This is a genomic window from Dyadobacter sp. SRI_021, from assembly GCF_057586235.1.
Genome location: NZ_JBYCZM010000004.1, coordinates 634,386 through 692,056 on the forward strand (window position 1 = coordinate 634,386; position 57,671 = coordinate 692,056).

At 50.7% G+C, this 57,671-nt stretch carries 42 protein-coding genes (2 of these 42 cut by a window edge); 16 read left to right on the plus strand and 26 right to left on the minus strand.

Features of this window, described 5'->3' with window-relative positions; translation table 11 throughout:
- A protein-coding gene (gene iolE, locus AC2YIT_RS15605) for a myo-inosose-2 dehydratase (protein WP_430845473.1) crosses the window boundary here: on the plus strand, positions 1–540 show its 3' portion. It extends 363 nt beyond the left edge of the window; only the last 540 of its 903 coding nucleotides appear in the window; its start codon lies beyond the left edge, outside the window; the stop codon is at positions 538–540.
- Between the two features lie 146 nt (positions 541–686).
- Here the strand turns inward: iolE and AC2YIT_RS15610 are convergent, their stop codons facing one another.
- The gene (locus tag AC2YIT_RS15610) at positions 687–884 is read right to left on the minus strand and encodes a DUF433 domain-containing protein (RefSeq protein WP_487279820.1); all 198 of its coding nucleotides are present in this window, start codon (positions 882–884) and stop codon (positions 687–689) included.
- Between the two features lie 227 nt (positions 885–1,111).
- Between AC2YIT_RS15610 and AC2YIT_RS15615 the strand changes: the two genes are divergently transcribed.
- Positions 1,112–2,563 carry a S41 family peptidase gene (locus AC2YIT_RS15615; protein ID WP_487279758.1) on the plus strand — a complete coding sequence of 484 codons (1,452 nt, stop codon included), beginning with the start codon at positions 1,112–1,114 and terminating at the stop codon, positions 2,561–2,563.
- 162 nt (positions 2,564–2,725) lie between these two features.
- The gene (locus tag AC2YIT_RS15620) at positions 2,726–4,720 is read left to right on the plus strand and encodes a T9SS type B sorting domain-containing protein (protein WP_487279759.1); all 1,995 of its coding nucleotides are present in this window, start codon (positions 2,726–2,728) and stop codon (positions 4,718–4,720) included.
- Between the two features lie 81 nt (positions 4,721–4,801).
- On the opposite strand, the gene AC2YIT_RS15625 is transcribed toward AC2YIT_RS15620, so the two are convergent.
- Entirely contained in the window at positions 4,802–5,791 is a 990-nt protein-coding gene (locus AC2YIT_RS15625; protein ID WP_430845470.1) for an acyl-ACP desaturase, read from the minus strand.
- A 141-nt stretch (positions 5,792–5,932) separates the two neighbouring features.
- Here AC2YIT_RS15625 and AC2YIT_RS15630 point away from each other — a divergent pair, with 141 nt between their 5' ends.
- Together AC2YIT_RS15630 and AC2YIT_RS15635 are read left to right on the plus strand one after the other, a co-directional pair.
- Positions 5,933–6,688, plus strand: coding sequence for a lysophospholipid acyltransferase family protein (locus tag AC2YIT_RS15630; RefSeq protein WP_430845469.1), 756 nt, complete (start codon positions 5,933–5,935; stop codon positions 6,686–6,688).
- Between the two features lie 118 nt (positions 6,689–6,806).
- Positions 6,807–7,199, plus strand: coding sequence for a hypothetical protein (locus AC2YIT_RS15635; protein WP_430845468.1), 393 nt, complete (start codon positions 6,807–6,809; stop codon positions 7,197–7,199).
- 69 nt (positions 7,200–7,268) lie between these two features.
- Here the strand turns inward: AC2YIT_RS15635 and AC2YIT_RS15640 are convergent, their stop codons facing one another.
- Both AC2YIT_RS15640 and AC2YIT_RS15645 read right to left on the minus strand, forming a co-directional pair.
- The gene (locus AC2YIT_RS15640; protein ID WP_487279760.1) at positions 7,269–7,715 is read right to left on the minus strand and encodes a GNAT family N-acetyltransferase; all 447 of its coding nucleotides are present in this window, start codon (positions 7,713–7,715) and stop codon (positions 7,269–7,271) included.
- A 65-nt stretch (positions 7,716–7,780) separates the two neighbouring features.
- Positions 7,781–8,149, minus strand: a complete 369-nt coding sequence (locus AC2YIT_RS15645; RefSeq protein WP_487279761.1) for a hypothetical protein — start codon at positions 8,147–8,149, stop codon at positions 7,781–7,783.
- Between the two features lie 165 nt (positions 8,150–8,314).
- On the opposite strand from AC2YIT_RS15645, the gene AC2YIT_RS15650 reads away from it, so the two are divergent.
- On the plus strand, positions 8,315–9,688 hold the full coding sequence (locus AC2YIT_RS15650; RefSeq protein WP_487279762.1) for a thioredoxin family protein: 1,374 nt from the start codon (positions 8,315–8,317) through the stop codon (positions 9,686–9,688).
- Between the two features lie 29 nt (positions 9,689–9,717).
- Here the strand turns inward: AC2YIT_RS15650 and AC2YIT_RS15655 are convergent, their stop codons facing one another.
- On the minus strand, positions 9,718–11,076 hold the full coding sequence (locus AC2YIT_RS15655) for an acyl-CoA dehydrogenase family protein (protein WP_430845464.1): 1,359 nt from the start codon (positions 11,074–11,076) through the stop codon (positions 9,718–9,720).
- A gap of 122 nt (positions 11,077–11,198) precedes the next feature.
- Between AC2YIT_RS15655 and AC2YIT_RS15660 the strand changes: the two genes are divergently transcribed.
- Positions 11,199–11,405: a hypothetical protein gene (locus AC2YIT_RS15660; RefSeq protein WP_430845463.1), complete on the plus strand. Its 207-nt coding sequence runs from the start codon at positions 11,199–11,201 to the stop codon at positions 11,403–11,405.
- 7 nt (positions 11,406–11,412) lie between these two features.
- Here the strand turns inward: AC2YIT_RS15660 and AC2YIT_RS15665 are convergent, their stop codons facing one another.
- The 3 genes from AC2YIT_RS15665 to AC2YIT_RS15675 are packed head-to-tail and all read right to left on the minus strand — an operon-like array spanning position 11,413 to position 14,036.
- Entirely contained in the window at positions 11,413–13,158 is a 1,746-nt protein-coding gene (locus AC2YIT_RS15665; RefSeq protein WP_487279763.1) for a glycoside hydrolase family 9 protein, read from the minus strand.
- A gap of 56 nt (positions 13,159–13,214) precedes the next feature.
- On the minus strand, positions 13,215–13,601 hold the full coding sequence (locus tag AC2YIT_RS15670) for a winged helix-turn-helix transcriptional regulator (protein ID WP_430845461.1): 387 nt from the start codon (positions 13,599–13,601) through the stop codon (positions 13,215–13,217).
- 21 nt (positions 13,602–13,622) lie between these two features.
- The gene (locus AC2YIT_RS15675; RefSeq protein WP_430845460.1) at positions 13,623–14,036 is read right to left on the minus strand and encodes a Dabb family protein; all 414 of its coding nucleotides are present in this window, start codon (positions 14,034–14,036) and stop codon (positions 13,623–13,625) included.
- 206 nt (positions 14,037–14,242) lie between these two features.
- On the opposite strand from AC2YIT_RS15675, the gene AC2YIT_RS15680 reads away from it, so the two are divergent.
- Positions 14,243–14,686 carry a cupin domain-containing protein gene (locus tag AC2YIT_RS15680; RefSeq protein WP_430845459.1) on the plus strand — a complete coding sequence of 148 codons (444 nt, stop codon included), beginning with the start codon at positions 14,243–14,245 and terminating at the stop codon, positions 14,684–14,686.
- Here the strand turns inward: AC2YIT_RS15680 and AC2YIT_RS15685 are convergent.
- From AC2YIT_RS15685 to AC2YIT_RS15770, 18 genes are all read right to left on the minus strand, one after another.
- Positions 14,683–14,838: a hypothetical protein gene (locus AC2YIT_RS15685; RefSeq protein WP_430845458.1), complete on the minus strand. Its 156-nt coding sequence runs from the start codon at positions 14,836–14,838 to the stop codon at positions 14,683–14,685. The two genes, AC2YIT_RS15680 and AC2YIT_RS15685, sit on opposite strands and share 4 nt — an antisense overlap.
- A gap of 23 nt (positions 14,839–14,861) precedes the next feature.
- A complete protein-coding gene (locus AC2YIT_RS15690) occupies positions 14,862–15,353 on the minus strand; it encodes a DUF6934 family protein (RefSeq protein WP_430845457.1) in 492 nt (163 codons plus the stop codon).
- A 75-nt stretch (positions 15,354–15,428) separates the two neighbouring features.
- Positions 15,429–16,445 (minus strand): DUF6807 domain-containing protein, encoded by a 1,017-nt coding sequence (locus AC2YIT_RS15695; protein WP_487279764.1) that lies wholly within the window; start codon positions 16,443–16,445, stop codon positions 15,429–15,431.
- 40 nt (positions 16,446–16,485) lie between these two features.
- Positions 16,486–17,826: a Gfo/Idh/MocA family oxidoreductase gene (locus tag AC2YIT_RS15700; protein ID WP_487279765.1), complete on the minus strand. Its 1,341-nt coding sequence runs from the start codon at positions 17,824–17,826 to the stop codon at positions 16,486–16,488.
- Between the two features lie 126 nt (positions 17,827–17,952).
- Positions 17,953–19,320 carry a 3-keto-disaccharide hydrolase gene (locus AC2YIT_RS15705; RefSeq protein ID WP_430845455.1) on the minus strand — a complete coding sequence of 456 codons (1,368 nt, stop codon included), beginning with the start codon at positions 19,318–19,320 and terminating at the stop codon, positions 17,953–17,955.
- A 115-nt stretch (positions 19,321–19,435) separates the two neighbouring features.
- Positions 19,436–20,332, minus strand: a complete 897-nt coding sequence (locus AC2YIT_RS15710; RefSeq protein ID WP_487279766.1) for a sugar phosphate isomerase/epimerase family protein — start codon at positions 20,330–20,332, stop codon at positions 19,436–19,438.
- An 87-nt stretch (positions 20,333–20,419) separates the two neighbouring features.
- Positions 20,420–22,249, minus strand: coding sequence for a RagB/SusD family nutrient uptake outer membrane protein (locus tag AC2YIT_RS15715; protein WP_487279767.1), 1,830 nt, complete (start codon positions 22,247–22,249; stop codon positions 20,420–20,422).
- 27 nt (positions 22,250–22,276) lie between these two features.
- A complete protein-coding gene (locus tag AC2YIT_RS15720; protein WP_487279768.1) occupies positions 22,277–25,474 on the minus strand; it encodes a SusC/RagA family TonB-linked outer membrane protein in 3,198 nt (1,065 codons plus the stop codon).
- Between the two features lie 210 nt (positions 25,475–25,684).
- A complete protein-coding gene (locus AC2YIT_RS15725; RefSeq protein ID WP_430845451.1) occupies positions 25,685–27,352 on the minus strand; it encodes a RagB/SusD family nutrient uptake outer membrane protein in 1,668 nt (555 codons plus the stop codon).
- A 36-nt stretch (positions 27,353–27,388) separates the two neighbouring features.
- Positions 27,389–30,442, minus strand: coding sequence for a SusC/RagA family TonB-linked outer membrane protein (locus AC2YIT_RS15730; protein WP_430846398.1), 3,054 nt, complete (start codon positions 30,440–30,442; stop codon positions 27,389–27,391).
- A gap of 573 nt (positions 30,443–31,015) precedes the next feature.
- Positions 31,016–31,981: a DUF1735 domain-containing protein gene (locus AC2YIT_RS15735; protein WP_487279769.1), complete on the minus strand. Its 966-nt coding sequence runs from the start codon at positions 31,979–31,981 to the stop codon at positions 31,016–31,018.
- Between the two features lie 11 nt (positions 31,982–31,992).
- Positions 31,993–33,789 (minus strand): RagB/SusD family nutrient uptake outer membrane protein, encoded by a 1,797-nt coding sequence (locus tag AC2YIT_RS15740; RefSeq protein ID WP_487279770.1) that lies wholly within the window; start codon positions 33,787–33,789, stop codon positions 31,993–31,995.
- Between the two features lie 10 nt (positions 33,790–33,799).
- Positions 33,800–36,961 (minus strand): SusC/RagA family TonB-linked outer membrane protein, encoded by a 3,162-nt coding sequence (locus AC2YIT_RS15745; protein WP_487279771.1) that lies wholly within the window; start codon positions 36,959–36,961, stop codon positions 33,800–33,802.
- Between the two features lie 18 nt (positions 36,962–36,979).
- On the minus strand, positions 36,980–38,827 hold the full coding sequence (locus AC2YIT_RS15750) for a RagB/SusD family nutrient uptake outer membrane protein (RefSeq protein ID WP_487279772.1): 1,848 nt from the start codon (positions 38,825–38,827) through the stop codon (positions 36,980–36,982).
- Positions 38,828–38,843: 16 nt separating this feature from the next.
- On the minus strand, positions 38,844–42,386 hold the full coding sequence (locus AC2YIT_RS15755; RefSeq protein WP_487279773.1) for a SusC/RagA family TonB-linked outer membrane protein: 3,543 nt from the start codon (positions 42,384–42,386) through the stop codon (positions 38,844–38,846).
- A gap of 159 nt (positions 42,387–42,545) precedes the next feature.
- Complete coding sequence (locus tag AC2YIT_RS15760; RefSeq protein ID WP_487279774.1) at positions 42,546–43,604, minus strand: FecR family protein; 1,059 nt, start codon at positions 43,602–43,604, stop codon at positions 42,546–42,548.
- Positions 43,605–43,688: 84 nt separating this feature from the next.
- Positions 43,689–44,411, minus strand: coding sequence for an RNA polymerase sigma factor (locus tag AC2YIT_RS15765; protein ID WP_487279775.1), 723 nt, complete (start codon positions 44,409–44,411; stop codon positions 43,689–43,691).
- A gap of 156 nt (positions 44,412–44,567) precedes the next feature.
- Complete coding sequence (locus AC2YIT_RS15770; protein ID WP_430845443.1) at positions 44,568–44,954, minus strand: hypothetical protein; 387 nt, start codon at positions 44,952–44,954, stop codon at positions 44,568–44,570.
- Positions 44,955–45,226: 272 nt separating this feature from the next.
- On the opposite strand from AC2YIT_RS15770, the gene AC2YIT_RS15775 reads away from it, so the two are divergent.
- From AC2YIT_RS15775 to AC2YIT_RS15810, 8 genes are all read left to right on the plus strand, one after another.
- Positions 45,227–48,148 carry a glycoside hydrolase family 9 protein gene (locus tag AC2YIT_RS15775; protein WP_487279776.1) on the plus strand — a complete coding sequence of 974 codons (2,922 nt, stop codon included), beginning with the start codon at positions 45,227–45,229 and terminating at the stop codon, positions 48,146–48,148.
- An 84-nt stretch (positions 48,149–48,232) separates the two neighbouring features.
- On the plus strand, positions 48,233–48,826 hold the full coding sequence (locus tag AC2YIT_RS15780) for an RNA polymerase sigma factor (RefSeq protein ID WP_430845441.1): 594 nt from the start codon (positions 48,233–48,235) through the stop codon (positions 48,824–48,826).
- A 60-nt stretch (positions 48,827–48,886) separates the two neighbouring features.
- Positions 48,887–49,873, plus strand: a complete 987-nt coding sequence (locus AC2YIT_RS15785) for a FecR family protein (RefSeq protein WP_487279777.1) — start codon at positions 48,887–48,889, stop codon at positions 49,871–49,873.
- An 84-nt stretch (positions 49,874–49,957) separates the two neighbouring features.
- On the plus strand, positions 49,958–53,344 hold the full coding sequence (locus tag AC2YIT_RS15790) for a SusC/RagA family TonB-linked outer membrane protein (protein ID WP_487279778.1): 3,387 nt from the start codon (positions 49,958–49,960) through the stop codon (positions 53,342–53,344).
- Between the two features lie 19 nt (positions 53,345–53,363).
- Entirely contained in the window at positions 53,364–54,848 is a 1,485-nt protein-coding gene (locus tag AC2YIT_RS15795; RefSeq protein WP_487279779.1) for a RagB/SusD family nutrient uptake outer membrane protein, read from the plus strand.
- A 2-nt stretch (positions 54,849–54,850) separates the two neighbouring features.
- Positions 54,851–56,860 carry a hypothetical protein gene (locus AC2YIT_RS15800; protein WP_487279780.1) on the plus strand — a complete coding sequence of 670 codons (2,010 nt, stop codon included), beginning with the start codon at positions 54,851–54,853 and terminating at the stop codon, positions 56,858–56,860.
- Positions 56,861–56,889: 29 nt separating this feature from the next.
- Positions 56,890–57,072 (plus strand): hypothetical protein, encoded by a 183-nt coding sequence (locus AC2YIT_RS15805; protein WP_430845436.1) that lies wholly within the window; start codon positions 56,890–56,892, stop codon positions 57,070–57,072.
- A 36-nt stretch (positions 57,073–57,108) separates the two neighbouring features.
- Positions 57,109–57,671: the 5' end (the start) of a TonB-dependent receptor gene (locus AC2YIT_RS15810; protein ID WP_487279781.1), read on the plus strand. Its footprint extends 1,807 nt past the window's final position; the window shows 563 of its 2,370 coding nt (coding positions 1–563); the start codon lies at positions 57,109–57,111; the stop codon falls past the right edge of the window.

The following is a 57,671-nucleotide window of genomic DNA, read 5'->3' on the forward strand; positions in this document are numbered from 1 at the left end:
TTTGAAGGTAAAGGAATGCTCAATACCCGCGAGGATTGGGACAATTTCACTTACGGCCTCGACGAACTCGGAAAAATCGCCCGCGACCGTGGCATGAAACTGGCATTTCATCACCATATGGGCACCTGCATTCAAACCATGGAAGAAACCGACCGGCTGCTCAACGAAACCAATTCCGACTACGTGTTCCTGAACTATGATTGCGGGCATTTCCATTTCGCCGGTGAAGACCCGGTAGCCGCACTAAACAAATACATCGGCCGCACGGCGCATATTCACCTGAAAGACGTGCGCCCGAACGTGCTGCAACGCGTACACGACGAGCGTCTGAGTTTCCTGACAGCCGTTAAAAATGGTGTTTTCACCGTGCCGGGTGACCCCGAAGGTTGCATTGATTTCCCATCCCTTTTCGAAATCATCAAAAAAAGCGACTACGCCGGCTGGATCGTCCTCGAAGCTGAACAAGATCCCGCCAAAGCGAATCCGCTCGAATACGCCATCATCGCAAGGAATTTTTTCAGGGGATTGACCGGAATCTAGATTTCAGCAGTTCAAGCGTTGACATCATTCAAGATCTGCGCCATTTAACAAGCAACACTTACGAGAGCAGGCCCAGCGGGCCCCACCTGTTTATAGAATATCAATACGCACCCATTTAACCGGCTGCGGAGGAGCCTCCTGATAACTTAGGAGGCTCCTCCGCAGCCGGTTGCCGTTTTATGAATGGTATTTCTATAAACAGGGAGCTCCTCGCGGGGCAGAATTAATGCTACCGCTTGATCCCTCCTAACAGACGGGAAGTCATCCAGAAAATCATCGAGCGATACCGCTGCTTCAAGGTGATCAAAAAGCGAATCAATAGGTACCCTGGTTGCCCGTTCAATATCTCCGGGTCGATGGTAACTATATCATGAATCCCCATATTCTTCTTTCGCTCCATCTCTGAAAAGGCAACGGCTTTATAGCAACAAATTAGTGAAATTTTGAACTAAGCACTGCGCTTGCCGCCACATTTTCCCTCCCCGCTACGTAACAGCAGTATATTACCGATTAACCTGCATTGCATTACGGCCTATGAAATCAGTTTACACATTACTTTAAACTGAACACTATGTTGAATTTCAAACAATTACACCTTTTCTATGTCTTGATATTTGCGGTGTCGATAGTGGGTTGTCAGGACAAGGACATTGCCCCCGCCGTCGCGAAAATCGATTCCACTACCGCGGCGGACTATCCCGGGATAAACAGCTGGCTTTACGATGTGATGGACGACGCATATTTCTGGTACAAAAACCTGCCGGCTGAAAGCACACTCGATAACACCATTGATCCTCACGACTATTTTGAAAAACTCGTCTATCAGCGCACTACAGTCGACCGGTTCTCGATGGTTACCGACGATATCGATGCGCTGCAGAACGAATTCAACGGTATCAGCAAAATTTTTGGAATCAGCTATTCATTGTCGTACATCGATAACGGCAAGTCGAACATAGCTGCATTCCTGAACTACGTGGTAAAAGACAGCCCTGCCGAGGCCGCAGGTTTGAAACGCGGTGATATTCTTATGAAGGTGAATGGCACGCAGCTTACATCCGGCAACTACACATCGCTGCTCAGCAGTAATGAAACCGCCACTTTTACATTAGGAGAGGTTTCCGGTGCCAACATCGTCGCAAGCAACCGGACCATTACCATGACCAAAGCGGAAGTAAGCGAAAATCCCGTTCTCTTTTCGACGGTTATTTCAAAACCAACTTACGGCAAAACAATCGGTTATTTGGTCTACACACAGTTCGTGCCGGGTACCAAAACCGATGAATCGAAATATGACAATGAACTGCGCCAGGTATTTGCGGACTTTAAAAGTAAAGGTGTGAATGAGCTGGTACTCGATCTGCGCTTCAATCCCGGTGGTTATATCAGTTCGGCCGAAACCCTCGCCTCGCTGATTGGAACCGGTGTTTCAAATTCAAAAATCTTTTATAAAGAGCTATGGAATGACAAATACACCGCTTACTGGAAAAAAACGCAGGGAGCCGACGCATTGAACTACTCTTTCCTGAACGAAGCGAACAATATTGGTAACACATTGAGCCGGGTGTTTGTACTCACTTCCAACGGCACCGCATCTGCCAGCGAACTAGTTATCAATGGATTAAAGCCTTATATGAGCGTGATCAAGATCGGGGAGCATACCGCCGGCAAAAACCTGTTCGGTTCAGTAATCGGCGATGACCAGGAACGCTGGAAATGGGGCGCGTACATTATGCTCGGGCAAACCGCCAATGCCAACGGCGAGTCGGATTACGGCACCGTGAATGGCATGGTGCCGGATTATGAAATTGAAGATTCTACCGTGCCTTACCTGCCCTTTGGAGATGAAAATGAAACGCTGCTTCGCAAAGCACTCGACATTATGGGGATTCCGGCGCCGGAAGGACAACGCCTGGCTTCTATGAAGAGCGTCGTCAGTTTCCGCAAAATGCTTCATGACGACCTCAAGACGAAAGATAACCTCATGATCCGTCGCGGGAACGTAAGAGCAATCCCTTATTAAACTCTCACATACATATTGTTCACTGGACCGGGCCTGCACTTGCGGGCCCGGTCCGTTTTACGCCCGTTCCATCAAAAAAGCAACAGACTGGCACCGTTTTAGTTGTATTTACCGTAATTTTGAATCCCAATTTTTACTCACGTTCGGTATGCAGGCAACGATATGAAGTTGAGCGCTTTATATATCCTCTTTTTTTTCTGCTCTTTCGTGCCTTTCGCCCAGGCGCAGACCGGCAAACACACCTATCGTTTTAGAAACGAATTCACCGTGGCCCAACCGGAATGCGGCCCCGACCTTGTACAGGTAAAATCGGCAGGCTCGTGCAGTGCCGGAAGCTCGGGCGGCAGCTCTGTAGTAGAAGTTCTCCCTTGCGGCGAGCGGCGGGCTGTCTATCACAATAACATGAACTGGGGTTTGATGTACCCCAATACCGACGGCCTCGTTTCCGAATCCTACACCATCCAGCTTTACCTGAAAGTGACGGACTGGGGTCGGGCAAGAGCCAGGATCATCGATTTTTCGAATGGCACCCGCGATGAAGGTGTTTACTTTAAAACTACTCCCGGAAGTGCCAGCCATTGTCTGGAATTATCTCCGAACGGCGTTATCGGGGAATGCCCTTATTTTGATTCCGCAACCTATTACTTACTGACTTTTACCCGTGACGGCATTACGGGAAGAATGGATATTTATGTCGGCAACAACCTTTTCGTCAGCTTCATCGATGCCAATAAAAACTACGTAGGTAAAGCCGGAGTGCCGATTTACTTTTTTCGGGATGATAGCGCAGCCCCTTGCGAATCGGGAGAGGCAAACATTGCCTACCTGTCCTTTCGTCGTGAGTATTTCCCGCAAACCGCGGTCAATAAATCGGTTTCGGAAATCTGCTTTGAGGCCAATATCAACTCATATGCGGATTTCTCCATTTCCCCGGGTGCTGTTTGCGATCCTTCAAAAAACACCGAGGTAAAATACACAGGCCCCATTCCTGCACCTGGTACGGGTTATGATTTCAAATGGGATTGGGGTGGAGCACAGGTTGTCTCAGGCTCCGGAATGGGCCCTTACCTACTGAAGTGGCCTGCCGGCGGCGGTACCAAGACTATTACCCTGTCGGTCACGAACCAGGCTTGTGGTAATACGCTCGAAAATGGTAAACGGATTGTGGTCGGTGGCCCGACGCTGACTGCCGAAACGGCGTCAGGCAGTTGCGACACAGGAACCGATGGTACGATTACGCTAACCGCCGCAGATGGTGTTTCGCCCTACCAATATTCGATCGATTCGGTCAATTTTCAGGCATCCAATCTATTTCATGCGCCGGCAGGAAATTACCGGGTGTTTGTCAAAGACGATAACGGCTGTACCGCCGCGGAGAATGCCGCTCTGACGTTTGCCAGCGATATTACCCTCGCTATAATGCCGGACACGACCATTTGCACAGGACAATCGGTTACACTGGCTGCTACCAGCAATGGCCAGACCTTTTCCTGGCTGCCGCAAGACGGACTGGATAATGCCGGCATATTAGAGCCGGTGGCCAGCCCTGAGACCACTACGCAATACATCATTACTGCCACCAAGGGTTTTTGCACCCGAACAGACACCGTGCGCGTCACCGTATCCCCAAAAATCGTGGTGAATGTGACACCCGACGCGCTGATCGAATACAATGTTCCTTTTCAGCTCAATGCTACTTCGCCCCAAATCCGCAACTACGCGGCTGCCACGTTTCTCTGGACACCAGACATCGGTCTGAACAACGCCCATATTCAAAGTCCGGTCGCTGTTTTGCGCGAAAATCAGTCTTATACGGTAGATGTTACATCGGAGTTAGGCTGCAAAGGATCCGGCCAAGTCAACCTGTCCATTACACGTCAGGAGAGCATTGTCGTGCCAACCGCATTCTCGCCCAATGGCGACGGCCGGAACGAGGTATTGATGCCGGTCGTGAACGACATCGAATCGATCCATTATTTTCGCATTTACAATCGTTGGGGCCAGGTTGTTTTCTCGACCAATCAACTAAATACAGGCTGGGACGGCTCTTTCAACGGCAGAGCAGCCGTTTCAGGTAACTACGTGTGGGAAATCGAGGGGATATCGACCAAAGGAAAGGTAATCAGCAAGAAGGGCGCTGTGCTGCTGCTGTTGTGACGGCAGTCGGCCGTCGGCTGTCAGCCGTCATTTTCATAACACCGATAGCCGAAGGCCGAAAGCCGACCGCCGAAGTAATTTTCACCTGCTTATCCAGCTGAATTCATATTCCAGGTCCGGAATGCGGGTGCGGTCGGCGATTCTTCTGAGGCGAGCAGGAAGAGCCATGAGATAATCTCTTGCTTTTTCTGCTTTTTCATTAATGTCGCGCACGGAATCGATATTCCATTCTTTGAGCAAGTCTTCCAGAATATCAATGTAATCCAGCGTCGTGTACACGCCCAGCCGCTGTGCGGCATCCGAGAAGTGTGAGAAGGTTTCACCCATTTTCACACCGGTCTCGCGCATGAAATGCGCCGGCATAACGATCTTTTTCCGCATCATATCTTCCAAAGCCAGCATCAGTTCCGACGGATCGACTTCCAGAATCCGTGTTACGAATGTTTTGTACGCTTTCGCATGGCGCATTTCATCGGAAGCGATCACGCCGCATATTTTCGACAAATGCGGGTTCCCGAATTTCTTCGCGAGCGTGGCGGTGCGGCGGTGTGAAACGTTGGTAGCCAGCTCCTGGAATGAAGTATAAATGAAGTTGCGGTAAGGGTCACGGTCGGTACCGATATCGAAACCATCGGCGATGAGATATTGTGTGGAAACCTCCATCGCACGCATATTTACGCGGCCCGAGAGGTAAAGGTATTTATTAAGCAAGTCGCCATGGCGGTTTTCTTCCGCCGTCCAGGCGCGCACCCACTTCACCCAGCCGGATTCCGGCTCATCGACCTGGTTGATACCAATCACGTCCACCAGCCAGGATTCGTAAGTAGGCAACGCCTCTTCCGTAATCGTGTCCCCGATCAGCACGGCAATGTAGTCATAAGGCAGATCGCGGCAACTTTCCTGCAAAAGCTTCACTTCATGCAAAAAGTTCTCCCGGGTTGCATCAGGCAGAAAATCAGAAGGTTGCCAGTTTTCCTCGATCGGTTTCAGGTATTCTCCAATCAGCCCGTCGAGGTCTTTGCCTATATGTTTCATTACTTCAAGCCTTTCGGCTGAAAGCGTAATATCCATTGGTATTTCGATTTAAACACTATTGACTATTTTACAAATAACGTGAATTATACGTAAGTTTTGAATGACAATTGTCATTTCGCGTTTTAGAATTTGGAGTAACCAAAACAGATTTCGACTATTTTTGCAAAAAAAATTAGAATGAAAAAAATCCTCGATTACGTTCTGAGTGCCCTCTACCTGATCCATTTTGGTCTTACCCTGTTAGTTTTCCATGTTATACAGGTCATCGCATTCAACGTCTTCGGCAAAAAGGCGCATAAAGTGTCAGTCGACTGGCTTAATTTTTCCCTCACATTCGGCCTCTATCTGACCGGTGCGAGCATCAGGCTCAAAAACCTTGCCCAGCTGCCCGTCGACCGGCCGCTTATATTCGTAGCCAACCACCAGAGCAGCTACGACATCTCTCCCATTTACTGGTATATGCGGAAATACAGTCCGCGATTTGTTTCCAAAATAGAGCTCGCAAAAGGCGTTCCGAGCATTTCCTATAACCTGCGCAAGAGTGGCGCCGCGCTTATTAACCGTAAAGACGGCAAGCAAGCCATTACTGAAATCGCGCGTCTCGGCAAGCTGATCCATGATGAAAAGGCATCGGCGATTATTTTCCCGGAAGGCACCCGCACCGCCAGTGGGGAAATGAAGCCGTTTCAATCGGGTGGAGTAGCAACGCTGCTCAAACGCGCCCCGGACGCGCTCATCGTGCCGGTTGCGATCGATGGCACAGGCGCCATGAACCCCAAGGGCATTTTTCCCTTGAAATCATTCTGCACATTAAGTTTCACCGTGCTCCCTGGTATTGAACCCGCCGGAAGGAAAGTAGAAGAAGTGCTGGCGCAAACACAAGAAGAAATCAGGAAGGTGATCCAGCCCGAATCAGTGGCCGCCGGATACTGATAACTTAATTACTCCTGGCATTCAAGGCCTTACATTGGCTTAACAATCGTTAACAATCCCCTTTTAAACCTCTGCGGTCAGCGGCCCTCTAACCCACAAACATTAAAACTTTTGGGTTATGAAAAAGATACTTTTTGCCGCAGTGGTTCTCGCATTAGGATTCACCAATGCTTCCGCCCAATATGGTCCCCGTTACGATCGTGACCACTACCACGACGGTTACAGCCGTGAAAGAATGTCTGACATTAACAGACTCCAAAGAGAAGCAAGACAAAATATCGCTAACGGTGTACAATGGGGAACGCTCACTTCCCGTGAGGCGAACATGCTTATGAACCGCTACGAAAACATAGAAGACAAGGAACGCCACTTCGCCCGTCACGGCCGTTTGTCGCACCGTGAGGAAAGAATTCTCCGCAATGATCTCCACGAGCTGATGTCGGATACCCGCCGCCTGAGTCGTGACCGCGACCGCTGGTCCCGCGATGGCCGTTACAGAGACAGATATTAAGATTTTAAAGGTTATAGTTGAAGGTTTAGGGTAATGCAAAAAGCACCGGGACGCTGGCCCGGTGCTTTTTTATTCGTCTTTGAAATATCTGACCAGTTTTACATGCGACTTCTCGAACCCCTCGCGCTGGTAGAACCTGTGCGCTTGCTCACGTGTAGCACGCGAAGTGACTTCCATTTGAATAGCCCCCTCTCCTTTTGCAAAAGCCGTGACATGCTCCATCAATGCTTTCCCTACCTGCCGCGAGCGATATTCCGGTTCTACATACATTTCCTGAATTTCGGAAACCAGCGCCGCGTGATGCAATAGCGGCTGAATATGGCAACTTACCATCCCAACAGGCTTCCCGTCCAATTCAGCTAGGAAGTAACTGATATTCGTACTTGCCACGTTGCGGTCAAATGCGGCATCAAATCCCGGCCGGCCAAGAACCATATTTTCGAGGCCGCATATCATATTATAAATGATCTCGCGGTCGGCGGCAGATGCGCGACGGATGCTAACTGGTGCGTGCACTTTGATAACGGTTGAGTTGAGTGGCACAAATTACACCGGGCAGTGTGGAAAGGCAAGAATGCGGGTTATTTCTCTGGCCAGATCACAGGGCCTTGCGCCCCCTTTCCCCGGACGGTACGCGTAAACTCCTGCATTTCTTCCTGCGTGAGCTTCGAAAGGTCTACGCGGGTGCCGTCGCAGCGATACACATCGCAAACGTTGCACGACATGTAGATCATTGTGTAATCGAAGACAATCTCGCCTTTCAGTTTCCCGACCGTAACCATGAGCGCCTGATCCTGCTTCTCGGCCTTCAAAGAGTCGATCTTCGCTTTCAGCCAGGGAAGGTTGCGGACCGGGTCCTTTACGCCGCAGACATCGAGTCTGGACGAAACTGTATCGTCTTTACAGGAAAGTATAAACGCCAGAAAAGAGAAGAGTAAAAGATTTTTCATGGGCAGGAATGAGTGTAGATGATTGGAAAAAAGAGACACTGCATTTACAGAAACAGTTGTAAAATACAAGCGATAGACTTTTGCCCGCAGCGAGGTTTATATTATTTTAACATTCGGTTACAAAATTTAAATTACATTTGAAAAAACTCTTCAATCCAACAAACAATGAAACAAATTATACTGACATTGGCGCTGGTTATATCTTTTCAGAGCCACGCACAAATTACTTTCATCCAAGACGACACTTCCTGGGAATCGCTTTCAAAAGCAGCAAAGAAAGAGCGGAAGCTCATTTTTATCCATCTCGAAGGCAACGAATGCGAACATTGCAACGAGGTTGCTTCCAAGGGTTTCAGCGGCACCGAACTCAAAGATATTTATCAAAAGAACTTTATTGCCATCCGCAGCAACGTCGCCTCTGAAAATGGTCGGAACCTGGCCGAAAAATTCGGGATCAAAGGTGCATTGGTTTCACTTTACGTGGATGCAGAAGGTAATATTCTCAACCGGTTTAACGGTTCTACAAGCAATTCGAACGCCTATCTCGAAAGTGCGCAGGTGGCGCTTAGCCGTAAAGGAAGCAAACAGTTGAGCGATTACGAGAAAGAATATAAAAGCGGTGAACGATCGGCTGCATTTTTAAAAGCATATATCCTGAAACGCCGCGAGGTGAATATGCCGACGAACGATTTGCTCGATGAATACGTGGGCAAGCTGCCTGTCGATTCAATAGCTAACTTTCAAGTCGTCAAATTCATTTATCAGCAAGGCCCGACGCTGGATAGCCGCGTATACAAAGTGGTTCAGGCGCTTGTGCCTCATAAGATGATCGACAGTTTGTACAAATCAGTCCCGTCTCACGAAGCATCCGGATTCAACAGCGCAATTATCGGCAATACCATGCGGAAAGCCGTAGAAACAAAAAGCCAGGAACTCGCTTACCAAAGTGCTTCTTTTCTACAAAATACCTATAATATGGACTTCGGCAAAGGCCGTGTGGCTTTTGAAAGGAATATGATTCACTTCTTTTTGGCGGTGAAAGACACGGCCGCCTATTTCCGCCACTGCCGCAATCTGATCCAGCAAAATCACCTGTGGCTTACCGTAGATTCACTGAGAAGAATGGATGAAGAAATGCTGAAAAAGAACCTGGCCGATCAGGCGCCGCTTGGCCCCGCCGGCGAAAAACAGGCAGTACGCTTTGCGCCACCCTCGCAATATTTCCATACCGAACTCAATAACCACGCCTGGAATTTCTACCAATTCAACAACAATCCACGCGACCTGGAAAATGCATTGATGTGGTCCAAAAAGTCGATGGAATGGCATGAAGACTTACGCCGTGATAAAAACCACTTGCCATTGGGTAATCCAGCTTACATTGACACTTACGCACACTTACTTTACAAACTGGGTCGAAAGAACGAGGCGATCGAATGGCAAACCAAAGCCGTCGAGGCACAAAAGGTGACCGGAATGTCGTGGGCTTCCATGGAAAAGGCTCTCAATGAAATGAAAGCAGGAACACTGAAATGGTAACGAAGGGCACCTCAACTGCCCTTTTTTATTTATACAAATGCACTTTCACCGGTAATCGCCCTGCCGACGATCAGCGAATTGATTTCCTTCGTCCCTTCGTAAGAGTAAATGGCTTCGGCATCGGCCACGAAGCGGGCAATGTCGTATTCGAGCAATATTCCATTGCCCCCGAACAGCTCACGCGCATGGTCCACGATGGAGCGCATACGTAAGGTACAGAACACCTTCGCGAGTGACGCGTGCTCATCGGCGAGGTCGCCCGCGTCCTGCAATTGCGACAGCCTGTAAACCATCGTTTGCATCGCCGTAAGATCGCCCAGCATTGTTACCAGCAGGTCTTGTACCAACTGAAAACCGGCTATCGGCCGGCCAAACTGCTTTCTTTCCATCGTGTATTTCAAAGCCAGCTCATATGCACCCCGCCCGCAGCCAACCGCCTGCCACGCTACCCCCGCGCGCGTCATGCGCAGGACACTGGCGGTATCTTTGAACGAGTTCGCATTTTGAAGCCGGTCGGCTTCGGGCACACGGCAATCCGTTAATGTGATCAGCGCATTTTGTACGGTACGCAGTGCCATTTTATCCTCCATTTTCTCGGCTTTGAAACCGGGGTTTTCTTTCCGTACGATAAATCCTTTCACCTGATTGTCGTCCACATTGCGTGCCCAGATAATCGTAATGTCCGAGAAAGTAGCATTACCTATCCACTTCTTTTGCCCGTTAATGATCCATTCGTCGCCCTCCCGCTTACAAGTAGTCGTCAGACCTCCTGCGGCTCCCGAACCGACCTCCGGCTCGGTAAGCCCGAAAGCGCCGATCAGCTCCATACGCTGCATTACAGGCAACCATTGCTGCTTCTGTTCCTCCGAACCGCACAGGTAAATCGAACCCATTGCAAGACCACTGTGCACACCGAAGAATGTAGAAATGGACGAATCGATGCGCGCCATTTCCATCGCTATAAACCCTTCCAACAACGCCGACCGCCCGGCACAGCCGTAGCCTTGGTAAGTAAGGCCGCAAATATTCAGCTTGGCCATCAGCGGTATGACATGCATCGGAAACTGCGCATTGTTCCAGTAATAGTTAGCAATCGGCTTGATTTCCGTTTCCATAAACTCCCGAACTTTGAGCTGAATTTCCCGTTCCTCGGGGTTGAGCGTCGCACCCAATTCATAAAAATCCCCATTCACGACGGGCGGCTCTTTCTTTTTACCTGAACCCGCTTGCATGAATTTCAGCATTTTGCCCAGGTCCTCTTCACTCATTTTAGAAACGACACCCATTAACTGGTTAAGGTCTACTTTCCGGGAGAGCTTCGCAACGGCTTCGATATCGACGGATTTGAGCAGGTCGCGTATCTGGGAAATGGATTTGAAAAGGTTCATCTGGGTTGTTGGATTGTGATTTGATAAAGAGTCGGGCCCGCAGGCCGTTCTACTGCACAATCTCAAAAAAGTAACGCCGGCAGGAATGGAATTTGTAAGTATCAGCCTAAACCAGAAAAACCATGAAAACGCAAACCAACAATGTGGAAGGCGGCTCTCCAAGCCATGGCGGGCCCAAAAGTAAATCGAAACAACGGGACGATAGCCGGAAACCTTCCGGGTTACTGAAACAGGAATCCATCCGAAAATCGGAAAAGATCAATATGACCCAAAAGAAAGGCTATAACGAAACACCTGAAACGGTTCCGGTAAAAGGCAAAAAGATCTGAACCGGGCTTATTTCATTGTTGCTTCCAATGCGGCCGCCAGATAAACCATCGGCGCATTCCAATTGATCGCAATCTCATTGGAGGCGTAGGAACAATCGTTGTCGGTAAAGGACTCGTCGGCAAATTTGTTCGGGTAGCCCGCGCATTTGTCTTGCTGGCCTGGATTCGGACCGCCGGAAAGCAACCCCGGTACCGGGTCCACGATTCCATCCGCTATGGAGATGCGTTGATGCGGATGCATGACACGCTTCGAGCCAAATCCCGTCAGGAAGCAATAGCCGGTTGCATTGCGGCCGAGCAGGTAATCAAGGTTGCCCAGGGCCGCATGGAGGTATTTCTTGTCTTTTGACAGGCGATAGGCATATAGCAATGCAATACCCTGGTTCGCCGCCACCGAGCTGCTTCCCCAGGCGTAATCCCGTGGGGTTTTACCCATTACCGTATGATAGGGTTGAGTTTCCAGGTTCCTCAGAAGGTCGTTTGCATAACTCAGGACATTTTTTCGTAGCGTATCGGCCTGCCCGGCAGGTAGTTTCACCGCTTCGTCAAAACGGAGCAATGTATAGTATCCCAATGTTTTTACCTGGCTCCACGTCGGTAAAGTCATAGGTTGATGCAATTCCAGACCGATCTTCTCAATGTATTCAGCCTTCCCCGTGGCGGCATACATTTCACACGCTGCCCAAATCCACTCGTCTTTCACAGAACGGTCGCCGTAAGTACCGGTAGCAACATCGGGATCAAATTCTTTATTCATCGCATCCTGGTTGTACATCACCGCGGGATGCTTTTCGGCCCATTGCCAACCCCTAACGGCCGACGTAATGCAGGAGTCAGCCAAGCCGGGGAATTTGTTATCGAAATTTTTGAATACCCGCGACGCCTGCGCCATCACGGCTACGAAATCTAGCGTTGCCGCGGTACTTTTCTGCACCACATAACGTGGATTTTTCGCAGCATCCGGCATGATCATTCCATCGAAACGTGGGTTGGTAAGCTTGTGGTAAACACCTCCATCAGCCGGATCCTGCATTGTAAGCATCCAGCGCAGGTTCCAGGCAACCTCATCGAGCAAATCGGGAACGCCATTATTGCTCTCGGGAATATTGGTGTTAAAATCTTCGAAATAAAGTGGATAATCTTCGTAAAGCGAAAGCAACGTTCCCATTGTAATGCCGGAATTGACGATGTATTTGTTATAGTCTCCGGCATCATACCAACCTCGTGGCGAAGAAATTACGGCATTCTCGGGCCGTCCGTCCGAAACCGCCGAAGCGTGGATAAGAACCCTTTCATCGGGATGCCCGGCCGGGCGTGCCCACTTGCCAGCATATTTTTCGGGGAGGTCGATGGAGGCACGCTGGTAATAAAAACCTTTCAATGCAGCCTCGGCAACGTTTCGATGGACATGATCGTTAATCCCGAATGCAGCCGATTTTCCCACTTCTGCGACTTCAATGACATAGGTTCCCGGCTTTCGCAACGCGCTGAAATCCGCCAAACGAGTGTGTTTTCCCGAATGCTGGCTCGTGCGCATTTCCCCGAGAGTCCCTTTTAAAGCAATTTTCCCTGACTTGGCCTCCTTTACTTCGAATCTACCGCCCGTTTCTGTCACAACAACCGCTATTTTGGGCGCAGTCGGATAAAACCCGACCTGATTCAACCGGACCGCGTCCGAATGCTGCGCGCAGGCAGGCGAGAAATACAAGCTAACAGCAGCCAGCAAAGCTGCGAAACGAGGGAGTAACTTCATTACACTCAGACAGATTTATTTCAAGACCACAAAGCCTCCCGACGGGCAACTTTACCTCAATCTTGTAATTCTTTTACGGGATGTTCGATATTGGTGCCCGTGATCACCAGGCGATGGTATTCGCCCCATTTGCGGAGTTCCTCAATCAGCGGCTCGAGCGTACGGGCATGTTCAGTGCGCTCGTACTCGATCACGGGCGGGAACGAATCGTATACCTTGCGCTCGACCAGCAGGTTCATTTCCAGCTCTTTCAGCTCCTTCGATAGCATACGCGGGGTAATATTCGGAATGGCGTTCTGCAACTCCATAAACCTCTTGCTGCCCAAGGCCATGGCAATAAGGATAGAAATCTTCCATTTACCGCTGATCACATCCAGCGCGTCCCGTACCGGCAGGATCATTTCCCGGCATTCGGGGTGGTTTTCTTTGAAATTTTCTTTCATAGTAGTACTCCTTCAAAACATTTAATCCACCTTCTTGGGCCCTACGGAGTCGTATACCACTACTTTTTCCCACAAATGAGCATAATGCTCTACAAAATCGAGGTGAATAGGGTGTGTCTGATAGATCTCTTCTTCAATGATATTCTTGAAAAAACACATCCACGAAATCGTGTAGTCTTTCACGATCACCGAACGATTGGTAACCGCCGGCTTTCCGATATGCACGTACTGGATCGTTGGAACCTTAGCCAGTTTATGTAATCCTTCCAGAAGCTGCGCCTCATGCTGGGCATTGTTGGGCTCTTTGAGGTAAAAGAAAACATGGTGAATAAATAGCTCCCTCGTCCTTTCGGGTTGGGCGATGACAGGGGAAACAGAGGCGAGTGAAGCCAATCCCGCATTTTGCAGGAACTTTCTTCTTGATTGATCTTCCATGATTGAGCGCAAGACGAACGGCGGAGCGTTTTCCGCGTTTTGGCTTCAAGGATAATGCTTATTTGCCCATTATCAAAACACAATGGCACTCGCGGATTGCATTTAAGACTAATCCAATAAAAATTAAAATTATTTTGACACAATATTAAAGGTAAACACGCCTTCTAGAAGTCTTTCTACTAAAACTACTCAATAAGCCCCCTATTATGAAAATCACTAAACGAGACCTAACCGTCGCCTCCCTCTCTATTTGTTGTACCTTGACCTGCATTATCGCCCAACCCAAAGGCAGCATCCTTGAATCAACCGCTTTCGACTGGAACAATATCGCCGTAAGAGGCACTGCCATCGGGTCTGTCAGGACGTTTTTCCGTTCCCCAACCGTTACGACTGACGAACTCGAATGTCACGTTACCACATTGAATCCCGGTGAAGCCGCACATGCGCCCCACAAACATCAGGAAGAAGAAGTAATTATTATCAAGGAAGGCACCGTGGAGGCGCTTGTCAATGGAGAAAGAAAAAAGGTAGGGCCCGGTTCCGTTATTTTCCAGGCATCCAACCAGATGCATACGCTTCGCAACGTAGGCAAAACACCGGCAACCTACCATGTGATTAGCTGGCATTCACCGGGGACGATGGAGCGTTAGGCTTTTTTCTTGAAAATGTGATCGGGGACCGGGTGTTTTTCGAGAAGCTCTTTCATTTTGGCAGCCTTTTTTTCGAAAAACTCTTTTTCGTTGGGTATGTGTCTCACCGGAGGACGACCGGGTTTTAATTCGTAGGTTTTGGTATCGGACATAGCTTCTTGCGTATAGTTTTTAACTAAGTTAATAATTTGCCTTTGAAAATCAAAAATGCCTTGTACGGAACACCGCCCCGAAATTCCTGCCACTCGCCCTTCCAGTTTTGATAGTTTCCAAGAGTATCTGGCGAAAGGTCCCGCTTTGCAATCAGTCCCGCGATTGAGTAGTCTGTCAATTGCGGCAAAACACGGTTGAGTCCCATTTGATACATTCTTGTTCTCGAAGGTGTGCTCCCGGAAGCGTAAAGGCTTACTCCTTCATGGCTGGCTAAAAAATCGAGCGCTATACGTGTCACGGTCGCAAGTATCGTTTGTGTGTCGCCATTCCTTAGCTCAACGAGATCATCCAGCCAATCGGATTCGGGATCAACCACTCCAAAGCCAAGATTATAAGAACGATATCCCATTTCTGCAAACTGTACACGCATCTCGAAAGTCCCATTTCGTCCAACGCTATAAAAGCGGTAGGTAGACTCATCCAGCTGATCGTACTCGTAACGTTCTAAGTTCATACTGACAGATTTTCAGGGTAAAAAAATAGCCAGCGAAAAGTCGCTGGCTACCCTTTCAATCTGCTATAATACAAACTATTCCGTCTTCGCGTAAGCGGCTGCGAGGTCGTTTAGCGCGGCATCTTTCAAATGCTCGGAAGCAATTACCAGACGGTAACGGAAGGTCGTAGATTCGCCCTTTTTCAGTTTGAAATTGAGTGTTTCCTTCCCGTCGCTGAGTGCTTTCATGCCTAGCGGGTTGACGGCAAACAAACCGTAACCTCTCGCGTGCCAGTAGGCGGGATAGCCAACATTTTTGGGATGGTCGATAATCGCAATGCTGATATTTTCGTCCTTGATTTTACCCGTCAGATTACACCAGATCGCGCGTTTGCCCCATACAGTTTCTCCTTCCACACCATTACTGTTCCGGTAATTGCCAGTAATACCTTCGTTGTTCAACGCAGGCACTTTGGTTGCAATACCAGCTGCATCGGTAAAGATTTCAGGCTTATTAGAAGGCAGTTCGAGTTCACGTGCTACACGGATCGCATACATGCCGTCTTTTACATCGGGCATATTTACTTCCGGCAACACCGCTGTGAGCGTGGTGCTCCGGTCGATAATGCGGGTATCGCCTTTGCCACTGAAAGTGTATTTGGTCACTTCTTTGAGGGTCAGGGTACCGTCTTTATCTACCCAATCGGCAGTGACGGTGAGCTCTCCCTTGTCTTTACCGCTCTTAATGGAAGTAATGCCGGTATGAATGATCGTCCCGTAAGCACGCTTCTCATGGTTTACTGCGTTGGAGTTGTTCCAATAGTCGTTGCCATTGACATCCTCATAGTTAAGCCAGATCCCCACGTGGTGCGGGTGGTCTACGCGCTCGCCCGCGCGAGGGTCCAGCGGCCAGCCACGGGTAATCACCGTGCCTTTGGCCGTCATTACCGGATAGAGTACCGCCTTTTTCAGCGTCTTTTCACCGGGATAATAATAGGTCGTGAACGGCTTTCCATCGACCTTTACTTCCACTTTTCTGTCCTTATCGTTCCTGACAAGGTCAACCTTCTGCGCAAATGCGCTTCCAGCAAAGGCAACGGCTGTCAGTGCCAAAGCAGTATGTTTTAAATTCACTGTTCGCTCTTTTAAAATGTTAGCTAAGCACGATTTCTTTTTTCTTCGGATCCCAGTTCACGCGTTTTCCGGTATGCAATGCCTGAGTAGCCATAATGTTAGCTACCGAGTGATTGAAACCTACGCGGGCAGGTGCGTTCGTTTCCTTGCGGCTACGGATACATTCCATCCAGTTACGCATGTGGAGCGAAGTCATCGGATCGGCACCGGTATTAGCGTCTGTCGCAATTTTCTCGCCGGTTTTCAAAGACATTTCCGGCAGCAAGTTCGCCTGCATGCCCATTCCTTTCGCATCTTTCTCTTTCAAGCCTCCTTCGGAAGTTATCTTGTTCGTATCGAGGTTGATCATACCTCCATTTGAAAAATAATATTCTTTCACGCCGCCTGCCTCGTTGTTGAAACGGGAAGAATAGATAACCTGGAAGCCTTTACTTTTGTCGTCGAAAGGACCGTATTCGAATGCAGCGCTGAAAGTGTCAACATTGGTACGACCGTCTTTCCATGTGTAAATACCACCGTTGGCTACCACATTACGCGGCGCATCGAGGCCTGAGAACCAGTGCACGGTATCGATCTGGTGAGCCATCCATTGCCCCGGGATACCTGAAGAATATGGATAGAACAGGCGGAATTCAAGGTAGTAACGTGGGTTCCACTCCACTTTCGGGCGGTTCATCAGGAAGCGGTCCCAATCGGTATCCTCTTTGCGGATTTGTGAAACGAGCTCCTTACGTCTCCAGCGGCCTGGCTGGTTTACGTTCCAGGTCATTTCCACCGTGGTGATATCCCCGAATTTACCGGATTTAATGTATTCATAAGCCGCCCAATAGTTGGGAGCGCTGCGGCGCTGCGAGCCCACTTGTACGATCTGTTTCGAAGCTTCCACCGCTTTCAATGCGACTTTCGCATCTTCCAGGGTTTCTGCAAACGGCTTTTCAACATACACATCACGGCCCGATTTCACCGCCTCTGCGCAATGCAATGCGTGCTGGAAGTCGGCGGTACTGATAATCACCGCGTCCACATCTTTGCGGCCTAACAATTCTTCGTTATTGCGAGCTTTCACGAATTCGCTGGCCGCATAGGGCTTCCCTTTCATGAATGCCTCCGCTTCGTCGCGGCGACGGTTCCAAAGGTCGGAAACACCCATAAACTCAAAGTTCAGTTCCTTGGCGTGATCCGAGAAGGAAGGTGCCAGCGAGCTGCGAAAACGGTCTGAAAAACCGATGATACCTACCCTTACACGATCATTGGCCCCCACGATACGGCGGTAGCTGGCCGCACTGAAAGCATTGGCGCCTACTGCGACACCCGCAGAAGCCAGTGCTGCATTTTTAAGAAAATCCCTTCTACTGGTCATGATATTGGATTTGAATAAAAGTTGATTTTTTGATTGCCTCCGGGTCAGATTTCCGGGCAATCGTCTGTAAATGTCGGACGCCCGTTTATCTACTGTAATTTTTTACCTTTTTTCCGCCAATTCGGGCTATTTGATTTCTTTTACTTTCAAGCTGCGGAAAAACACATTATCACCGTGGTCCTGCAACAACAAATTCCCCTCTTGCGATAACCCGAAACCTTCGAATTTGGCGAACTTTGAGCCCGCCACAAACTCCTTGAACTGCGGGGAACCTCGCACATATTCCACCACTTTATAGCCGTTCAGGAAATGCTGTACGGTACCGTCTTTCTGCACCACAATGCGGCCCTGGTTCCATTCTCCGATCTTTTTCACCGCATTCTTCGGCCGGTCCGCAGGGATCACATCGTAGAATGAAGCGATGGTACGGTTGCCATTCTTACCCAGTTTCGCGTCCGGGTGACGCTCGTCGTCGAGTACCTGATATTCACAGCCGATTCCCGATTTACCATTGGAATTGAATTTCTGATCTACAAAATATTTGACGCCGCTGTTAGCGCCCTCGGTAAGCTTAAACTCAAATTCATATTCGAATGCCGGTCCGTAAAGTTTGCGGGTAACAATGTCGTTGCCGGTTTCCGAGCCGTCCGACTTTGAAATCTGGATAGTACCGTCGTTATAGCTCCATCTTTTGGAAGGGAAATCGGTACCGCCGTAAGAACGCCACTGATCTGCCGATTTACCATCGTACAACAGCGAATACCCTTGCGCTTTTTCGGCGGGATCCAGATTATTCGGAATCAGGTTCACAATGCGAACATTGGTAGCCGGGCTCGGTTTCAGGTTCTTCGTTTTAATGCGGACATTCTTCCAGCTCACCTGTGTACCCTCCATTTCCTTGCTTCCGATCGCGTGCACCTGCAGGCATATGAAGCCTACGGGCGTCATGTCGTCTACCACGTGCGCGACAGGTACTCCGTTCAGAAACGTGCGGATCGAGTTACCGATCGCCTCGATGCGGTATTTGTTCCAGGCATCTCTTTTAAACGCTTTTTTGCCTTCCGGGTTCAGGTCGAGCGGGTATAGCCACCCGCGGCGGGCTTCATCGTAAATACCGGCGGAGTAAGCGCGGTCGCTCGGGTCGATCTCCACCTGATAGCCATGCACGCGACCATTCATATAGTCAGGTTTCGACAAGCTGCGGATCTGAATGCCCGAGTTCAGTTTATTATCGACTTTTACATCCAGTTCGAGGATAAAGTCGCCGTAATCTTTCTCGGTTGTGAGAAATGAATTGGGCGTACCCATCACGGAAGTACCCACGATAGCGCCATTTTTTACTTCATATTTGGCCTGGCCGTTGAGTTGCTTCCAGCCCGTCAGATCCTTGCCGTTGAAAAGGTCTACCCAGCCATCTTTCGATTTTTGAGCTTGAAGCGGAGCGCTGAGCAAAAACGCGGCCATGGCGACCAGCGGTAATCGGAATTTTTTCATTGTGCTGATTAAAATGATGTATAACTGAAAAATGCAAAAGGGCTTCCTATCTAATATCAGTTATTACATTTATAACGAAATATTAATAGGAATACCCCTACAAATACAGTTCGGACTACAATGGATATTTTAAAACCTCGGTGATGTACTTTTTATTGGTTTCGGCGCAAATCAATGGCGTTTTCTCGGGATCAGGAATCCCATCGAGCTCCACTACGGCCCAGCCTTTGAACTTTACTTTATCCAACGCCTTGAAAACCGCAGGTACATCCACCCTGCCCTGCCCCAGTTCCACAAACTTATAGCCGCTTTTGGTCTCGGCGGGTTTGGTATCTTTTAAATGCAGCGAATGCAGAATATCCTTGTACTTGATGATCGCCTCGTGTGGTTCGCCGCCCCCCTGCTTGTAATGCGCGATGTCCAGCAACAATTTGATGTAACGCGGGTCCATGGCCTGAACGATCACATCCACTTCCTCGGGAGTTTCACCGAGCTGGTTCATATGGTTATGGTATACGGCCTGCACGCCCAGGTCGGCGGTCTGCTTGCCGACCTCATTCATCACCTGCGCGAGTTTTTTCAGTTCTTCCACCGATGGAGCACGGTCTTTCGGACGAAGGCTGTTGGTCAGCTGCAGGGCGTTACCGCCCAATGCCTTCACAAAGCTTGCGTGCGCTACGTGTGTATCCACTGTACTTTGAAATTTAGCGGGGTCAATCTCGACATTACCGCTGGAAAACATACAGAGCGTCAGATTGTTCTTAATCAATGCCGCTTTCAATTCGGAAGGCTTGCTGCGATAGGGGGCGAAGGTATTCGCCCGTAGCTGAATGCCCTTGAAGCCCAACCCAGCCAGTTCGGCGATGGCCTGTTCGTCCTTCCCACCCCAGGTGATTGCAGAGTATCCGATTTTAATATCGCCTTTTTTTATAGCGGCTTCCAGCCAGCCGGTACCTGCGATGGTAGCGGCCATCGCAAGTGAAGTGTTTTGCAGAAAAATCCGTCTGTTCATTTCAGGTTTAGATTAATGTAAAAATCCATAACTCCAGACGACATAAAACAACAATGACCCGCTATTGACGGGTCATTGTGTACGAATTTATTTCGGTATCTCCGTTAGCGGAGGCACATTCTTCTCATACCCCGCATATCCCTTATTCTGATTGATCCTTCCCTGCGTGTTTCCGTCGATCGCGGATTGAGGGATGGGCCACAACACGTGGTAGGGACTCATGGTGTACTCGTCGGCGTGGCGCGTTTTGACACCCTTGTTGTAAAAATCGTTCTTCTCCATTATCCTGTCATAGAAGTAATTGTCGTCGGAGAATTTGTCCAGGGTATATGTTTTTCCGTTGGGCGCCGGCTTGCCGGTTTGTGCGAAAATATAGGCAATGCGCGTCAGCTCGGTCTTCCGCGGCTCTTCGAAATACAGCTCCCTTGCGCGCTCGTCGAGAATGGTACCGATATTGATCTTGCCTGCTGCAAGCGGAGCGCAGTTCGCGCGGGCACGCACAACATTCACATCTTCGGCTGCTTTCGCCAGATCCCCTTTCCACGCATACGCTTCTGCGCGCAGGAGGTACGTTTCCGCCAATCTGAACACATACCAATCGGTATTGCCGCCCTGAGGTTGTATGCGCAAGGGATCCTCGACAAATAACTTGTATTGCGGCCAGTCGAACCAGCAGCGTATGGTGTCGATCGTCAGTACAACTCCTTCCGCGTTTTTGAGCTGCAAGTTCTTGCCGTAATAACTGTCTTTATCTTGAACAAGCTTTGGATTGTTATATAAGATATCCTCCATGCGCATCCAATTCCCCGGCGCGTGGCGCAAGTCATTTTTGTCGTCCCAAATCTGGTTCTGCGAGTAATCGGTCGGACGTAAGCGTCCAATCCCCCGGCCATATTTCACAACCTGATCGATCTCGATGCCATAAGTGTCTATCGTACCCCGATTTCCAGCCGGCGTGTTAATGTTGTTAAACCAAAGCGGAACAGCGTTGCGCATAATAAGCATCCCCCCCTCGACATTTCCTTCGACATTCAACCGGTCGATCACCAGCATCAGACCTTCCGTATTCGCTGCAATGGCCTTGTTCTGAGGCCTGTGCAGGTCCCAGATCACGTTCCGGGTCGCGTCATTTGCAGTGGCTCCGAACCGGGAAGTCATCAGTTTGTGCGTACCTCCGTCGATCACATTCGTTGCAGATTTGATCGCGTCGTCAAACAGACCCAATGCAAGATTCACCTTCGTCAGCAAATGGCTCACCGAGCCTTTGTTTACGGTTCCCTTGTCGGTTACTGCCGGCACCCATTGCTCGGCGAATTCGAGGTCTTCCTTCATTTTTTTAAGGATTACCTCCCGTTTTGTGGTTTGAAAATCGAGTTTCGGACCGTTAATTTCTTTCAGGATCAATGGCACATCACCGAACTGCTGCGTCAGCCGGTAGTAGCGCGCAGCGCGGTGGAAATAGGCCGCTCCGAGTAATTCGTTTTTCTCCTGCTCGTTTTTGTAAGTAGGCAAATCAATGCGGGAAATGGCCGTGTTGGCATACTTAATCCCTTTATAGCCTTCCAGCCAATACCAGCCGATGCGATTGTAATCGATGTGGTTGAGTTGCGCATCGGGTGTAATAAGGAGGTTCAGGTTTTGCGCCGGGCCTGATTTGTCGGTCGTACCCTCTACGGCGATATCCGAGAAAATCGATTCGGTAATCATCGGCATTGCGTCGCCATACCATTCCAGCCGAAGGTTGCGCTCACAAGCGACGAGCGTCGCTTTCAACCCGCCAAGATCTTTGAATGTCAGGTCCGGCTCATAAAACGAAAGCGGTTCGGGTTTCAGCCACGTTTCCTTGCAGGACGTAATCGCCGTCCCTGCGCCCACCAGGATCAATGCCAGTATATATTTTGAAGTTTGATTAAACATAATCCATGCAGTTTTGTGTGATAGTGATTACAGGGTAATGTCCAGCCCGATCGTATAAATGCGTGGGCTCGGTACCGATGTGGCTAAGCTATTGTTAGTTGTTCCGTTCGTGCCATTTTCGGGGTCCCAGAAATTCCATTGCGGTGCCCAGAAGCCGATGTTGCGGACATTACCATAAATGCGCAGATTTTGAACGGCCACTTTCTGCGAAACGGCTTTCGGCACAGTGTAAGCCACGGAAAGGTTTTCAAACCGGACAAATGATTTGCTTCTGTAAACCGCATAACCCGTTGCCGACCCCTCGCTGGAATACAATCTCGCCCATTCGTTCTGCCGGTTTTGCTCGGTCCAGTAAGGGAACACGTAGGAACTGGTGCGGTCCACGAAGCCATCGCGGTTTTTCATCTGGTTAAAAGTCCCTTTCTGTCCCCAGTAGGAATAGATCATAAACGAAACATCCAGGCTTTTGAAGAGTTTGAACTCGTTGCGGAATGTCCACCGGAAACGCGGGGAAGTGTAACCCAGAAACTCCTTGTCGTCGTTGGTAAACTTGCCGTCGTTGTTCACATCTTTCAGCTTGAAATCTCCCGGTTTTACACCGTATTTGGCAGCTTCGGCTTCCTCCTCTTTCTGCCAGACACCCAGGATGCGGTAGTTCCAGATTTCGTCGAGCGCATGACCAATAAACCAGCGGTTGGTAACATCATCGGCTTCTCTGCGGCCGGTTATCTTGCCATTACTGTCTTTGATGTCAACCATATTGCCGTACAAATGCACGATTTTGTTGCGGTTGAGCTGGAAATTGAATGTGCTGCGCCACGTAAAGTTTTCACGCCGCATATTATTCGTGTTCAAGCTGATTTCCAGCCCTTTGTTCCGCACTTCGCCCAGGTTATCCCAAACGTTGTCAAATCCCAGCACATTGGGTAATGCACGCTTCACGAGCAAGTCCTTGGTGGTCGATTTGTAAAACTCGACGTTCCCCTCTACCAGGTTGTTGAACAATGCGAAGTCAAGTCCAACATTCAATGCATTTGTCTTCTCCCATTTCAAATTCGGGTTTGCCATCCGGCTTACGTAGAGTTGACTAACCTGATACACAGTGCCATCCGGTTTCACATGCAGGTATTTGCCGCTAGCGAGGTCGGCCAGGGCGTCGTAGCGCGGGATGTCGCGGTTGCCGTTGTTTCCGTACGAAAGCCGCAGTTTTCCATAGCTGAGCCATTTAGAGTGCAGGAACCCTTCGTCCGTAAACACCCACCCCACGGCCGCAGACGAAAATACAGCCCGCGGATTCTTCTGCCCGAAAGCGGAGTAGCCATCCCGCCGGCTCGACAGTGTCAGCATGTATTTGTCCTTGAACGAATAGAACAGGCGCGCCATCAACGCATCGCCGGTGCTGGTCTGGTCATCGGTATAGACCACCGGCAAGCCGCCTGCCTGGATATTATGATACCCGAGAACGTCCGTCGGGGCAAAGCCTTTGTTGGAAATACTGTCGCGCCAGCTTTTGAAGCGTTCGGCATTCGCCAGGAAAGTAAGGTCAATCTGATGCTTTCCGGCGATCGTCTTGTTCCATTTAAGGATATTGTCGACCTGCCAGTTGAACACGGTCGAGTCCTTGCGCGAGGCCCGGCCACCCTCGGCAGCCCATTCGGCGTGCTTGGCGGATTCGGCATTATAGCGGTGTGTATAGTCGAAACGGGGCGTAAAATTGATTTGATAAGTAAACCCGAGAGGCAGGCCTACTTTGGCGAACAAAACGGAATTCAATGTTTGGGCACCCTGGTCGCGACTGATAAACTGGCGGGCATAGTAAGGATGATTGCCACCGCTGGCCTCTCCATTGGGTCGCCAGGCATAATTGCCGTTTGCATCGAATTCCGAACCCCAGGGCGAAATTGTCCGCGCCAGATCGTAGTTGACAGGTACCTGGCTTTCGTCGCGCCGCGCAAATTGCGTGTTCATTCCCACCGACAAATGTTTGTTCACTTTACCTTCAAGGTTCAGGCGTGCGCGGACAGTACTGTATTTGTCACCTACGATAATGCCTTCATTATTCAGGTAACCCAAAGACATATAATAGGAAACGCGGTCGTTGCGCCCGGAAAGGCTTACAGTATGATCTTGCCTGAAACCTTTCTGAAATACTTTGGAATACCAGTCCACACTTTTGCCATCCTTGTAATTCTGGATTTCGATGGGTTGCATGCCCAGTCGCTGAAGCCAAACCGTCGTCGGATCGCCCGTGGAGCCGTCGTAGGCCAGCCATTGGTCGAGGGTTACACCGGCTGGAAGATGATTCGGATCGGCGAAGCGCGCAGGCTCGGCCGTGGCATTGATATTCCGCATTACTTCCTGCCGCCAACTGATGAATCCCTGCGGACTGAGCACCGGCTGGTTCCTGGCTACTTCCGCGAACCCGAAATTACTGTTGATATTGATGACCGGCTTGCCTTCCTTCCCTCTTTTGGTTGTGATGAGGATAACGCCGCTGGCCGCCTTAGCCCCGAATACAGATGAGGAGCTTGCGTCTTTCAAGACATCAATCGTCTCGATATCATTGGGATTGACATCTTCCAAACCACCATTGTAAATCGTACCGTCGAGTACGATCAACGGGGTGGAACCTGCATTGATAGAATTCTGCCCCCGCACCGAGACACTCCCGCCGCCTTTAGCCGAGGTCGAAAACCCGACATTCATACCCGGTACATTCCCCCGCAAGACATCCTGTACCGACTGCGGGTTCTCGTTTTCAAGCCGGGTCGCGTTCACCTGTGACACGGCGCCTGTGAGGTCCCGTTTCTTCTGTGTTCCGTAGCCGACCACTACGACTTCGTTCAGCGTTTTCAGATCCGTGGCCAGCGAAATGTCTAGGACACTCGCATTACCCGTTTCCTGCTCCTGCGTGACATAACCGACGGCCGAAAATACCAATACCGCCGAGTTACCGGCGATCTCGATCGTGTACTTGCCATCTGCATTGGTTGTCGTGCCCTGGTTGGTTCCTTTGACAACGACCGTTACACCTGGAATAGGCGTATTTCCTTCTTTGGCCAAGACGGTACCGGTAATGGTTTTCTCGGCTCGCATTACATGGCCAAGCTCCGCGACCGGGTTCGCGACGACACTGGCGCACAGCAACGGGTACATGCATATCGCACAAATGCATGCTCCGATCGCGCGTCGCAAGGAGGTGAAAAATCCTTTTGTGATGTGCATAGGTAAGTGGATTAAGATGATGTTATAGGTGAAATATACCACCCTGACGCCACCGATTCCAGCCCGCCCGCACGCAGAATAAGTCCTAATTTTCAGCCGGATAATACCATTGATTCTTCGGTAGCTTTTTTTTTAGAGCCCCCTCTCAAAAACAAAAGAGGATGGCGGCACAAGGCAACCATCCTCTTGATCTGCTATTTTCGAAACCGATCAGTATCCAGGGTTCTGAGGGAACACCGACTTGCCGTCAGATGTTTTCGCGCTCCGGTCAATCTGTGTCTGAGGGATCGGTCTCACCACATGGTAGGCCTGGATCGCAGAAGCTTGCGGGTTATATTTTTTCACTCTTTCCACAAGCAGTCCCCAGCGTTTGAGGTCTACCCAACGGGTTTGCTCACCGGCCAGCTCCCGTGCACGCTCCTCGATGATCGTCTCCATCGTAAGGTCTTTGGCGTCGATCAGCATTTTGTCCTTTTTACCCGGCCAGCCCGCACGGTATCTTACCATATTAATCGCTTCGGCAGCGCCAGCTTTATCGCCCGATTGCAGCAATGCCTCGGCAAGCATCAGATAAACGTCCGCCAGACGCACTACGTAATAGTCGCGGCTTCCTTGTTCATAAGTCATGTCAGGGCGTTTTGAATCGAAGAACTTCTGCAAGGTTGGGAATAAGGCTTCCGAATATTTGCTGGGTACAAGCACCTGGTATTTTTTCGTGGCGCGTACCTCTTTGGTCATTTCATAGCCCGGAATAAAGATCGCCGTATCGCCGGCAGCAAACGTCACCTTTGTTTTGGAATCATCGAATGACGCCGCATTGTAGGTTCCGGGGTTGTTGGACAACCATGTGTCGCGGAAAGTCTTTTTGTAGCGCGAGTCGTTGACGCGATCGGCGAAGACGGTATTGAGCAGGTATTCGGTCGGTCTCAGACGTTTGAAGGGGCGGCCCCAATAAACGTCCCGCTTCATGCCCGGCTGCACATCGTACTGCATCCCGAAATAGAGGTGCAAGCTGTTGCCGGTTCCGTTCGTCAAAGGGTCGGTAGTGTATTGTACTGCAAATACGACCTCGCTATGGTTCTGGTTGTTTTCATCGAATACAGCCGAGAAATCGTCGAGCAGTTTGTAACCATATTTGGTAGAAACCTCTTTTAAAAGATCGGCAGCCTTGGTAAAATCGTCTGCCGCTTTTTCTGTTGAATACGCTTTGGCCAGATACACTTTCGCCAGCAACGCCTGTGCGTGAGGCTTGGTAGCGCGGCCATAATCGCTGGACTGTGCTTTTGCTTCCAGATCGTTAACCGCATCACTCAGATCCTTTATGATCGCCGCATACATTTCCGCATCGGTTGCACGCTTGGTTTCCTTGGTAGGAACCAAAGTTTCAGTCAGGCGAAGATCAACGCCACCATATTGCTGGTGCAAGAGATAGTAGTAATGCCCGCGCAGGAATTTGGCTTCGGCAACACGCAGTTTCTTTACATTATCTGCAACACCGGTCACATTCGGGGCGCGTTCGATCACCGCATTACAGGTGTTAATACCTCTGTAAAGCTCGTCCCAGGTCGTTGCCAGGTAATCTACGGTCGGGTTCAGCTGGCCGTCATAGAAATGGAAGCCTTTATAACCGCCATCAGCACCTGTTGCATAGATATCCGTACCATATTCGGTCAAAGTCAGCCCCTGCTGGGTTGCGTAGTAAAAACGCAGCGACGAGTACGCCGCTTTCACCCCATCTTCAAATCCCTTAGCGGTGTTCAAATAGTCGTTACCGACACCGGAGATGATCTTCTCGTCGAGCACATCCTTACACCCCTGCCCTGCGAGCATCAATGCTGCCATACCGCACACCACAATCGATTTTCTTATATTTTTCATTTGTCAGTATCTTTTTAAAATTTCAAAACCAGGCCGTTAGAATTTCGCGTTCACACCAAATGTGATCACCATTGTAGCTGGGGTTACGCCTGTACCACCTGCTGCGAGGCCGGTTGTTTCAGGGTCAACGCCGTTGTATTTGCTGCGGTATTTTGCCCAGATAAACGGCTGCTGGATGCTTGAATACAAACGAAGCGACTCCATTCCCAGCTTTTTCGACATTTCCGGTGTAAATGTATAACCCACATTCACGTTTCTCAATTTCACGAACGTTCCATCGAAGTAGGTAAGCGTGCTGCCGTACACGGGGAACTCCTGGTTGCTTTTCGGACGAGGGAATTCATTAGTCGGGTTGTTTGGCGTCCAGTAATCCACTTTCATTTGCTGATAGCGGCCAGCCAGCGCATTGTTGTTCCTGTGGAACTCGCTGCGGATCAGGTTACCTACACGTGCAAAGAAGAAGAACGAGAAGTCAAAGCCTTTGAAATTGAAACGGTTGGTAATACCTGCGCTGAAATCAGGCACGTCGGAGCCAATGATCTCGCGGTCGTTCGCATTGATTTTGCCGTCGCCATCGATGTCTTTGATCTTGATCTGACCCACTTCGCTGTTAACCGCTTTCGCAGCATCCGCTTCGTTAGTCTGCCAGATACCGATTTTCCGGTAATCATAAACCGTGCTCAAAGGACGGCCGATGAACCATCCGTTACCGAGATCATCCACTTTTCCATTATAAAGAGACAGGATAGCCTCCGTGTTTTTAGTGAATGTAAAGTCTGTGGTCCATTTGAAACCGCTGTTGGTGTTGATGTTCGTTGTAGTCACGCCCAACTCGATACCACGGTTACGGGTCTCACCCACGTTGCGGGTAACAGCGTTGAAACCGATCGATCCCGGAAGCTGGTCAGACAAAAGCAAATCGGTGGTATTGGTTTGGTAAAACTCCAATGAACCTTGTACACGTCCCCGAACCAGGCTAAAATCAAGACCTACGTTGGCAGTAGCAGATGACTCCCAGCGCAAATCGGCATTTCCGATCGTCCCGGGGCGGTAACCGTACGCCGCCGTTGTGTTCCATGCATAGCTGGTACGGCCCAGGAACGCCTGTGTCTGATAAGGGGCCAAACCGGTGTTACCCACTTTACCCCATCCTGCACGTACTTTCAAAAGATCAATCCAACTGATGCCTTTGAGGAAATCCTCGTTACCGATATTCCAACCTACCGCAATACCCGGGAAGTTACCATACTTGCTGTTTTCACCGAAACGGCTCGAACCGTCACGACGCATTGTCAAAGTAACAAGGTATTTGTCATTGTAATCGTAGTTCACACGTCCCATGAACGAATTGATCGTCCATTCAACCAGCCCGCTAGTGGGAGAAAATACGGTTGTTGCTGCGCCCAGGTTATAGAAAGATTGCGTTTCAACAGGTACTCCCTGCACCGACGAGGTGAATGCTTCCGTGCGGTCACGCTGAATAGAATGCAGCAAAGTGACATTCAGGTTATGCTTGCCTCCGAAGGTTTTGGTATAATTCACAATGTTTTCCAGTGTCCAGTTGAAACCGATTGCGTTGCCGGTATTGGCTTGTGCATCCCCGCCCTTTCTGGCATTGGTCATCGAGCCGATAAAACGTCCGTAACGATAAATATTGAAGTCCGGACCGAAGTTTACGCGGTATTTCAAACCCGGCAGGATACTGAACTCCGTATAAAGGCTATTGAAAATACGGTAACGCTTCATCTGATCAACCTGTGCTCCCTTCACCAGTTCCGCAAGCGGGTTGGTCAGCAAGGCGTCGTTGGTAGGCGAGAAAATCAGCTTGCCGTTTTCATCGTACGGCACGGCGAGCGGGTTCTGATTGATTGTCATCCCGTAGGTATTCAGGTTCTCACCGTTACGGATGCTGTTCATCATGTAGGAAGAAAGACCAACTTTCAGCCATTTATTCACATTGTGGTCGATATTCGCACGCAGCGAGAAACGGGTGAAGTTTGCTTCTTTCACAACCCCCTTATCCCGGAAATAACCGCCGGAAATGTAGAATTGGGTGCGGTCGCTCCCCCCCTGGATACCCACGGAGTGGCTCTGCATCATGCCGGTGCCCACTACGAGGTCCTGCCAGTCGGTACTGGTACCATTGGCGATACCTTTGGCCACATTAGGGTCACCTCCGAGTACTGCCACTTTTGCATCGGCTTCTGCATTGATCACCCCCGTCGGGATGGCGTTGCCGGCAGCATCTTTATAACCGCCAGTCGCACGGTACGCTTCGCGCACGAACTCGGCAAATTCGGGGCCGCTAAATAGTTTTACTTTATCGAGTGCTTTGGAAACCCCTGCATAGCCATCGTAGCTAACGGTCGTTTTGCCTTTCACGCCACCACGCTTGGTGGTCACGATCACAACCCCGTTCGCACCGCGCGAACCATAGATCGCTGTGGCGGTAGCATCTTTCAAAACTTCCATCGACTGGATATCGCTGGGGTTAATATCTTCATAGCCTCCCGCCAAAGGAATACCGTCCACCACATACAAAGGATCGTTACCCGCATTGAACGAACGACGACCACGGATCAGGATTTTCGGCACTGTTCCCGGCTTTGAACCCGACTGCGTCACGTCCACCCCGGCCGCGCGTCCTTGCAGCGCCTGCCCAAGGTTGGTAATAGGCATTTCATTAATCTCTTTTGAACCAACGGACGAAATAGCACCCGTCAGCTGGCTTTTCTTTTGCGTACCATAACCCACAACCACGACTTCCGTTAATATCTTCTGATCGCTGGCTAGCACAATGTCCACCACGCTTTTATTTCCAACAGTGACTTCCTGCGTTACGAAACCGACTGCTGAAAACACGAGGACTGCATTGTCTTCCGGAATACTGATTTTGAAAGTACCATCGGCATCGGTATTGGTGCCGCTTTTACTTCCTTTGAGTACTACCGAAACACCCGGAACCGGAAGGTTGTCCTCCACGGAAGTCACCTTGCCTGAAACTGTCCTGTCGATAACTCTGATGGTCGGATTTGAAGGCCTCATCGCAAAGGCCTGCCCTGTAAAACCCGTCATCACCGCACCAGCCATTGCCCAACGCATCATACAGTGGCCAATACTTGTAAAGTTTCTTTTCATACGCATTGATTGTTTAACCATTAATAGTAGTTCACCATAAACTGTCAATTCTGACGATCACTCGATAGATTACCCTTACAAATAATTATATTTTTTCCATCAATAGTTACAAATAGACATAGAGTTACTTAACACAGATTTGTAACTAATCTGTTAAAATATTTTATCTGGAAGAGGCTTAGGGATGATAAGATATTTTTGATTTCCGGGCGTAAGCCCATTTGAACAATTTCAATAAGCCTATTTATTGTACTAATAGTACCATTCGGAAATCTTTCGGAGAATAGAGATTCGGGAAGAAAATTGAAAACGATCCTGGAAGTTTATTTATGCAATCGTTATCGGGAACGTTGCCAAAATAGGCTCGTTTCAATATTTTATTATAAAATATTCGCACAAATGAATACAAAAATGCCATATCTGCCGGGCAAGGCTCTTCAAAATATTGTACTTAAACAATATTAAGTAAGAGTATTACCAAACAGATACGGCACTTGATCTGTTGTTGAAGCGGTAACCTGACACCTATTTATAATGGTCCGGATTTTCGTCCTGCCACTCGTTCACACCGTCGCGGATACGGTTCCGGAATGTCAGCGTGTCCTGTGCGAACGAGGTGGTACCATCCTCATTTTCATACTTATAACTCAGAAACAACTTCCGCTCCTGCAACAGCTTTGCCCGGTTAAAAGTACTCGCTCCATCGGGCTTCACATTGACCGTAGAACCATCGGCTTTGCTGATTTTAATCGCATTTCCATCGAGCGTAATCTTAAACGAGCCCTCCTGGTCGCTGATCATGTTGGTCACGAGTGCATCAGGCGCCACGGTTTTCAGTTTGAAAATCTTGGCTTCCGGCGAGGGGATGGTTGTATAATACTTCACGGTCTTTATCACTTTGCCCGCGGCGTCTTTCACAGTCGTCACACCTCCATGCCAATAGTTCCCGAAAAGCATATTCTCATATTTGAGTGCCACCACAGCGGACCGCTTGGCGCGCACGATCGAATCGGCGTCGGCGGAGGTAATGTAGAACGGGATCGCATAGCCTGCGCGGATTGTAGCGGTGTCTTTCAGAAACCGGGCGGAATCGGCCTTGATTACCACCGAGCCCATATGCGTGCCTGCCTTGATCACCATTCTGGAATTATCCGAAATCGTGAAGTAATCGGCAGGAAGCGGTTTCAGCGTATCGACGCCGCTGACCGCTTCACGAATATAGCCTGCGCCGGTTTTCATCGCTTCCAGCGCGCTCGCATTAATCAGCGTCGCATCCATTTGAAAACCTACCACGCGGTCCTGCCTGTTCTCGCGCACACCTGCGAGCGCAGCGCCTACCTCTATCGTCATACCCTCCCCTACCACGAACGTCCGCGCGTTGGTCTGGTACATGAAATAGACTGAGGTATAGTCGAAATCCTTGATGTAATCGTCATAGCAGGCGCTCAGGGCCATAGTCAGCCCGAGGACAGCAGCAATTCTTTTTTTCATAGCATTTATATTTATTTCCAGGCTTCCCAGCCATCGTTTTGTACCAGGTTAGACATTCTAAGCACTTCGTCATATGGAATCGGCAGAAATGCGGATCGGTATGACCGTGCTTCCACCACTTCGTCGAGTTTGTATTCAAAAGATCCGTCCGAATTACGGGTGATTCTCGCCATTCGTACGGGTTTATTCAGTTCGGTAAGGTTGGTCGTCCAGCGGCGCAGGTCGAAAAAGCGCATGCCTTCGAAACAGGTTTCGATCCTTCTCTCATTTTTGATAAACCCGTCAAAAACCGCTTTGCCTTTGGAAGCAGCCTCGGCCAGGTACGGATCAGAGGTGAAGCCCTTCCCTCCGTCGGTATTGTCTTTCTTACGAAGGTACTCGATCGCATCCCTGGCCGACATACCATATTTGCCGCCATCGGGACCTTCTACCTGATTGGCAGCTTCCGCGAACGTGAGCAGCATGTGCTCCCAGCGGATGAAGAACTTCGAATGTGGCTGGCGGTTGATGGAATTATCCGACCAGTTCAACCCCATGAATACCATTTTCTTAATATGGTAATTGGTACGGCTGTTCACCGCCGGACCGGCGGCATCCTTGGCATTCTGCCAGTTTTCGAAAGTATACATCACCTTATCGCTATTGATTTTCACAGCCCTGGCATTGTTATGGAAAATCGTGGCGTAAAAGCGGGGATCACGGTCGGCGTAGGGGTTTGCCGGGTCGTATTTGCTGCGGGGATCGGTAATGGGGTAACCGTTCTTCATCGGGAACGCATCCACCAGGTCCTGCGTCGCTCCCACCGAACCGGTGCCCTGAAAACCACCGGGATAGAACATCCGCTCCATGGCATCATTCGCATTGTTATAGCGCGATGCCCAGATAATCCCGGGGAAGTTGGGATCAAACCAGTTTACCGCCTTTGTTGGATTGAAGCCATTGGTCACGGCGTCGGTCTTCATTTTGAAATCGATCACCTCCCTCGCATTCTGAGCGGCAAGATCCCAGCGCGTCATGTCGTTCGATGGGTTGAAGCGCGGGCTCGCCCAGGTAAGGTATACCAATGCCTTGATGGCCCGCGTAGTAATGCCATCCATCCGCCCCCAATAGCGCCCTCCGGCATAAGCCCGGTCATTCACGTCCTTGACCAGGAAATCACGGTGAGCGACGGGAAGGTATTTATAGGCCGAATCGCAATCGGCGATGATCTGCTTCACGCAGTCGTCGTATGTGTTGCGCGCGAGGTTCGTTTCTGCTTTGATATCTACCGGGTCCAGCACGATCGGGAAGCCCATTAGCTGTCCGTTGGCCATTCCGCCGAACTTTTGTAGCAAATCCCATTGAAACCAAGCCCGCAATGCAAACGCTTCGCCTTGCAAACGGTTTTTTACAAGACTATCCAGATGCGGGTCTACCAGAAAGCGGGTATTGTAACCCCGGCGGTCTTTGAGGAAAAGATTTAAAAGATAAATAGAGCGGTAATCCCTGTCCCAGTAGGTCCTGAACGGATCGAGGCTGGTAGGCATAGCACCCACTGCGAGGCGATTGAGCGGATGGGTGGTGCTGGTAATGACCACGTCATCGGTAGCGCCGTCGAGGAAAACGCCTTCGTTGTCGTTGTAATTGCGGGTCATGTTATCGTAGCACTGGCCCACAAGCCCCTGCACCATATCCTGGTATTTCCAGATGTCGTCCGTGGTTCTGTTGCCATTCGGATAAGGTTCCAGGTAATCGACACACGACGCGAGCCCCAGCATCGCGATGGTCAGGGAAAGGATATTTTTGATACAAAATGATTTCAAATGCATAGCTCTGGCTTTAAAATGTCAGTTTAACCCCTCCCGAAAATGTGCGGAACAACGGATAAGCGGAAATGCCCGAGTTCACTGATTCCGGGTCTACTTCTTTGATTTTGGAGAATGTAAGCACATTGGCCCCGCGTACATACACGCGTATGCCGCGCGCGGCGATTATATTGCCCAGCCTAACCGGCACATTATAGGCCAGCTCCACATTCTGGATCTTGAAAAACCCGCCATCGCGCAGCCAGAAATCGGAAGACACGAAATTGTTGTTAACCTTATAGTAGGTAAGCCGCGGATACTGGCCTCCTATATTTTCCTTCACGAAATCGGAGTAGTTGTTGTCACCCCAGCCATTCCAGAAATACTTATTGGTGAAGGGAATCTGATAGAATGCCCGGCCCGTACCAATAGCGGTCAGTTCCAGATTCCGGAAGGTAAGTTTGAGGTTCAATGCGTAGACCAGGCGTGGCGCCACATTGCCGATCCGGCTCTGGTCGTTGTCATCCACAACGCCATCGCCGTTCATGTCCCGGTATTTCAGGTCGCCTGCTTTGAGATCTTCGTCGTAAATCTGCGGTATGATGTCGGTTTCTGCATCACTGGCGAACTTGCCGATGTATGTCTGCCCCCAATAGCCATCAGCAGGCGTACCAATGCGCGTCTGATAACCGAAGCGAAAATTAGGTTCATCCCATTTCAGGATTTTGCTGTCCTGCACAGTTGCATTACCGCCGATCGAAAACCGGAACTCTCCCAAACGTTCGGTGTATTGCAACGCGGCCTCCATACCAAAGCTTCTGATTTTATTGTAGTTATACCAGGGCCGGGCAGTAGAGATGCCCGCCACGAGTGGCACGGTATTGGCTAGCTGCGACACGATGCCGTCGCGCAGGTTATTGAAATAGTTAATTTCAATTGAAAGCCTGCGTTTCAGGAACAAACCGTCAATCCCGATATTGAATTCTTTCCGTTTTTCCCAGGTCAGGTCGGGGTTGCCGATGCGGCCCGGCGAGGTGCGGTAAACCAGGTTGTCGGTATTGCTGCCAAACCATTGTCCGGTCGAATAAGGCCCGAATGCCGTGCCCGTCGAGTTCACGCCCCAGCGGTCGAGATAGTAGAAGGGCGGCAGGAAGCTTTCGTAGCCGAGCATACCGGCTTCCGCCCTGATTTTGAGATAATCAATACCTTTTAAACTTTTAAAAAAGCCTTCTTCCGAAACCACCCAGCTCACACCGGCCGCAGGAAACAATGCATAACGCTTGCCTTTATCGAAGCTGTAAGTGCCCGCATAGTTGAGCACGCCATGAAATACATACCGGTCTTTCAGCGAGTACACCCCATTGAACACCGCATTCTGCTGCCGTTGAGGCTCTTCAATCCCGTTCCGGGACAATTTACCCAGATAATAGGTCAGCCCGGCCTGAATGCTGTGCACATTCCAGCTTTTCTCGTAGCTGAGGTTTTCATAAACCACAAACCGCTGTGAGTAGTAGTCATGCAGCTTCGCCTGACCAGCCATATCCACACCGTCGTGAACTTTTGAGAGCCTGATCGTATCCAGGCCGGTATCGGTTTTCCCGGGCGTTACAATGTAGGCGATATAATCCTCGGCCTTTCCGATCCGCAAGCTGTTGAACAGGTTGAACCCGGCGTAGGTCGTCGACCTGAGGCCTGGTACCAGTTCTTTCAGATCGTAATCGAAAGTGAGGTTGGAAGCGCCCGTCCGGCCGGTTTCCGTGTAATAGCCATTGTGCATAAGGTTACCGATCGGGTTCGTCTTATAATTGGAACTCACCCCGTACCACGGTGCCACCGGGTTGTCGGCAAATGCTGCATATACCGGAAATGCGATTGGTGGGGTGTTGGTTATGTCGTTCATAACCGAGTTGAACTCCACCAGGTCGAGCGCGGTGTTGGTATTGCCGTCCTCGCTGCTAAAGTTGGCATTATAACCGTAGTTGGCCGATCGCCGAAGCGTAAGCCCCCCGAAAAAGTCGAATTTGACCTTGATAAGGGGATTGATTTTAATGTCGATGTTCGATCGCACATTGATACGGTTGTAATCCGATTTAGCCCCTATCTTGTAAATATCCCCTTCGCCATTGTAGCCCAGGTAAGCATTGTACTGCACCGTCTCATTCCCTCCGGTCGACGACAGGTTTACCCGCGTAAATGGCTTCGAATCTTTCAACATCATCCGCCGGAAATCGACGCTGGGCCGATAGAGATCGTACGGGTCATTCTTTGCATATGCGGCAATGTCATTCTCATTGTACAGCGGCGAGAGCAAACTGTTGGTCCGTGCCACATTATTCAGCTCCGCATATTCCGCCCCCGACGCCCAGCCGGGGAACCTGTCGACCAGGCTTACACCCTGTTCGGCATTCACGCTCAGGATGCGTTCGTTGACCTTTCCTCTTTTGGTTTTAATGTAAATAATGCCGTCCGCTCCTCTCGGTCCGAGCATAGCCTTACCCACTATGTCCTTGATAATCGTCACCGACTCGATTTCCTGGGGATCGATGGGCATTTCGGTAATGTCGGTCGGGATGTCGTCGATAATGAAAATCGGGCTGCGGCCCCGTGTAGCGAGGCCGATTTTCTCCGTGATCCTGAAATTGCCCAGCTCCTCTTCGGCCGTCAGTCCGGGAGAGCCGTCGCGTTCCACCACTTCCAGGCCGTTGACAAGCCCCGAAAATGCGTTACGGAGATCGTTGGTGGGGTATTTTTCAAGATCCGCGGTTTTTAAAGTCACATAACTCCCTGTGGCCAGCCGCTTCGGGATATTCGCAAATGGCATAGGTATCGCGTCATCGGCTGTGCCGAACAACTTGGCTTTTTTCAGTTCCACCACGCTGTTGGTCACAATATCGCCTACAAGCGACACCGACTTGCTGTAACCGTATGAGGAAACCGTCACAAAATCCTCTGGCAGTGCTTCGAAATCGAAATCGCCGCTTTCATTGGTCTCAGCGTGGATCTGCCCCTCTCCTACCACCACCAATGCGTTCGGAATCGGGTTGCCGCTTTCGTCAGTCACTTTAAGGCTTACATTCACCGGCTTAGGCTTTTTGGCCGGCTTGTCCTGGGCGAGTACACTGCCGCCCCACAGCAGGCAGAGTATCATCATTCCGATAGCCGCCTGCGCTGTATAATGGATTACTTTTTTCATCATTGGATTGAGCGTTAGGGGTTACCAGACTTCGTTAGGGACGAAATTTTTCATTTTGTACATATCTTCCGTGTTGAATGGCAGGTAGTACATCGCTTCTTTCCAGCGCGTCTGGCGATCTGCCGAGAGCGGCATGCGGGTGTACTTAAAGCCCGTCGGGTAAGCAGTGCTCACGGGCACTTTCTCCACATCCATGCGGTAAAGCGTCCCGCCCATTACTTTCGGAGCGTCTTTCCAACGGCGGATATCGTGGTAATAATGCCCTCCTTCGAAGCAAAGCTCGATGGTGCGTTCATTCTTGATGCGCTCGCGGAGCTTGTCTTTCGAACCCGTGTATGCCTGCAACACATCGGGCATACCCGCACGCGTGCGGATGCGATTGAGCGCCTGCAAAGCGGTGAGGGACGAGCCCGGGGCCGCGCCATTCGGGCCGTAGGCTTCGTTGGCCGCCTCAGCGTAGTTCAGGTACAATTCCCCGAGGCGGATCAGCGGGTCGGTATATTGCGGTGTGGTTTTGTTGTTCACGCTCTGCTCACCCCAGGTCTTGCGCTCGTAATAGCCCGTGCGCGTAATGCCTGCGTAAGACTGGTCGAGAAGCTGACCGTACACCGCAGCTCCGTCTTTGGTTTCGTAGTAGATTTTGGCGTTACCGTAGCCAGGTACCGGTGCGGTATTGTAGATAATGTCAATATAAAAACGCGGGTCGCGGTCTTTGTAGGGATCCTGCTCACTGTAATGCCCTGCGGCAGTGGCGGCCTGACGATCGGCCGGAGTATTCAACGGCTCGCCCCATTTGGTTTCAAATTTATCGACGGTATTCTGAGTAGGACATTCTCCCGACCAGCCTGTTTTCCCGCCTCCGAAGACACCATTCATCTGGCCGTTCAAAGTACCGTCGTTGTAGGTTTTCGTGCCGGCATACCATGCCCAGAGTTGTTCGTTGGAATAGGTGGTACCGATGTAATTCTTCTTGTAGTCGGCAAGCGAAAGCAGGTCGTAGCCATATTTCTCGGCGATCTGAATGGCTTCCCAGTTAGCTTTGGCCGCCGCCTCCCAATCGGCATTGCCCTGCTCGTTGTTCAGCGGGCTAGCCGCATAAAGCAATGCACGCGCTTTGAATGCCTTCGCCGCTACGCCCGTCGGGCGTTTTTGTTCAGGATTGTTCAGGTGCCCTGCTACCCCTGGGCCCGGGTCGCGGCGCATAAGGTCGGCCTGCTCGAAATAGGCGGCGGCCGAGTCCATATCCATTGCGATACGGACGAGCGTCTCTCTTTTTGAAAGTCTTGGAATATCCCATTCATCGTCCTGCCCGATCACTTTGGTAATGTAAGGCATTGGCCCCCATAACCGGAACAGCTCAAAATGCGCGAACGCACGGATAAAGTGCGCCTGGCCTTTGAAATCATTGATATCCACCGGGCTGGCATCTTTGAGCATCCCGATGTTTTTCAAGGTCATATTGCATTTGCGGATAATGGAAAACATCGACCCCAGGATAGGCCGACGCGACGGGTCATAGGTCATTTTGTTGATAATGGCCGAAATCTGGCCGCTTTTGATTACCTGTGCATCCATTACGCGTCCCATGTCGCTCATGTCGGTGAGCGCTTCCATGGTATATTTCTGGTCCCAGAAATCGAAATAGAGTGAATAGCCTGTTTTGATGTTATAGGCACGCCAGGTGGTTCCATCGAGTTTGTTGCCCTCATAAATGCCGTCGAAGAACTTTTTGAAGTTTTCGTATTTGGAAAAAACATCCGCCTCCGTCAGCCCCGACTCCGGCGCTTTGTCCAGATAATCTTCTACGCACGAAGCCAAAAGCAAAATGAACAGCGCCGGTACACACAGTATCGTAATTAATCTTTTCATCGTCTGTTGGTTTGGGTTAGAATGCCGCCCTGATGGCGAATTTTACACTGGTCATTTGGGGATAGAAACCCTGGTTGAAATCCTTCCTTTCGGGGTCGCCCTCAATGAGTTTTGTGAAGGTCCACAGGTTATTGCCGGTCACGAAAAACACCAGGTTGGAAGTGCCAATTACCCGCCGCAGGAATTTGGAGTTGAATGTGTAAGAAGCGTACACCTCCCGCAGACGCAGGTAATTGGAGTTGCGCCAGAACCGGTTTTCAATCATGATATCAAACCCTCTGTCGGCCTCGCCGCCGCCCCAGAAGAGGTTATCGGTACTGCCGCCGCCGGAGTAGTGCAAGGTGGCGTGGTTCGCTCCCGGATTGGTAGGCGTCCAGTAGTCAAGCTGCGAGGCGTGCACGCGCCAGTCACCTTTGATAAACTCGACTTCATAGGGCTGGTTGAACTCTACATATTTGCCCACGTTTCCCTGGAACATGAAGTTGAAATCGAATTTTTTCCAGGAAAACCCTGCCGAAAATGAATAGGTAATGGGCGGATAATCGGAGCCTGGGATCGGGTATTTGTCGAGGTTCGTCACCTTGCCATCCCCATTGTAGTCGAGGAATTTGTAGTCACCTACATTTAGTTTTTGCAGGTCGATGGCGGCCACATTGTTGTGAATATCATCCACCGAAGTGTAATAGCCGCTGCCGGTCAGTTCCACGCCACTGAGCTGCGCACCCAGCGGTTTGCCGGCAGCTTTCTGGTAATCGAAAGCGTAAGGAAGGTCATCTTTGAAAAGAATGCGGTTTTCGTTGAACCCGAACAGCCCTTTTACGAAATAACTAAGGCCCGAGGCCGTGTTGTTCCGATATTCCGCTTCGAGCTCGATGCCGTGCTTTTTTAGCCGCCCAAGATTGAGCTCCTTAAATGAATTACCTACAAGCATGGTCACACTTCGCGGATCGAGGAGCATCTTCTTGCGGCGTTCGTCGAACAAGTCGACACCGAATGTAAAAGTGTCGTTCCAAAAACCTATCTCGATACCGAAGTCCCGTTTCCGGGCTTCCTCCCATTGTGAGACAAGGTTCGGGCCAAGGTCTTCGTGGATATATCCGGCATTATCTTTGAAATAATCACTCAGATACAGCCACCGGTTACCCGCGATGTCACTGCCGACTTTACCATCCGAATACCGCAGTTTCAGCTTGCTGATCCACGGGAGGCGGTCTTTGAAGAATTTCTCCTCGGAGACGACCCAGCCAATCGCCCCCGACGGGAAAAAGCCGTACCGCATACCCGGCGCGAAACGCTCAGAGCCTGTGTAGCCCACGTTGAGTTCGAGCAGATATTTGTTGGCATAATCATAGGTAGCGCGGCTTACAAGCCCCTGGTTGTAATAAGGAAATTCGGTGGTTTTATCCTTCTGCTGGCGGTTCACCAGTACCAGCCCGCTCACGTTGTGCTTGCCGAACGCCCGGTTGTAACTGGCCGAGAGTTCATAGTAAAAATCTTTGTAATAATCATTTTCCAACTCCCCCACATTGATATCCAGCGGCGGTTGCTGGAAAATCTCGTTGCCTTGCCCCGCCCTGAACCACGGGTTCTCTTCGGTCCCGATCTTATCGTAATTGAGCTGGTACTCAGGGAATGAGTAGCTGGCAGTCAGCGACCGATTGCGATAGTAGGTGCTCATCGACACCTTGCCCTTCACTGAGAGCCCCTTGGTGATCGCATCGAGTTTCTGATCCAGTATGAGATCGGTGAACAATTTTGAGTCCAGGTATCTGTTGAACGACCCCTGGTTCATGGAGGTGTAAGGATTACCGGTAAACTCCCCGAAGTTCATCGCAAGGCGGTCGCCACGGTCATTGGGATAATCCGGATCGGGGACCTGTTCGAGCACCCACGCGGGGAAATAGGCAGGGTAACGCGACGGCCCGGTCGAATACAGGTTCCGCCAGGGCGAATTGCTGGGCTGATTTTTAATGCCGGTTTCTCCCCCCACATTCAGCGACAAGGTGGTGCTGCGGGTCAGGTTAAAGTCAATATTGGTCCGGTAATTGAACCGGTTATACCAATACCGGGTATCGTCGTAGCCCTTGTGATAGGCTTTGAAAAAATCACCCTGGTAGGCGTACCCCAGGGAGGCGAAATACTTGATGAAGTTAGTCCCGCCAGACACATTAAAGTTTGCATTCGCATTGGTTGCGAATGGTTTGGTCATCAGATCGAACCAGTTCACGTCCGGATAACGCAGGCCGTTGAGCGGTGTGGAGGGATTCCTGTATTCATTCAATGCGTATTGCGGAATAAGGTCGGTGAACTGCTGGCCGTTCATCAGCGCCTGATTGTACATCGACATCGTCTGGTAGGAACTGATGTGGTCAGGAATACGGGTAGCCTTTGCCAGACCATAAGATGCCGTAAAGTCCAGTTTAGGCTTGCCGATCGTCCCGCGTTTAGTCGTCACGATAATGACCCCGTTGGCCCCTTTCGCGCCAAAAACGGCTGTGGCCGATGCGTCCTTCAACACCGAAATGGTGGCGATCTCGTTCGGATCCATGTCGCGGAAATCGCGCTCCACGCCGTCCACCATCACCAGCGGCTGCGAGCCGTTCCAGCTCGAAAGTCCGCGGATCACGATCTCTGAATGGTCGCTGCCCGGCTCACCGCTCTGCTGCATCGTGAGCACCCCCGAAAGCTTGCCCGCAAGTGCATTCGTGACGTTGGATGTACCCGAGCGCATCAGCGCTTTGTTGTCGACCTGCGAAATAGCTCCCACTACGCTCTCCTTGCGCTGCGTGCCGTAACCTACTACGACCACCTCTTCCAGCGCCTTGTTTTCCGGTACAAGCTTCACATCCAGCGACCTGCGGCCGGCCACTTGTATTTCCTGAGAAACATATCCTATATAACTGAATACCAGTATCGAAGCATTGTTGGTAACGGTAATTTTGTATTTACCTTCGGTATCCGTAGAAAGCCCGTTGAGCGTCCCTTTCTCGACGACGTTCACGCCCGGCAGGCCTATCCCGTTTTCGTCCCGGATTACTCCGGCCACCGTCACCGTCAGCGAGGCAATCGCATTGTCCATCACCTGGCGCAGCCGCTGTGCATGATAGGCCTCAACAGAACCTGCGAATGCCTCGGGCCTGCCCGTAGCCGATGCCTTGAACACCGAGGCGCCGTTGAGCACTTCGGTAACGGCTTGCTTTTTGGCATTGGAAACATAAATGGTTTCGTTGACCCTGCTGAAACTGAGGCTCGTTTCCTGCGAAATATGTCGCAATAGCTTCCCCACGCTCGCCTGCGGAAAGCTGAGGTCAACCGTTTTGTTCCGTACGAGTTTGTGATCGTACTGAAAGTTGAAATTGGTTTTGTCGTTGATCACCACAAAGGCATCTTCCAGCGGCACGTTGTGCAGGTCGATGGAAATGTAGATTTTCTCAATGCTCTGCTCCTGGGCCTTACCGTCGGAAGCCGACAATAAACCCGCAAAAATGCATTGCAAAACCGTCCCGATAACCGCATACCTAGACATCGCTACAATTTGTCGTAGTAGTTTATATTGCATATTTTTGATCGTTTTGAATTTCACGTTCATTACACGTGACTTTCCCCGTTACCTGATTGAGCGCCAACTCTTAGCACGGAAAAGTCACACGGACCGGTAATCAGCGATGGTTACCGGTTCTTTTTTCAGGAGGTATCGGACCGCATACGGTAGTTTCGGTTATTGGAGTTTGACAATGCTGTTGCTGATCTTATAGGAGAACCGTCCGGGGTAACTCATTACCCCGAGGATATAATCGAGCGGCTTATCCTGGAACTTCCCGCTGAACCGCCAGTCGGCGTCCATGCGCACGTCGGACGCCACCTCGAATTTCACACCGTACCAGCGTTCCAGTTTGAGAATGGTCGAATGAAAGTCCGATTTCTGGAAGTATAGCATACCATCTTTCCAGCCTATCTGCTCCTTTTCGTCGTAGGTGCTTACGATGAGTTCGCCAGCTTCTTTCTGGAAAGTCGCCATTTCACTTTTGCTCAGGAAAACACATGCATTCTGGTCTTCCGAGCCTATTTGGGCATTTACTTTCACCTTACCACTCACCACTGCCACTTGCACGGCTTTATTTTCGGGATAGGCGCTGATATTGAATGAAGTACCCAGTACTTTGGTTACCACGCCGCCGGTCGTGATCACAAAGGGCTGCTTTTCGTTCCGCCTGACATCGAAGAATGCTTCACCTGAGAGGCTTACTTTACGGACATCCTCTTCAAATTCCTGAGGATAGGAAATCGATGAGCCCGCATTGAGCGTCACATGGGTACCATCGGGCAGCACGAGCTTACGCTGCTGGCCGTTTGCCGCCTTGTGCTCCACGGGTATATAAGCCGAGGCCGGGCCATGATGACCGGCGAGGTAGCGGTTTACAAAGAAAAATGCTCCTACGACTACACAAGCGGCTGCAAGGAGTCTCCAAATCCAGGTGAGATTGATGCCACGGGATGGTGTTTCGTTTTCTTTCGCAGCCTCGGAAGCGGCCATGGAAGATTCGAGCCGTTTCCATTGTTGCCCGATGTCATGATCCGATATGGATCTCCCCTGAAAATGCAGGGCGAGGACAATTTTCCGGGCTTTTTCGATTTCTGCATGGCGGGACGGGTTGGCAACAAGCCATTTCTCCCACAGATGGTCTTTTTCGGGGGCGGTGCCGTTGAGCCACGCACGAAAATCGTCGTCGAGGACGAAATCCTTGTAGCCGAACCGGTCATATTTGTGCGCTTCCAATAGGATAATATTTATTCTTTACTTTGACAAAGCCAGAATAAACAGGAAGTGACCCTCGACCGGTTAAATTTTTTGTAAAAATTTTTATACAAACTCCTTAATAACTTCTACACCATCCACCATGACGCTTCCGGCGCCCAGTAATGCCATGTAAACGCCCAGCACAAAAGGTACGTCACGTCCCTGCGGCGCGAGTTCTTCATTCAATGCATCCAGTGCTTTGTAAATAAGTTTGTAAACAGCGCGGGTAGAAATATTCATGATCAGTGCGATCTCAGCGAACGACTGTTCATTGTAAAACCGCAGGTATAATGCCTCCTTCTGCCTCGCAGGAAGGTTTTGAATCGCATTCTGCAATGAAAGCACATTTTCTTTGAGCGTCTGGTCGTGGATCATCTGCATTTCCACCGATAGTTCGACGTGAAAAAGCGAATCCTCATCATCGAGCGTGACTGTCATCGAACTCGCCTTTGCCCGCTTAAGGATCAGCCGGCGAAGGGATGCCAACAGGTAATTCCGGATAGAATCCGAATTACCTAGAAACGCTTTTCGCTCCCATATATTCATGAAAAGGATCTGAATGCAGTCTTTCACCTCTTCGTCGTCTTTATTGAAACGAAGCCCGTAATTGAGCAACGATGGATAATAAAGCCTGAAAATCTGTTCGAAGGCCTCCCCGCTCCCGGCCCTCAGCATATTCCAGAGGGGTGAGACCGACTGCCCGGACGACTGAGGTGTGACAGCTTCGGATACAATGGCGTCAGCCGGATCCAATTTCCGGTTGTTAGTCAGGTTTATAGCTTCCATGCTCGCTGAGATTGGCCAATTTTTTCGGTTTAGGCAACCATTGGCAATATGTAACTGCACAATGATTTTTAGGTGACGCAGAATTCTCCCATCACCCTTAAAAAAGTCAATATTTTTCAGGAAATAATAAAATCAGAAGCAGAAAGGCGGATGGGCCTAGTGGTTTCCTAATATAAAGTAAAAGATAAAAAGGAGAAATGTGACCGACATCAGGATCAGCACGATGTTACCGGTCGAGAGGCCGCTGACGGGACCATCTTGCGCATTCTTTCTCGAATCACGATCCCCCATAATGTCGAGCGAGTTCATGATCCGGCCCCAGATGGAATTCACATCCTGGCTGGAAAGGCCGTCGGGCTTCCAGTCGGAGGCAATGAGTACCAGCTCACGGGCTTTGGCAACGGTATCCTTCTGCGCGGGGTATTTGAGTATCCAGTTTTCCCAAAACGAGCGGATTGGCGGATCATCAGGAAACCGTACCCATCTTATGAAGAGGTTTTCCATTGCCAACTCCTCAGCCGATAACTCTGAAAACGGTTTCATCGATATTAGTAGATTGAATTTTAGAGCTTATCAAACCTAAATCCGGATTTAAACCATCCCCGGTATTATTTGTTTGTTAAGCTTTATGTCTAAAAAAGGAGGCCTTTCGGGGTTTATACTCACTTTTGGAGGAGTTAGAAAATTATTCCCAAAAAAGCCATCCTGTACTGTGGGGTATAGCGATTTATGGGATTTTCTGAACTATTTGCTCCATACGGGCATATGTTCGTGCCATGGCGTTTGTCTTGTCTGAAACTGACCAACACGAGGCTATGAAAAGACTATGCTCTGTTATCCTTTGGGCGTGTTGTCTGCCGGGATGGCTAACGGCACAGAACAAAATACTTTGGGACGGTGAAGTGGCCGATCCTGCCTCCTGCTACAAGGCATACGGCAGCGTCGTGCCCGGCCCCGATGCCTACGCAGGGAATTACTGCTTCCGCGCAGAACCCGATAATTTCCATGCGTCGCGCATCGGATTCAATTGCAGCGGCATGTGGCGTGCCGACATATCCGATTTCGATGAGCTGCGTTTTTTCATCAAATCCAATCAGGCGGGACAAACTACCGCCGTCCGGCTCACTACCTATTTCGCCCAAAGCAACTGGGTCGATATCGACCCGTTTATCGTCGGTGGCGGTCCGCTTTCGACGAGCTATCAGGAAGTGCGGATACCGCTCAACCTGCTAAAAACTCCCGCTTATGATCTCAGCTCAGTAGAATACCTGGAATTCAGCAAATCGCCGGTCCCCCAACTGATGTTTTTTATCGACAATGTTTCAGTAGCGGACCTGACAAATCCTGGGATCCTTTGCCAACCGCTGTCGGATCGGGTACTCATGCTGAAAATCAATGAGAAAATCGATACCAACGGCTGCCGCAAACCAATGTATTATACACTTGCCAGCGAAACCGACGGCGCCTACCAAGGGGGTGTTAATCCGGCCCGCGTGGGCCTGCATTACTATGTGAGTGGTTTGAAACCGTTGTCCGGCAGCCCGCTGGTGTCCGTAACGCTTTTCTTATTGTTTGACCAGCCGCTTGCCGAAGGCCAATCTTACAGCCTTCATGCAGAAGACATTCAGGATCTCTCGGGAAACAACACGTTTCTGGATACGAGCTTTGTTTTTTCCGACAGCGAGATTTACGGAAATGTGAAAGCCAATCAGATCGGCTATCTCCCCGACAGCCCCAAGCTGGGCAAGCTCGGTAATTTCCTGGGAGATCTGTGGGCTATGCCCTTGGACACCATCGATCCGCCGACGTTTCAGGTGGTCAGCACGTCAGGACAGGTAGCTTGGGGGCAAAAAGGCAAATTTTTCAAAGCCGACACCACTTTCAGCGGTGAATGGGTGGTAGACCTGGATTTTTCGGCATTTACCACACCGGGAGAATATTACCTCTACGTACCGGGTTACGGGCGGTCCGAGACCTTTCAAATTTCTGATCAGGTTTACGAGAACGTCTGTTACGATTCCGGAAGAGCCCTTTACTACCAGCGTACGGGCCGGCTCGAACAACCCTATGCAGGCGACTGGGCCCGCGAGGCGCTTCCGGCTACCACGGCGGAGATTCACGCGTCCCATCTTACATCTCCGCTATACAGCTCTACCGACTTTCCTCCTGGCACCCAACTGCCGATGACCCGGGGATGGTTCGATGCCGGCGATTACGGGCGTTATATCCCGACCGCGGCCAGCGCCCTGTTTATTTTGTTTACGGCCTATGAGCTTTACCCGCAAAAATTTCCGGATGGCCACCTGCAGATTCCGGAAAGTGGAAACAATGTCCCCGACGTACTCGACGAGCTTAAATACGAAACCGACTGGCTCAAACAAATGCAGGCACCCGACGGCGGTGTCTATTTCAGGGTCACCCCTGCGACCTGGTCCAGCGGCCTGCCCGGCGACGAAAAAAACACGCTCTTTATTTCCGAAAAAACAACCCAGTCCACAGCGATGTTCGCAGCCGCTATGGCGATGGCCTACCGGAATTTTAAAGACTTTTACCCCGCCTATGCGGATACCTGCCTCGGTATGGCGAAAAAAGCATGGTCGTTCCTGAAAGATCACGAGGATCCGTCCGCACCGGTGAATGTACCCGGTATCTCGGCGGGCCCCTACCCCGATCCCGACGATCGGGACAACCGGGCCTGGGCAGCTGCGGAACTATACAAGACTACCGGCGAAATGGCTTACCATCAGGATTTCCTCAACTGGTACAGCAAGATCCCGCACGAGTTTTCGGCAACCATGAGCTGGCAACAGCATACGATGAAGGCTATTTGGGCATATTCTACTACCAAATACCCTGTGTCGCAAATACACATCGACGAATTCAAAAACAAACTGGACACGGAACTTCTCGTCGAGTACCAAAAGCGGACAATGCAAATACACGCATATCATGGGGCATATCACCCGTTCAAGGAATTTATCGGCTACGGTACTTTCGGTATGGCGCAGAGCTACGCATTTGACTGCATTATATTCAGTCACCTGCTTGGCAAGCCCGAACTGCTGGATCTCGCGAAAATCCAGCTCGATATCCCGCTGGGTAACAATCCGCTATCCACGACATTTATAACCGGATCGGGCAAACGAAGCCCGAAGTACCCACTCCACTGGTCGACTGTGCCAGGGAAATTCCCCAAACCAGTTCCCGGTGTGCCTGTCTTCGGGCCGGCTGCATCGCTCGTCATGAACAGGCCTTCCAGTTTTGCGATCCAGGACCCGGCTAACCGCTATCCGGCCGGCTTCAAGAAAGCGGACCCGTATCCCGTTCTCCGCCGGTATACCGATGCGCGGGAAGCCGTAGAAATGTCAGAATTTACAGTCCAGGAAATGGCGGTCACCATGGCTGCATTCGCCTTTTTCACCAGCCCTGCCACTCCCGCTCCACCGCTACGGCAAAACAACCCGGCTTCTGCACGCCGAAAGGACGTCAGTTTGCATGTGGCACATCCTGCGCGCGAACTGTACGAGATCACGCTTTTTACCGGAGAAAAGGAACGCGGCGCTCCGTACCATGTCGGGGTATTCGACCTGCGTGGTCATATGGTGCGTCGCTTCGGCATACGTCCCGGTATTGCTCTGCAACTGGATGTTTCGTCTTTTACCAAAGGAGTCTATATCTTAAAGATCCGGAACCGGCTGGGAGAGCCCGTTGCGGACCGCAAGATTCTCGTGTATTAGCGGCCGGTTTGAAAAAAGCAACTGGCATTGAGGGAGTTTTCAAATTTGAATACATTTGCAAAAACACACTATAACAGGACCATTTTGCAAAAGTACTCACATCTCCCCGAGGAAGAGCTTTTGTCATTACTGACAAATGGCGACAGACTGGCTTTCAAGCAGCTGTACATCCACCACTACCGCTCCATTTTCAGCTATGCATTAAGATTCACCAAATCAGCCGAACTGGCGGAAGATATTACACAGGATACATTTCTAAAAATCTGGGAAAGCAGAGAAATGCTGGCAGGTGTCCGGTATTTCAAAGGCTATTTGTATGCCATTTGCCGAAACATGACCCTCAACCTCCTGGCGAGGGCATCCCGGGAGGCCAACATCATGGATCAGATCATCCAGGGCGCACAACACTTCCACTCCGATTCGGAAGCGCAATTGGAACAACAGGAATATGAAAAGTTACTCCATGAGGCCATTGAACAACTTCCTCCCCAACGCCGGATAATATTCAGGCTCTGCAAAATCGACGGAAAAAGTTACGAAGAGGTAGCCGCGCAGATGGGCATTACCACCGGCACGGTCAATGACCATATTGTAAAAGGTACCCGGTCGGTGAAAGACTACCTGCGCCGGTACAACATCACACTCCTGAAACTGATCTTCGTAGCCCTTCTGAAATAAGTTTGCCAGCGGAGCATATGACAACCGGCTCACGACGGTCTTACTGCAAACGACAAAAACATGAAGCATGTTCAGGCTATAAATCTGATGCGCCGGTTTATCGACGATCAATGCACAAAAGAGGAAGTCACGAGCTTCATCGCGCTGATGGCATTTGACAAACACCGGAAGTTGTATGGCAGGCTCATAGACGAAACGATCGAAAGCGGGAAAGTGGGCCTGCCCCCTATTTCCGAACGTGTGATCCTGCAACGCTATCAGGTCCTGGAACAAAGGCTTATTTTCCCTGAAACGCACATCGACAGGGAGAAACCCATCCGGCGGCGATACTACCTGGCCGCCGCGGCCATAGCGGGGATCATCCTGATTGCGGCTTTGGCCATATACCGTTTCTCCCCTTTCGCGGTTGAACATTATGAGACAGGGTTCGGGGAAATCAGAAATGTAAATCTATCCGATGGCTCCGTGGTGACACTCAATGGCAATTCGGCCATCGACTTCCATATCACTACCGGAGCGGTAAGAACGGTCGAATTGCAGGGAGAGGCTTTCTTTCGGGTCAGTAAAACACCCGACCTTCAAAAATTCCGGGTCGTGATGCCCGGCACAGGAAAAATCGAAGTACTGGGTACCGAATTCAATGTCCGACATCGCGCTGGCGGCTCACAGGTCGTACTCCGCTCGGGCAGTATACGGCTATCCACGACCGGCCAATCTGCCCGCGAAGTAATCATGAAGCCGGGTGAGCTGGTCGAAATTACGCCAAATGCCGCAGTAGTCAGGCAGGAAAAAGTAAACCCTGCCGAGTATGATCGCTGGACTAAGCGCAAACTTGTTTTTGATAATACCCCACTTCGGGAGATCGTGAACATGTTGCGGGATACTTATGGGTTGGATGTGGTGATCGACGATCCGCGACTGCTCGATAAGAAGCTTTCGGGCACCGCTCCCGTTCACGATCTCGACACCTTTCTCGAAGCCCTCTCCGGTTCATTTGATCTACGGATCGACCGTAAACAGAACAAAGTATTCATAAGTGCCCATTAGCCGACCGAACGGGCTGCCCGACATTCCTGGTTTGAAAAGCTTTTTGTGGCCTACGGTATTTTATTGACCAATTTTTGAGGATCTATGAAAACAAACTTACGGTGTTTCCGGCTAGCCTGTATTCTCCTGTTCGTCCAAACCGGACCGTTTACCACACAGGCCACGAGCGCTGTTCGCACAGGCGGCGTTCTCAGCGTAGCTCCAAAGCCGCTCCGGCAGGCCCTGGCAGAGTTGGAAAAACGCTTCAATGTATCGATCGTTTACAATAGCGATCTGATAAACGACAAATTTGTCTCTGACCGTGACTCCGAATCCAAATCCGTGGAAGAAGCATTGAAATACCTGCTGATGGAACATGGCCTGCATTTCAGGAAAGCTGCCAATGGATTTTATTACATTTTTGCGGGGAAGTCAAACAGCTATTCCCGCCCGGCAGACCCCGCGACGCCAGGCCATTCACCGGAAGCAATCGCCGAAGCTCCGGGTTCTCCAAAAGAATTCTCAGGAAGGGTTACCGAAGCTGCCACCGGCAGGCCCTTGCCTGGAGTCACCGTTCAACTCAAGGGCACCGCGGAAGGTACCATGACCGACACCACAGGTGCATTCACGCTTTCATCAGGAGCCGACGAAGGAACACTGATATTGTCATGTGTAGGCTACACCACCCGGGAAGTGGCTGCAAGCCGTCAGACATTCGTGGACATATCGTTGCAGCAGGATGTTACGGTCCTGAAAGAGGCGGTTGTGATCGGCTACGGGACACAGGACCGCCGGGATATCACCGGCGCGATCTCGGTCGTCAAATCTGCGGATATCGGAAAAATGCTCGTTACCGGTCTGGACCAGGCATTGCAGGGGCAGGCTTCGGGGGTCTTCGTTTCGTCCAACTCGGGAGCACCGGGCTCCGACGTTATGGTGAGAATTCGCGGGACGGGGACGATTGGGAACAACAATCCGCTGTATGTGATCGATGGTACGCCCACCGGACCAGAATCACTGAACCTGTTTAACCCCAGGGACATCGAGTCGGTTGTAGTATTGAAGGACGCGGCTGCGGCGAGTATTTATGGCTCCCGCGCTGCGAACGGGGTGATACTGGTGACAACCAAAAAAGGCAAAACTGGTGAAACCAGGGTATCGTTCGACACATACTACGGGCTCCAAACCGCATGGCGGCTGCCGCGGTTACTGAATGTGCCGGAATATGCTACCATCATCAACGAAGCGTATATCAATGCCGGGAAAGTGCCCGCGTTCGGGCGTCCGGATACGTTGGGGGCGAACCATGACTGGCTGCGCGAGCTGTTCCGTACCGCTCCTATCCAAAATTATAACCTTTCTGTTTCCGGCGGCACCGAGAAGTCGCAATATGCGCTATCGGCGGCTTACCTCGACCAGCAAGGCATTCTGCCGAACAGCGATTTCAAAAGGATCTCATTTCGCCTCAATACCTCATATTGGATCAAATCTAAATGGCAGATCGGCCAGAATCTCACCATCAGCCATTCCTCGGGCAACCAGATCAGGACCAACGAACTGGGAGGCGTCCTGGCCAATGCGGTTTATAAAAGGCCTTTCGACGCAGTGCATGACGACAATGGCAAATATGCGGAATCGGCCATGGATCCGAATCCGATCGCACAGGCCTATCGTACGGAGAACCGGCGTAACCGGCTGCGGCTATTCGGAAATATTTTCACAGAATATGAGATTGCCAGCGCAGTGAAGTTCAGAAGCAATTTCGGGTTGGATCTCAATTATTCGAGGAACAAAAACTATGTCCCGGCATTTGGCGCGACACCTAACTCCCTGGTCGAATATGCGGATATGTCGTATTCACCGTTATGGCAAAACTCGCTGGCTTTCAATAAGAGTATCGGCGAACAACATAGTTTATCGGCCATTGTGAGCCTGGACGCCCAGTCGGGGCGATATGAATTTCTAACTATGAAAGGGGACAACTTCATCACCGACGACCCCGACAACCGCTACATCACCGCCGCGCAAAACATCGACCTGGGCCGCGTCGACGGAAATGCCACTGCCTGGTCGTTGCTATCGCTCGTGGGCCGCCTGAATTACGCATTTCTCGATCGTTACCTCTTCAGCGCCAGTTTCCGGCGCGACGGTACTTCCCGGTTTGCCAAGGGACACCGATGGGGCAATTTCCCGTCGTTTTCGGCGGCCTGGCGCATTTCCGGAGAGCCCTTTCTCCGGGACAAGGCCTGGCTATCCGACTTAAAAGTACGCGCCAGTTGGGGACAACTCGGCAATCAGGAGGTCGGCGACAACTATGCCGCCTATAACACAGTCAGTACGGGGCTGCAGTATGCATTTGGACCGGGCTCTCAGACCTATTATGACGGACTTGGCATTCCTACGAATGGAAGAGGCGGCGCCAAACTGGCCTCCGACAAGCTGGTGTGGGAAGCCAGCACCCAAACCGACGTGGGGATCGACATCGGCTTTTTTACGAACCAATTGCAACTTACAGCCGACTTCTTCTTACGAAAAACCAGTGATATGCTGCTGGACCAACCGGTTTCTTCATTATCCGGGGCCTCTACCGTCAGCGTCAATGCCGGATCAATCCGCAACCGCGGCGCGGAGGTAAGCATCAGTATGAACAGAAGTTCCGGTGATTTCAAATACGGGGCAGGCTTTAACGCTACCTACCTTGAAAATAAGGTACTTGCCCTGAACCCGGGTATCAGCTATATTCTGGGCCCGGTGAGCGGCACGCAGGGGGCCTTGCTCACGCGGACGTTCGCAGGCGACGAGATAGGCAGTTTTTACGGATACGTAACCGACGGCGTGTTCCAGAATATAGAGGAAGTAAAAAGTCACGCAAAGCAGGAAATCGGTACGGCCGCCGGAGATATCCGTTTCAAAGACCTCAACAACGACCATGTGATCAATGCCAAAGACCAGACAAAGATCGGCAGCCCGATACCCGATTGGCTGTTTGGCATAAATGGAAACATCGGCTATAAAGGTTTCGAAATATCACTGCTGTTTCAGGGCGTATACGGAAACAAAATCTATAATCAACTGGCCATGCGGGCGCAAAGCGGCACCAACCTGTTCAATAAATTCGCCGATATCCGAAACAGATGGACGGGCGAAGGCACAAGCTACTCGGAGCCACGCGTCCACATTTCCGATCCCAACAATAATGCCCGGGTGTCGGACAGGTGGGTTGAGGATGGCTCCTACCTCAGGTTAAAAAACCTGCAGATCGGCTACGTGGTACCTGCCCATTTAACTCAGAAAGCGGGTCTGTCGCGTATCCGGCTGTATGCGACGGCGCAAAACCTGCTTACATGGACCCGCTATTCGGGCTTTGATCCGGAAATGGGTCCATCGACGGAATTTGTGGACGGCCGCGGGGCCGATCTTGAGGTTGGGGCCGATAAGGGAAAGTACCCTCAGTCCCGGACCATCACTTTCGGAATGTCACTTATATTTTGATCAGTATACACACATTTGTATGAGAACCTCATTTAAAATATTCTTCGTCGTCTTCCTGATGCTGCCGAATACCGGCTGCCGGGATTTTCTGGAAAAACGACCATTGGGCGAAATCGTGCTCGGAAGTATCACTACCGAAGAGCAAGCCGTCCTTTTCGTCAATGCTGCCTACGAGCCGTTGCTATGGGGCCGCGGCGATCCGATGCAGGGCCATTATTTCAATGATATGTGGATCCTCGGCGACATCATGTCGGATGATACGGAAACGCCGGTCGATCCCAACAACATCCAGGAACGCGCCTTGCAGGATTTCAACGTCTTCCCCGACAACCCGAACCTTCGCGACTGGTTCGGCAGCGCCTATGTGGGCATTGCCCGGTGTAATGTAGTCATCCGTGGTATCGAGAGTGCTTCCGAAGGCATCTTCAAGACGGCGGGACTGAGACAACGGTGCCTGGGCGAAGCTTACTTCCTTCGCGGGTTATACTTTTTCGATCTGGTCAAAGTGTTCGGTGGCGTCCCGCTGGTTGAAGCTCCGATTACGACAATCGAGCAGACCCACATAGCCAGGGCAAGCGAGGCTGAAACATGGGCTTTCATTGAAAACGACCTGCGGAAAGCGCGGACTTACCTGCCATCGGTGAGTGTGTACAGGAACACAGCCAACCTCGGCCGGGCAAGTAAAGGTGCGGCCATGGCCCTGCTTGCCAAAGTACTGCTTTACCAGCAAAAGTGGGCCGCCTCCGCCGAAGCCGCCGAAGCGGTAATGGCATCCGGCGACTATGCTTTGACTACCGATTACCTGGCCCAGTTCAATAACCAGAACGACCAGAATACCATTGAATCGATCTTTGAAGTCCAGGCATTTAAAACCAATGGCTGGGGCGGCGGCACGGAGATCAGCCTCGACTTCGGCAGATGGGGGTTCAATAATCCGACGAAAGAATTGGTGAAGGCCTACGAAAAAGGCGATCCGCGGCTGCGTTATACGGTTTTCAGCCCTGGTGACGATCGGTTCGGGCAACCTTACGACCCCGAAAACGGGCCCAACACAGTTACGGGCTATCTTGCACGCAAGTACGTATTCGATCCGGCGACCATGGGCGAGGCCGTGAACGGCTGGACTAACGGCGAGGGGACCAACTACATCGTACTGCGTTACGCCGAAGTGCTTCTGATCCACGCCGAAGCGCTGATCGAGCAAAATGTACGGTTGAAAGATGCGATGGCCGACATCAACACCGTCCGTGCGAGGAAGGGAGTGGATATGCCACCTGTGCCACCAGGTGATCAGGCCGCTTTACGGCAGCGACTCCGCCATGAACGGCGGGTAGAGCTGGCACTGGAAGGGCAGCGCTATTTTGACCTGATCCGTTGGGGAAAGGACTACGCAACATCCGTTCTGTACGACCAGGGCAAAACCAACTTCCAGTATGACAAGCATAAGTTATTCCCCATCCCGCAGGTGGAAATAGACCTCAACCCGCTGCTAATCCAGAACTGATCATGATACACTCAAGATTCATCGCACTTTTATTTACCGCATGTCTCGCACAGGGCAAATTAACTGCGCAGGTGCCCGAAACCAAGCTAAACCTGCTAGCCGGTTTTGAGGGAATAAAAGGTAGCGTAGTGGACGCCGAAACCGATGAACCGGTAGCCGCAAGAATCATTGTGAGAGATACTTCGGGAAAGGTGCAAGCCACTTACTACGAGCATTGCGACGGAATTTTTACGGAAGAGGACGGCACATTTTCATTGCAGCTGCGCCCAGGTATTTACCACCTGAAAATTGTCCACGGTATCGATTATGTGGCCCAGGATCATATATTCACAGTAGATAAAGGTGCGGGAACGGATGCCCGAATCCGCTTACAACCGTGGGTAAAACTCAAAAAAAGAGGGTGGATCAACGGAGATGGTCATGCGCACCTTTACTCCGAAATGCCTGCTAACGATACCATGCTTCGGCAGGTCCGCAATATATGCCTGGCCCAGGGCGTAGACTTTATCAGTGCCTGCCAGGGATGGGCGGGATATAACGACAGCACCTGGAAATACGCTTACGCGCTGGTGAGCGATCGCCGGTTTCGCCTGTTTTACGGGGCGGAAATGCCCAAGTACCGCACCAGTCATGTGTGGTGGCTGGGATTAAAAAATACGCTCAACAACTTTGGCAACTTGATCGACTCTACCTATGAGGCACAATATTATCAGTCGGAACAAAACGTGGACTGGGAATACTCGTGGCTCAAATTCAGGTCCATTCCCGACCTGGAAGTGATATCGCGATACGCAAAAACACAGGGCGCAATAGCCATTGTAGCCCATCCTACCTCCTATTGGTGGCAGCAAAGGGGCGATATCAGCAAATTCACCACCAACATCGCCAGCAATCTTTCCTTTGGGTTATTGTCCGGCAATCCCTGGGGCGGCATGGCCGTCATGGGTTACATGTCCGATAACTATTATTACCAGAACATCTGGTTCAACGTCCTGAATCAGGGCTACCTGATGCCAGCTTTTTCTGAGCTTGACGGCGGTTATCCGCGCGATAATAAATTCTGGTACGGGTCCATGCGCACTTACTTCGGTATCGATACCACCCTTACCAATGACCCGACAGAGCAAATTACCGGCGCCGTAAGAAAAGGCCGGACATTCGTTACCTCCGGCCCCATCGTTTTTGTCGACATCGATCGGAAATATGGATTGGGGGATATTATCCGGGCCACCCCGAAATCCCATGAACTGAATATTGAAGTATATGCATCGGGCGATGCGGGTGATTTTCTTACCTATGTGGTGCTGTTTCGCAATGGCGAAATCGCGCACCTTTGGGATTTGAGGGCCGACAAGCCCAGGCAATTCACAACCCGACATAAATTAAGCGAAAAGGATGACGCCTGGTATGTCGTGAAAGTGTATGGCAGTAACACCTGGGAAAATCCGCGGGATCTGGACGTACTTGCTTTTTGCCGGAATGCGGAACAAAGCAACATCAGAAAAGACTTTCCCGGCGGAAAGCGTTCCGTCGCATTCAATTCGCCGATATACTTCCGCACGAAAAACGAAACGCAACCCACCGCGCTGATCGCGCGGGCCAACCTTTCCGTAGTTTCACCCACTACCGGCAAAGGTGTCAGGAGATGCAACGTCGACATCTTTGTTGCAGGCGAAAAAACCGGGACAGCCAGACTCTCAGGCGGCAAAGGCAGACTACGTTTTCCCCTCAACGCCCAGCTCAAAATCACAGCCGAAGGGCACGAACCGATTATCAGAAGCCTGTACGCCGACTATGAACCTTACCTGGCGATCCAGGAGCGCATTGCTAACGGAAAATGGCTTGACGATAAGAATTGGAAGAATATTCTCAACAAAAGCCACGTGCCGTGGGAAGTGTTCCGGTTTGATAAAACCAGAAAAGTCCTATCCAGGGTGCGCTGGAAAATCGTGCTCCGGCCTAACGAGCGCGATAGCCTGTGGCAAGGCTTTGAGGCGCTCTTCAACAAATAGCATATTGGTAAAAGCAAAAACGACAGCACATGACAATCATTTCCGATCGCGCCGCCAAGCGCGGCGTAAAGGCCTATTTCTGGAAACCGAAACAGGACATTAAGGTCACCGAACTGGCGAAATGCGTCCGGTTCGTCGTAAATCCTATTTGTCTGGATGCCTCGCTGATCGATCCCGACTGCCTGCGGCATTTCGAGGTGACGATAATTTGAAATTACTGTTTCATCCACACGCTAAATTTTAAAACTATGAAAGTCCTTTTTTCAATTCTGCTGGCATTTATTTCTTTTGCCGTGCTAGCGCAACGTATAACCATAAGCGGCTTCGTCCGGGAACAGAAGAGTCAGGAACAATTGCCCGGCGTTAACGTGTACATTTCGGGGACTTCCTATGGCACGGTTACCAATACATATGGATTTTATTCGCTGACTTTCCCTCAGACCGATTCTGCCGTCGTTTCCTTTTCGTCGGTCGGTTATCAAAGACAGGACCGTAAAATCGGATTGAAAGGAAATGGAACGCTGAACGTCTGGCTTGTCCCCGACAACCAGCTTGATGAAGTGGTCGTTACGGCGCATTACGAAGATCCGTCAAGCAACGTCCAAATGAGCCAGATCGACATTCCTATTCAGCAAATCAAGAAAATTCCGGCGTTTTTCGGAGAAAAGGATGTACTGAAAGTCCTCCAACTGATGCCGGGCGTTCAGAAGGGAACGGAAGGTCAGACGGGCCTGTATGTCCGCGGAGGCGGGCCGGACCAGAACGTGATCATTCTGGACGACGCTGTCGTGTACAATGCCAACCACCTTTT

Excerpts from the sequence above, each read along its gene's own strand:
- AC2YIT_RS15615 (WP_487279758.1), top strand. The coding sequence starts at position 1,112 with ATGTTGAATTTCAAACAATTACACCTTTTCTATGTCTTGATATTTGCG.
- AC2YIT_RS15620 (WP_487279759.1), top strand. The coding sequence starts at position 2,726 with ATGAAGTTGAGCGCTTTATATATCCTCTTTTTTTTCTGCTCTTTCGTG.
- AC2YIT_RS15625 (WP_430845470.1), bottom strand. The coding sequence starts at position 5,791 with ATGGATATTACGCTTTCAGCCGAAAGGCTTGAAGTAATGAAACATATA.
- AC2YIT_RS15630 (WP_430845469.1), top strand. The coding sequence starts at position 5,933 with ATGAAAAAAATCCTCGATTACGTTCTGAGTGCCCTCTACCTGATCCAT.
- AC2YIT_RS15635 (WP_430845468.1), top strand. The coding sequence starts at position 6,807 with ATGAAAAAGATACTTTTTGCCGCAGTGGTTCTCGCATTAGGATTCACC.
- AC2YIT_RS15645 (WP_487279761.1), bottom strand. The coding sequence starts at position 8,149 with ATGAAAAATCTTTTACTCTTCTCTTTTCTGGCGTTTATACTTTCCTGT.
- AC2YIT_RS15650 (WP_487279762.1), top strand. The coding sequence starts at position 8,315 with ATGAAACAAATTATACTGACATTGGCGCTGGTTATATCTTTTCAGAGC.
- AC2YIT_RS15655 (WP_430845464.1), bottom strand. The coding sequence starts at position 11,076 with ATGAACCTTTTCAAATCCATTTCCCAGATACGCGACCTGCTCAAATCC.
- AC2YIT_RS15660 (WP_430845463.1), top strand. The coding sequence starts at position 11,199 with ATGAAAACGCAAACCAACAATGTGGAAGGCGGCTCTCCAAGCCATGGC.
- AC2YIT_RS15665 (WP_487279763.1), bottom strand. The coding sequence starts at position 13,158 with ATGAAGTTACTCCCTCGTTTCGCAGCTTTGCTGGCTGCTGTTAGCTTG.
- AC2YIT_RS15670 (WP_430845461.1), bottom strand. The coding sequence starts at position 13,601 with ATGAAAGAAAATTTCAAAGAAAACCACCCCGAATGCCGGGAAATGATC.
- AC2YIT_RS15675 (WP_430845460.1), bottom strand. The coding sequence starts at position 14,036 with ATGGAAGATCAATCAAGAAGAAAGTTCCTGCAAAATGCGGGATTGGCT.
- AC2YIT_RS15680 (WP_430845459.1), top strand. The coding sequence starts at position 14,243 with ATGAAAATCACTAAACGAGACCTAACCGTCGCCTCCCTCTCTATTTGT.
- AC2YIT_RS15685 (WP_430845458.1), bottom strand. The coding sequence starts at position 14,838 with ATGTCCGATACCAAAACCTACGAATTAAAACCCGGTCGTCCTCCGGTG.
- AC2YIT_RS15690 (WP_430845457.1), bottom strand. The coding sequence starts at position 15,353 with ATGAACTTAGAACGTTACGAGTACGATCAGCTGGATGAGTCTACCTAC.
- AC2YIT_RS15700 (WP_487279765.1), bottom strand. The coding sequence starts at position 17,826 with ATGACCAGTAGAAGGGATTTTCTTAAAAATGCAGCACTGGCTTCTGCG.
- AC2YIT_RS15705 (WP_430845455.1), bottom strand. The coding sequence starts at position 19,320 with ATGAAAAAATTCCGATTACCGCTGGTCGCCATGGCCGCGTTTTTGCTC.
- AC2YIT_RS15710 (WP_487279766.1), bottom strand. The coding sequence starts at position 20,332 with ATGAACAGACGGATTTTTCTGCAAAACACTTCACTTGCGATGGCCGCT.
- AC2YIT_RS15715 (WP_487279767.1), bottom strand. The coding sequence starts at position 22,249 with ATGTTTAATCAAACTTCAAAATATATACTGGCATTGATCCTGGTGGGC.
- AC2YIT_RS15720 (WP_487279768.1), bottom strand. The coding sequence starts at position 25,474 with ATGCACATCACAAAAGGATTTTTCACCTCCTTGCGACGCGCGATCGGA.
- AC2YIT_RS15725 (WP_430845451.1), bottom strand. The coding sequence starts at position 27,352 with ATGAAAAATATAAGAAAATCGATTGTGGTGTGCGGTATGGCAGCATTG.
- AC2YIT_RS15730 (WP_430846398.1), bottom strand. The coding sequence starts at position 30,442 with ATGGCTGGTGCGGTGATGACGGGTTTTACAGGGCAGGCCTTTGCGATG.
- AC2YIT_RS15735 (WP_487279769.1), bottom strand. The coding sequence starts at position 31,981 with ATGAAAAAAAGAATTGCTGCTGTCCTCGGGCTGACTATGGCCCTGAGC.
- AC2YIT_RS15740 (WP_487279770.1), bottom strand. The coding sequence starts at position 33,789 with ATGCATTTGAAATCATTTTGTATCAAAAATATCCTTTCCCTGACCATC.
- AC2YIT_RS15745 (WP_487279771.1), bottom strand. The coding sequence starts at position 36,961 with ATGATGAAAAAAGTAATCCATTATACAGCGCAGGCGGCTATCGGAATG.
- AC2YIT_RS15750 (WP_487279772.1), bottom strand. The coding sequence starts at position 38,827 with ATGAAAAGATTAATTACGATACTGTGTGTACCGGCGCTGTTCATTTTG.
- AC2YIT_RS15755 (WP_487279773.1), bottom strand. The coding sequence starts at position 42,386 with ATGCAATATAAACTACTACGACAAATTGTAGCGATGTCTAGGTATGCG.
- AC2YIT_RS15765 (WP_487279775.1), bottom strand. The coding sequence starts at position 44,411 with ATGGAAGCTATAAACCTGACTAACAACCGGAAATTGGATCCGGCTGAC.
- AC2YIT_RS15770 (WP_430845443.1), bottom strand. The coding sequence starts at position 44,954 with ATGAAACCGTTTTCAGAGTTATCGGCTGAGGAGTTGGCAATGGAAAAC.
- AC2YIT_RS15775 (WP_487279776.1), top strand. The coding sequence starts at position 45,227 with ATGAAAAGACTATGCTCTGTTATCCTTTGGGCGTGTTGTCTGCCGGGA.
- AC2YIT_RS15785 (WP_487279777.1), top strand. The coding sequence starts at position 48,887 with ATGAAGCATGTTCAGGCTATAAATCTGATGCGCCGGTTTATCGACGAT.
- AC2YIT_RS15790 (WP_487279778.1), top strand. The coding sequence starts at position 49,958 with ATGAAAACAAACTTACGGTGTTTCCGGCTAGCCTGTATTCTCCTGTTC.
- AC2YIT_RS15795 (WP_487279779.1), top strand. The coding sequence starts at position 53,364 with ATGAGAACCTCATTTAAAATATTCTTCGTCGTCTTCCTGATGCTGCCG.
- AC2YIT_RS15800 (WP_487279780.1), top strand. The coding sequence starts at position 54,851 with ATGATACACTCAAGATTCATCGCACTTTTATTTACCGCATGTCTCGCA.
- AC2YIT_RS15805 (WP_430845436.1), top strand. The coding sequence starts at position 56,890 with ATGACAATCATTTCCGATCGCGCCGCCAAGCGCGGCGTAAAGGCCTAT.